General features: G+C 60.9%; 48 protein-coding genes, 2 tRNA genes and 3 rRNA genes (1 of these 53 running past the window's edge). 36 read left to right on the top strand and 17 right to left on the bottom strand.

Annotation, left to right across the window (positions count from 1 at the left end):
- The 17 genes from nuoG to B0G82_RS00185 form a co-directional block, all read left to right on the top strand.
- Positions 1 to 1992 carry the 3' portion of an NADH-quinone oxidoreductase subunit NuoG gene (nuoG, locus tag B0G82_RS00265; protein WP_121306320.1) on the top strand. The gene continues 342 nt to the left of window position 1, outside the view, so 1992 of the gene's 2334 nt are visible here — the last part of the coding sequence; its start codon lies beyond the left edge, outside the window; it ends in the stop codon at positions 1990 to 1992.
- On the top strand, positions 1993 to 3057 hold the full coding sequence (gene nuoH / locus B0G82_RS00260) for an NADH-quinone oxidoreductase subunit NuoH (protein WP_116119428.1): 1065 nt from the start codon (positions 1993 to 1995) through the stop codon (positions 3055 to 3057).
- Between the two features lie 15 nt (positions 3058 to 3072).
- Positions 3073 to 3561 (top strand): NADH-quinone oxidoreductase subunit NuoI, encoded by a 489-nt coding sequence (gene nuoI / locus B0G82_RS00255; protein WP_012432383.1) that lies wholly within the window; start codon positions 3073 to 3075, stop codon positions 3559 to 3561.
- 183 nt (positions 3562 to 3744) lie between these two features.
- A complete protein-coding gene (locus B0G82_RS00250) occupies positions 3745 to 4440 on the top strand; it encodes an NADH-quinone oxidoreductase subunit J (protein ID WP_106280372.1) in 696 nt (231 codons plus the stop codon).
- A gap of 20 nt (positions 4441 to 4460) precedes the next feature.
- A complete protein-coding gene (gene nuoK, locus B0G82_RS00245) occupies positions 4461 to 4766 on the top strand; it encodes an NADH-quinone oxidoreductase subunit NuoK (RefSeq protein ID WP_013339863.1) in 306 nt (101 codons plus the stop codon).
- A 17-nt stretch (positions 4767 to 4783) separates the two neighbouring features.
- Entirely contained in the window at positions 4784 to 6850 is a 2067-nt protein-coding gene (nuoL, locus tag B0G82_RS00240; protein ID WP_121306319.1) for an NADH-quinone oxidoreductase subunit L, read from the top strand.
- A gap of 14 nt (positions 6851 to 6864) precedes the next feature.
- Positions 6865 to 8355 (top strand): NADH-quinone oxidoreductase subunit M, encoded by a 1491-nt coding sequence (locus tag B0G82_RS00235; protein ID WP_116142445.1) that lies wholly within the window; start codon positions 6865 to 6867, stop codon positions 8353 to 8355.
- A 24-nt stretch (positions 8356 to 8379) separates the two neighbouring features.
- A complete protein-coding gene (nuoN, locus tag B0G82_RS00230; protein ID WP_106280378.1) occupies positions 8380 to 9852 on the top strand; it encodes an NADH-quinone oxidoreductase subunit NuoN in 1473 nt (490 codons plus the stop codon).
- Positions 9852 to 10148, top strand: a complete 297-nt coding sequence (locus B0G82_RS00225) for a DUF2818 family protein (protein ID WP_007175603.1) — start codon at positions 9852 to 9854, stop codon at positions 10146 to 10148. The genes nuoN and B0G82_RS00225 overlap by 1 nt, the downstream gene beginning before the upstream one ends.
- Positions 10149 to 10189: 41 nt before the next feature.
- A complete protein-coding gene (locus tag B0G82_RS00220) occupies positions 10190 to 10774 on the top strand; it encodes an NUDIX hydrolase (RefSeq protein WP_106280380.1) in 585 nt (194 codons plus the stop codon).
- A 339-nt stretch (positions 10775 to 11113) separates the two neighbouring features.
- Positions 11114 to 11359: a hypothetical protein gene (locus B0G82_RS40340; protein ID WP_106280382.1), complete on the top strand. Its 246-nt coding sequence runs from the start codon at positions 11114 to 11116 to the stop codon at positions 11357 to 11359.
- Positions 11360 to 11413: 54 nt separating this feature from the next.
- Positions 11414 to 11938 (top strand): DNA-binding protein, encoded by a 525-nt coding sequence (locus B0G82_RS00210; protein ID WP_121306318.1) that lies wholly within the window; start codon positions 11414 to 11416, stop codon positions 11936 to 11938.
- A 228-nt stretch (positions 11939 to 12166) separates the two neighbouring features.
- The gene (locus B0G82_RS00205) at positions 12167 to 12592 is read left to right on the top strand and encodes a DUF1178 family protein (RefSeq protein WP_012432392.1); all 426 of its coding nucleotides are present in this window, start codon (positions 12167 to 12169) and stop codon (positions 12590 to 12592) included.
- Positions 12593 to 12640: 48 nt separating this feature from the next.
- Complete coding sequence (locus B0G82_RS00200; protein ID WP_121306317.1) at positions 12641 to 13837, top strand: acyl-CoA dehydrogenase family protein; 1197 nt, start codon at positions 12641 to 12643, stop codon at positions 13835 to 13837.
- Positions 13838 to 13847: 10 nt separating this feature from the next.
- Positions 13848 to 14975 carry an acyl-CoA dehydrogenase gene (locus tag B0G82_RS00195; RefSeq protein WP_121306316.1) on the top strand — a complete coding sequence of 376 codons (1128 nt, stop codon included), beginning with the start codon at positions 13848 to 13850 and terminating at the stop codon, positions 14973 to 14975.
- 35 nt (positions 14976 to 15010) lie between these two features.
- The gene (locus B0G82_RS00190; RefSeq protein ID WP_121306315.1) at positions 15011 to 15469 is read left to right on the top strand and encodes a MaoC family dehydratase; all 459 of its coding nucleotides are present in this window, start codon (positions 15011 to 15013) and stop codon (positions 15467 to 15469) included.
- On the top strand, positions 15466 to 15942 hold the full coding sequence (locus B0G82_RS00185) for a MaoC family dehydratase (protein ID WP_121306314.1): 477 nt from the start codon (positions 15466 to 15468) through the stop codon (positions 15940 to 15942). Before B0G82_RS00190 ends, B0G82_RS00185 begins: the two co-directional genes overlap by 4 nt.
- Positions 15943 to 16043: 101 nt before the next feature.
- Here the strand turns inward: B0G82_RS00185 and B0G82_RS00180 are convergent, their stop codons facing one another.
- The 6 genes from B0G82_RS00180 to B0G82_RS00155 all read right to left on the bottom strand — a co-directional run bounded on the left by B0G82_RS00180 (position 16044) and on the right by B0G82_RS00155 (position 22458).
- Positions 16044 to 16745, bottom strand: a complete 702-nt coding sequence (locus B0G82_RS00180; protein ID WP_121306313.1) for a glutathione binding-like protein — start codon at positions 16743 to 16745, stop codon at positions 16044 to 16046.
- Positions 16746 to 16898: 153 nt separating this feature from the next.
- Complete coding sequence (locus B0G82_RS00175; protein ID WP_106280398.1) at positions 16899 to 18158, bottom strand: acyl-CoA dehydrogenase family protein; 1260 nt, start codon at positions 18156 to 18158, stop codon at positions 16899 to 16901.
- 93 nt (positions 18159 to 18251) lie between these two features.
- Positions 18252 to 19358 carry a phosphotransferase gene (locus B0G82_RS00170; protein WP_121306312.1) on the bottom strand — a complete coding sequence of 369 codons (1107 nt, stop codon included), beginning with the start codon at positions 19356 to 19358 and terminating at the stop codon, positions 18252 to 18254.
- Positions 19359 to 19379: 21 nt separating this feature from the next.
- A complete protein-coding gene (locus B0G82_RS00165) occupies positions 19380 to 20096 on the bottom strand; it encodes a histidine phosphatase family protein (RefSeq protein WP_121308571.1) in 717 nt (238 codons plus the stop codon).
- Positions 20097 to 20107: 11 nt separating this feature from the next.
- Positions 20108 to 20896: an enoyl-CoA hydratase gene (locus B0G82_RS00160; protein WP_121306311.1), complete on the bottom strand. Its 789-nt coding sequence runs from the start codon at positions 20894 to 20896 to the stop codon at positions 20108 to 20110.
- A complete protein-coding gene (locus B0G82_RS00155; RefSeq protein ID WP_121306310.1) occupies positions 20893 to 22458 on the bottom strand; it encodes a 3-hydroxyacyl-CoA dehydrogenase in 1566 nt (521 codons plus the stop codon). The genes B0G82_RS00160 and B0G82_RS00155 overlap by 4 nt, the downstream gene beginning before the upstream one ends.
- A gap of 125 nt (positions 22459 to 22583) precedes the next feature.
- Between B0G82_RS00155 and B0G82_RS00150 the strand changes: the two genes are divergently transcribed.
- A complete protein-coding gene (locus B0G82_RS00150; protein ID WP_116142436.1) occupies positions 22584 to 23231 on the top strand; it encodes a glutathione S-transferase in 648 nt (215 codons plus the stop codon).
- A 106-nt stretch (positions 23232 to 23337) separates the two neighbouring features.
- Here B0G82_RS00150 and B0G82_RS00145 read toward each other — a convergent pair whose 3' ends face one another.
- Positions 23338 to 24510: a pyridoxal phosphate-dependent aminotransferase gene (locus B0G82_RS00145; RefSeq protein ID WP_106280409.1), complete on the bottom strand. Its 1173-nt coding sequence runs from the start codon at positions 24508 to 24510 to the stop codon at positions 23338 to 23340.
- Between the two features lie 142 nt (positions 24511 to 24652).
- On the bottom strand, positions 24653 to 25150 hold the full coding sequence (locus tag B0G82_RS00140; RefSeq protein WP_116142435.1) for a putative toxin-antitoxin system toxin component, PIN family: 498 nt from the start codon (positions 25148 to 25150) through the stop codon (positions 24653 to 24655).
- A gap of 57 nt (positions 25151 to 25207) precedes the next feature.
- Here B0G82_RS00140 and yaaA point away from each other — a divergent pair, with 57 nt between their 5' ends.
- Together yaaA and B0G82_RS00130 are read left to right on the top strand one after the other, a co-directional pair.
- A complete protein-coding gene (gene yaaA / locus B0G82_RS00135; protein ID WP_116142434.1) occupies positions 25208 to 25990 on the top strand; it encodes a peroxide stress protein YaaA in 783 nt (260 codons plus the stop codon).
- Between the two features lie 33 nt (positions 25991 to 26023).
- Positions 26024 to 27178 carry a M14-type cytosolic carboxypeptidase gene (locus B0G82_RS00130; protein WP_121306309.1) on the top strand — a complete coding sequence of 385 codons (1155 nt, stop codon included), beginning with the start codon at positions 26024 to 26026 and terminating at the stop codon, positions 27176 to 27178.
- A 110-nt stretch (positions 27179 to 27288) separates the two neighbouring features.
- Here the strand turns inward: B0G82_RS00130 and B0G82_RS00125 are convergent, their stop codons facing one another.
- From B0G82_RS00125 to B0G82_RS00110, 4 genes are all read right to left on the bottom strand, one after another.
- Positions 27289 to 27945: a hypothetical protein gene (locus B0G82_RS00125; protein ID WP_121306308.1), complete on the bottom strand. Its 657-nt coding sequence runs from the start codon at positions 27943 to 27945 to the stop codon at positions 27289 to 27291.
- A 168-nt stretch (positions 27946 to 28113) separates the two neighbouring features.
- Positions 28114 to 28788: an energy-coupling factor ABC transporter permease gene (locus B0G82_RS00120; RefSeq protein WP_116142431.1), complete on the bottom strand. Its 675-nt coding sequence runs from the start codon at positions 28786 to 28788 to the stop codon at positions 28114 to 28116.
- Positions 28789 to 28900: 112 nt separating this feature from the next.
- A complete protein-coding gene (locus B0G82_RS00115) occupies positions 28901 to 29779 on the bottom strand; it encodes a response regulator transcription factor (protein ID WP_121306307.1) in 879 nt (292 codons plus the stop codon).
- A 235-nt stretch (positions 29780 to 30014) separates the two neighbouring features.
- Positions 30015 to 31229: a DUF2863 family protein gene (locus B0G82_RS00110; protein ID WP_106280423.1), complete on the bottom strand. Its 1215-nt coding sequence runs from the start codon at positions 31227 to 31229 to the stop codon at positions 30015 to 30017.
- A gap of 269 nt (positions 31230 to 31498) precedes the next feature.
- Here B0G82_RS00110 and B0G82_RS00105 point away from each other — a divergent pair, with 269 nt between their 5' ends.
- From B0G82_RS00105 to B0G82_RS00065, 9 genes are all read left to right on the top strand, one after another.
- A complete protein-coding gene (locus tag B0G82_RS00105; RefSeq protein WP_116142429.1) occupies positions 31499 to 32614 on the top strand; it encodes an AI-2E family transporter in 1116 nt (371 codons plus the stop codon).
- Positions 32615 to 33102: 488 nt separating this feature from the next.
- Positions 33103 to 34633: ribosomal RNA gene (locus tag B0G82_RS00100) — 16S ribosomal RNA — on the top strand.
- A gap of 81 nt (positions 34634 to 34714) precedes the next feature.
- Positions 34715 to 34791 (top strand) — tRNA-Ile (locus tag B0G82_RS00095).
- A gap of 53 nt (positions 34792 to 34844) precedes the next feature.
- A tRNA-Ala gene (locus tag B0G82_RS00090) sits at positions 34845 to 34920 on the top strand.
- Positions 34921 to 35238: 318 nt separating this feature from the next.
- Positions 35239 to 38121 (top strand): 23S ribosomal RNA (locus tag B0G82_RS00085).
- Between the two features lie 207 nt (positions 38122 to 38328).
- A 5S ribosomal RNA gene (gene rrf / locus B0G82_RS00080) occupies positions 38329 to 38442 on the top strand.
- Together the 16S, 23S and 5S rRNA genes with 2 tRNA genes alongside form the textbook arrangement of a ribosomal RNA operon.
- A 418-nt stretch (positions 38443 to 38860) precedes the next feature.
- Positions 38861 to 39700 carry a translesion DNA synthesis-associated protein ImuA gene (imuA, locus tag B0G82_RS00075; RefSeq protein WP_121306306.1) on the top strand — a complete coding sequence of 280 codons (840 nt, stop codon included), beginning with the start codon at positions 38861 to 38863 and terminating at the stop codon, positions 39698 to 39700.
- Positions 39600 to 41390 (top strand): DNA polymerase Y family protein, encoded by a 1791-nt coding sequence (locus B0G82_RS00070; protein WP_121306305.1) that lies wholly within the window; start codon positions 39600 to 39602, stop codon positions 41388 to 41390. The genes imuA and B0G82_RS00070 overlap by 101 nt, the downstream gene beginning before the upstream one ends.
- A gap of 5 nt (positions 41391 to 41395) precedes the next feature.
- On the top strand, positions 41396 to 44971 hold the full coding sequence (locus tag B0G82_RS00065; RefSeq protein WP_121306304.1) for an error-prone DNA polymerase: 3576 nt from the start codon (positions 41396 to 41398) through the stop codon (positions 44969 to 44971).
- 120 nt (positions 44972 to 45091) lie between these two features.
- Here the strand turns inward: B0G82_RS00065 and B0G82_RS00060 are convergent, their stop codons facing one another.
- Together B0G82_RS00060 and B0G82_RS00055 are read right to left on the bottom strand one after the other, a co-directional pair.
- Entirely contained in the window at positions 45092 to 46012 is a 921-nt protein-coding gene (locus B0G82_RS00060) for an SDR family oxidoreductase (RefSeq protein WP_121306303.1), read from the bottom strand.
- Between the two features lie 13 nt (positions 46013 to 46025).
- Positions 46026 to 46265 (bottom strand): cation transporter, encoded by a 240-nt coding sequence (locus B0G82_RS00055; protein WP_116142424.1) that lies wholly within the window; start codon positions 46263 to 46265, stop codon positions 46026 to 46028.
- A gap of 123 nt (positions 46266 to 46388) precedes the next feature.
- Here B0G82_RS00055 and cueR point away from each other — a divergent pair, with 123 nt between their 5' ends.
- From cueR to B0G82_RS00035, 4 genes are all read left to right on the top strand, one after another.
- Entirely contained in the window at positions 46389 to 46811 is a 423-nt protein-coding gene (gene cueR, locus B0G82_RS00050) for a Cu(I)-responsive transcriptional regulator (RefSeq protein WP_116116426.1), read from the top strand.
- 304 nt (positions 46812 to 47115) lie between these two features.
- Positions 47116 to 47262 carry a DUF3563 family protein gene (locus B0G82_RS00045; RefSeq protein WP_012432419.1) on the top strand — a complete coding sequence of 49 codons (147 nt, stop codon included), beginning with the start codon at positions 47116 to 47118 and terminating at the stop codon, positions 47260 to 47262.
- 230 nt (positions 47263 to 47492) lie between these two features.
- Complete coding sequence (locus B0G82_RS00040) at positions 47493 to 47843, top strand: hypothetical protein (RefSeq protein WP_121306302.1); 351 nt, start codon at positions 47493 to 47495, stop codon at positions 47841 to 47843.
- A gap of 407 nt (positions 47844 to 48250) precedes the next feature.
- The gene (locus tag B0G82_RS00035; RefSeq protein WP_121306301.1) at positions 48251 to 49294 is read left to right on the top strand and encodes an ABC transporter substrate-binding protein; all 1044 of its coding nucleotides are present in this window, start codon (positions 48251 to 48253) and stop codon (positions 49292 to 49294) included.
- A 172-nt stretch (positions 49295 to 49466) separates the two neighbouring features.
- Here B0G82_RS00035 and rlmJ read toward each other — a convergent pair whose 3' ends face one another.
- Positions 49467 to 50312: a 23S rRNA (adenine(2030)-N(6))-methyltransferase RlmJ gene (rlmJ, locus tag B0G82_RS00030; protein ID WP_116148591.1), complete on the bottom strand. Its 846-nt coding sequence runs from the start codon at positions 50310 to 50312 to the stop codon at positions 49467 to 49469.
- A 218-nt stretch (positions 50313 to 50530) separates the two neighbouring features.
- Positions 50531 to 51502: an aldo/keto reductase gene (locus tag B0G82_RS00025; RefSeq protein WP_116116430.1), complete on the bottom strand. Its 972-nt coding sequence runs from the start codon at positions 51500 to 51502 to the stop codon at positions 50531 to 50533.
- Between the two features lie 222 nt (positions 51503 to 51724).
- On the opposite strand from B0G82_RS00025, the gene B0G82_RS00020 reads away from it, so the two are divergent.
- Both B0G82_RS00020 and B0G82_RS00015 read left to right on the top strand, forming a co-directional pair.
- Positions 51725 to 52522, top strand: a complete 798-nt coding sequence (locus tag B0G82_RS00020) for a 3-hydroxybutyrate dehydrogenase (RefSeq protein ID WP_106285035.1) — start codon at positions 51725 to 51727, stop codon at positions 52520 to 52522.
- A gap of 10 nt (positions 52523 to 52532) precedes the next feature.
- A complete protein-coding gene (locus B0G82_RS00015) occupies positions 52533 to 53771 on the top strand; it encodes a patatin-like phospholipase family protein (RefSeq protein WP_116116433.1) in 1239 nt (412 codons plus the stop codon).
- A 237-nt stretch (positions 53772 to 54008) separates the two neighbouring features.
- Here the strand turns inward: B0G82_RS00015 and B0G82_RS00010 are convergent, their stop codons facing one another.
- On the bottom strand, positions 54009 to 55208 hold the full coding sequence (locus tag B0G82_RS00010) for an amino acid aminotransferase (RefSeq protein WP_121306300.1): 1200 nt from the start codon (positions 55206 to 55208) through the stop codon (positions 54009 to 54011).
- Between the two features lie 454 nt (positions 55209 to 55662).
- Here B0G82_RS00010 and uvrB point away from each other — a divergent pair.
- The coding region (gene uvrB, locus B0G82_RS00005; protein ID WP_121306299.1) for an excinuclease ABC subunit UvrB at positions 55663 to 57671 on the top strand (2009 nt) is incomplete at its 3' end.

Below are 57671 nucleotides of genomic sequence, written 5' to 3'. Positions count from 1 at the left end.
GGTTACGGCAAGTCGGGATCGCGCTATAGCGAAGAAAAGCGCGTGGTGTTCCACAAGAACGTCGGCCCGCTGATCTCCATGGAAGAAATGTCGCGCTGCATTCACTGCACGCGTTGCGTCCGTTTCGGTCAGGAAGTGGCCGGCGTGATGGAACTCGGCATGCTGGGCCGCGGCGAGCATTCGGAAATCACATCGTTCGTCGGCAAGACGGTGGATTCGGAGCTGTCGGGCAACATGATCGATCTGTGCCCGGTCGGCGCGCTGACCAGCAAGCCGTTCCGCTACAGCGCCCGTACGTGGGAACTGTCGCGCCGCAAGTCGGTGAGCCCGCATGATTCCGTCGGCGCGAACCTCGTGGTGCAGGTGAAGAACAATCGCGTGATGCGCGTTCTGCCGTTCGAAAACGAATCGATCAACGAATGCTGGATTTCGGATAAAGACCGTTTCTCGTACGAAGGCCTGAACAGCCCCGAGCGTCTGACCCAGCCTATGCTCAAGCAAGGCGGCAAATGGGTCGAGACCGACTGGCAAACCGCGCTCGAATATGTGGTGAAGGGACTGAAGGGCATCAAGGGCGACCACGGCGCGAATGCGCTGGCCGCGCTCGGCAGCGCCCACAGCACCGTCGAGGAACTGTTCCTGTTGAAGCAACTCGCGCAAGCGGTCGGCACGCCTAACGTCGACTTCCGTCTGCGTCAGTCGGATTTCTCCGCACCGGTCAGCGGCACGCCGTGGCTCGGCACGGCGATCGCCGATCTGTCGAACATCGACGCCGCACTGGTGATCGGCTCGGATCTGCGTCGCGATCATCCTCTGTTCGCCGCGCGTCTGCGTCAGGCCGCCAAGGGCGGCGCGAAGCTCACGCTCGTGCAATCCACTAACGACGATGCGCTGATTCCGCAAGCGGAGCGCGTTGTGGCAGCGCCGTCCGCATGGCTCGAGGCGCTGGCTGGGATCGCCGGCGCGGTGTCGGAAGCGAACGGCGTGGCACTGCCGGAAGCCTTCGCCGGCACGCAACCCTCGGATGCGCACAAGAAAGTCGCGAAGTCGCTCGCCACGGGCGAACGTCGCCTGGTGTTGCTGGGCAACAGCGCGGTCCGTCATCCGGACTTCGCTGTCATTCACGCCGCGGCGCAATGGATCGCGGACGCGACCGGCGCGACGCTCGGCTTCCTGACGGAAGCGGCCAACACGGTCGGCGCGCATCTCGTGAACGCGTTGCCGGGCGAGGGCGGTCTGAACGCTCGCGAAGTATTCGAGCAACCGCGCAAGGGTTATGTGCTGCTGAACGTCGAACCGGAGTTCGACACGGCCAATCCGGCGCAGGCTGTGGCCGCGCTGAAGCAGGCTGAAATGGTTGTCGTGATGTCGCCGTTCCAGACCGGCGCGGAATACGCCGACGTGCTGCTGCCGATCGCTCCGTACACGGAAACGGCCGGCACGTTCGTCAACGCCGAAGGTACGGTGCAGACGTTCAACGGCGTCGTGCGTCCGCTCGGTGACACGCGTCCGGCATGGAAGGTGTTGCGCGTGCTGGGCAGCCTGCTGGGCCTGCCCGGCTTCGAATTCGACACCTCGGAAGAAGTGCGCGCGGCCGCTCTCGGCGACGGCGAACTGAACTCGCGTCTGTCGAACAAGACGGGCGCCACGGTTGCACGCGGCAAGGCGGCGAAGGCAGCGGAAGGCAAGTTCGAACGTATCGCGAACGTGCCGATCTATCACGCCGATGCGCTGGTGCGTCGCGCCGAGTCGTTGCATTTGACCGCTGCAGCACGTGCGGCGAATACGGTCGGTCTGCCCGCTGGGCTGTTCGACAAACTGGGTTTGAAGGAAGGCGACGCGGTGCGCGTGCGCCAGGGCGAGCAATCGGTGCAGTTGCCGGCCGTGCGTGACGCTAATCTTGCGGAGACGGTCGTCCGCGTATCGGCGGCTACGCCTGCCGGTGCAGCGCTGGGCAGCCTGTTCGGTGAACTGGTGGTGGAGAAGGCGTAAATGAGCTTGTTCGATACGATCAACTCGGGCGGCACCCAGCTTCTCGGTGTGGCATGGCCCACGGTGTGGGCACTGGTGCGCATCCTGGTGGTGGCCGTCGTGATCCTGCTGTGCGTGGCTTACCTGATTCTGTGGGAGCGTAAGCTGATCGGCTGGATGCACGTGCGTCTCGGCCCGAACCGCGTCGGCCCCGCAGGTTTGCTGCAGCCGATCGCCGACGTGCTGAAGCTGTTGCTGAAAGAAGTGATTCAGCCAGCGCAGGCGAGCCGCTGGATCTACCTGATCGCGCCGATCATGGTGGTGGTGCCGGCGTTCGCGGTCTGGGCGGTGATTCCGTTCCAGGCGGGCGCGGTGCTCGGCGACATCAACGCAGGTCTGCTGTACGCAATGGCGATCTCGTCGATCGGCGTGTACGGCGTGATTCTGGCCGGTTGGGCGTCGAACTCGAAATATGCGTTCCTCGGCGCGATGCGCGCCGCAGCGCAGATGGTCTCGTACGAAATCTCGATGGGCTTCGCGCTCGTCGTCGTGCTCATGACCGCCGGCACGCTGAACCTGTCGGGCATCGTCGCTTCGCAGGAACATGGCATCTTCGCGTCGTACGGCTTGAACTTCCTGTCGTGGAACTGGCTGCCGCTGCTGCCCATGTTCGTCGTGTACTTCATCTCGGGCATCGCCGAAACGAACCGTCACCCGTTCGACGTGGTGGAAGGGGAGTCGGAAATCGTCGCGGGCCACATGATCGATTATTCGGGTATGGCGTTCGCGCTGTTCTTCCTTGCCGAGTACATCAACATGATCGTGATCTCGGCATTGGCTGCAACGCTGTTCCTTGGTGGCTGGAGCGCTCCGTTCGGGTTTCTGTCGTTCATCCCGGGCATCTTCTGGCTGGTCCTCAAGGTTTTCTTCCTGTTGTCGGTGTTCATCTGGGCGCGTGCCACATTCCCGCGCTATCGCTATGACCAGATCATGCGTCTGGGCTGGAAGATCTTCATTCCGGTCTGCGTGGTGTGGCTGGTGGTGGTCGGCTTCTGGATCATGTCGCCGTTGAACATCTGGAAATAAAGGGCGGATGAACCCATGACCGCAATCCAAAACTTTTTCAAGACCTTCTTCCTCACGGAACTGCTCAAAGGCCTCGCGCTGACCGGACGTTATACGTTCCAACGCAAGGTGACCGTGCAGTTTCCGGAAGAGAAGACCCCGATTTCGCCGCGTTTCCGCGGCCTGCACGCGCTGCGCCGCTATGAAAACGGCGAAGAGCGCTGCATCGCCTGCAAGCTGTGCGAAGCGGTGTGCCCGGCGCTCGCCATTACGATCGAGTCGGAAACGCGCGCGGACAACACCCGTCGCACCACGCGTTACGACATCGACCTGACCAAGTGCATCTTCTGCGGTTTCTGTGAAGAAAGCTGCCCGGTCGATTCGATCGTCGAAACGCACATTCTCGAGTATCACGGCGAGAAGCGTGGCGACCTGTACTTCACGAAAGACATGCTGCTGGCCGTGGGCGATCGTTATGAAGCGGAGATCGCGGCGAACAAGGCAGCCGACGCACCGTATCGTTGAAGCGCTTTATCCAGTTAAAGCAGTAAATGCAGCAATCACGGCCTGTTGTCGGGCCGGGCGCCGCGGCCCGAACGCCGCGGCACGGCGCACCTGTGCGGCTGTTCTGGCGGTATGCCAGCGGTATGTCAACCACAAGTGCCAAAGAACAATGCCTGACGATGGCCTAACGATGAACCGGTAATCATGGAATTCACGACCGTACTGTTCTACATCTTCGCGCTGCTCCTGGTGGTTTCAGGGCTGAAGGTGATCACCTCGCGCAACCCGGTGTCGTCCGCACTGTTTCTGGTGCTGGCGTTCTTCAACGCAGCCGCGATCTGGATGCTGCTGCAGGCCGAGTTCCTTGCGATCCTGCTGGTGCTGGTCTACGTCGGCGCGGTGATGGTGCTGTTCCTGTTCGTCGTGATGATGCTGGACATCAACATCGACGTGCTGCGTAAAGACTTCAAACGCTTCGTGCCAATGGCCACGCTGGTGGGCGCGATCATCGTGATCGAAACCGCGCTGATTCTCTGGCACGGTTACGGCGCGACCGCCACGGCGCTGCGTGACACCACGGCCGCCGCGAATGGCATGGGCGACTGGTCGAACACGCGCCTGATCGGCAAGGTCATCTACACCGACTATATCTTCGCGTTCGAAGTGGCCGGTCTGGTGCTGCTGGTGGCGATCATCGCGGCGATTGCGCTGACCACGAGTCATAAGAAAGACAGCAAACGTCAGAACGTCAGCGAACAGGTCAAGGTACGGGCTCAAGACCGCGTGCGCGTCGTGAAGATGAAATCGGAAAAGACCGCGGCAACCGTCGCGGCGGAAGAAGCCGCGGCAGCGGCAGCGGCAGCGGCAGCGGCCGACTCGGCACCAGCCAAGAACAGCTGAGCGGACAGGAGATAGAAATCATGTTGACCCTTGCCCATTACCTTGTCCTCGGCGCGATCCTGTTTGCGATCAGCGTCGTCGGCATTTTCCTGAACCGTCGCAACGTCATCATCATTTTGATGGCGATCGAATTGATGCTGCTCGCGGTGAACACCAACTTCGTCGCGTTCTCGCATTACCTCGGCGACGTGCATGGTCAGATCTTCGTCTTCTTCGTGCTGACGGTTGCGGCAGCGGAGGCGGCAATCGGCCTCGCGATTCTGGTGACCCTGTTCCGTAGTCTCGACACGATCAATGTCGAGGATCTCGATCAGCTCAAAGGTTAATTTCAGGAAAAGCGGTTATGTCCACGATACTCAATGAAAACCTGCTGCTGGCGATTCCGCTGGCACCGCTGGCCGGCTGTCTGGTTGCCGGTCTGGCCGGAAAAGCGGTAGGGCGAGCCGGTGCGCATTCGGTCACGATCCTCGGCGTCGCGATCTCGTTCATCCTGTCGGCGATCGTATTCTTCCAGGTGCTGGACGGCGCGAGCTTCAACGCGACCATCTACGAATGGATGTCGATCGGCAAGACGAAGTTCGAGATCGGCTTTCTGGTCGACTCGCTGACGGCCATGATGATGTGCGTGGTGACCTTCGTGTCGCTCATGGTGCACATCTACACGATCGGCTACATGGCCGACGAGGACGGCTACCAGCGCTTCTTCTCGTACATCTCGCTGTTCACGTTCTCGATGTTGATGCTCGTGATGAGCAACAACTTCCTGCAGCTGTTCTTCGGCTGGGAAGCGGTGGGTCTGGTGTCGTACCTGCTGATCGGCTTCTACTTCACGCGTCCCACGGCGATCTACGCGAACATGAAGGCGTTCATCGTGAACCGCATCGGCGACTTCGGCTTTTTGCTGGGTATCGGCCTGCTGTTCGCGTTCGCCGGTTCGATGAACTACGGCGACGTGTTCGCGAAGCGCACCGAACTCGCGGCACTGACCTTTCCCGGTACGGACTGGGGTTTGCTGACGGTGGCGTGTATTTGCCTCTTCATCGGCGCGATGGGTAAGTCGGCGCAGTTCCCGCTGCATGTCTGGCTGCCGGATTCGATGGAAGGCCCGACGCCGATTTCCGCACTGATTCACGCGGCAACCATGGTGACGGCCGGTATCTTCATGGTCACGCGCATGTCGCCGCTGTTCGAACTGTCGGATACGGCGCTCTCGTTCGTGATGGTCATCGGCGCGATTACAGCGCTGTTCATGGGCTTCCTTGGGATCATCCAGAACGACATCAAGCGCGTGGTGGCGTATTCCACGCTGTCGCAACTGGGTTACATGACCGTTGCGCTGGGCGCGTCGGCCTACTCGGTCGCCGTGTTCCACCTGATGACGCACGCGTTCTTCAAGGCGCTGCTGTTCCTCGGCGCGGGTTCGGTGATCATCGGCATGCATCACGATCAGGACATCCGCAACATGGGCGGCCTGCGCAAGTACATGCCGATCACTTGGATCACGTCGCTGGTCGGTTCGCTGGCGCTGATCGGCACGCCGTTCTTCTCAGGCTTTTACTCGAAAGACTCGATCATCGACGCAGTGAAGCTGTCGCATCTGCCGGGTGCGGGCTTCGCGTACTTCGCGGTGGTGGCGAGCGTCTTCGTGACCGCGTTGTATTCGTTCCGTATGTACTTCCTGGTGTTCCACGGCGAGGAGCGCTTCCGCGGTCCGAAGCATCCGGAATCGCCGATGGGCATCGAAGCCGCGGCGCATGCACATGACGCGCACGGCCACGACGCGCACGGCCATGGTCACGACGACCACGCTCACGAGCCGCACGAAACGCCGTGGGTGGTGTGGCTGCCGCTGGTGCTGCTGGCGATTCCGTCGGTGGTGATCGGCGCAATCGGCATCGGCCCGATGCTGTACGGCGACTTCTTCCAGCACGGCGTGGCGTTCGACAAGGTGATCTTCATCGGCGAAAACCATCCGGCGTTGCATGAGATGGCCGAAGAGTTCCAGGGCTGGGCATCGATGGGCCTGCACTCGGTTGCGGGTCTGCCGGTCTGGCTGGCGCTCGCGGGTGTGGTGGTCGCGTGGTTCCTGTACCTGGTTCGTCCGGACCTGCCGGCTGTCATCAAGCGCGCGTTCGGCCCGATCTACACGTTGCTCGACAACAAGTACTACATGGACAAGATCAACGAAGTCGTGTTCGCGCGGGGCGCCGTGGCAATTGGCCGTGGTCTCTGGAAGGAAGGCGACGTCGTGGTGATCGACGGCATCGTCAACGGCAGCGCACGCTTTATCGGCTGGTTCGCCGGCGTGATCCGCTTCCTCCAATCCGGCTACATCTATCACTACGCGTTCGCCATGATTATCGGCATGCTGGGGCTCCTGACCCTGTTTGTAACGCTCGGCGGCAAATAAGGCGAGGGACACTAATGCACGCTTATCCGATTCTCAGTATTGCGATCTGGTTGCCGATCCTCGTCGGCCTCCTGGTCCTGGCCATCGGTTCCGACCAGAACCCGGCTCCCGCGCGCTGGATTGCGCTGATCGGTTCGGTCGTCAGCTTCCTCGTGACGATTCCGCTGATTACCGGTTTTGATTCGAGCACCGCCGATCTGCAGTTCGTCGAAAAGGCGAACTGGATTGAGCGCTTCAATATCACGTATCACCTGGGTGTCGACGGCATCTCGATGTGGTTCGTCGTGTTGACTGCATTGATTACGGTGATCGTCGTGATCGCCGCGTGGGAAGTGATCACGAAGAACGTGGGCCAGTACCTCGCCGCGTTCCTGATCCTGTCGGGCATCATGGTCGGCGTGTTCAGCGCGGCCGACGGCATGCTGTTCTACGTATTCTTCGAAGCGACGCTGATTCCGATGTACATCATCATCGGCGTGTGGGGTGGGGCGAACCGCGTGTACGCGGCGTTCAAGTTCTTCCTGTACACGCTGATGGGGTCGCTGTTGATGCTGGTCGCGTTGCTGTATCTGTACATCGAGACCGGCACGTTCGACCTCGCCACGTGGCAGCATGCGCAGATCGCCATGACGCCACAGGTGCTGATATTCATAGCGTTCTTCATGGCCTTCGCCGTGAAGGTGCCGATGTGGCCGGTTCACACGTGGTTGCCTGACGCTCACGTGGAAGCGCCGACCGGCGGCTCGGTGGTGCTGGCCGCGATCATGCTGAAGCTGGGCGCATACGGTTTCCTGCGCTTTTCCCTGCCGATCACGCCGGACGCGAGCCACTTTCTGGCGCCGGTCGTCATCACGTTGTCGCTGATCGCGGTGATCTACATCGGCCTCGTGGCAATGGTGCAGGCCGACATGAAGAAGCTGGTCGCATATTCGTCGATCGCGCACATGGGTTTCGTCACGCTCGGCTTCTTCATCTTCAACCAGCTCGGCGTGGAAGGCGCGATCGTGCAGATGATCTCGCACGGCTTCGTGTCGGGAGCGATGTTCCTGAGCATCGGCGTGCTGTACGACCGTATGCATTCGCGTCAGATCGCCGATTACGGCGGTGTCGTCAACGTGATGCCGAAGTTCGCGGCGTTCGTGATGCTGTTCTCCATGGCGAATTGCGGCCTGCCAGGCACCTCGGGTTTCGTCGGCGAATTCATGGTGATTCTGGCGGCTGTCCAGTACAACTTCTGGATCGCGGGTGGCGCGGCAGTCACGCTGATTCTCGGCGCGGCCTACACGCTGTGGATGTACAAGCGCGTGTACTTCGGCGCGATCGCCAACGATCACGTGAAGGGTCTGCTCGACATCAACCGTCGCGAATTTTTCATGCTGGCAGTGCTTGCCGCACTGACGCTGTTCATGGGCCTGTATCCGAAGCCCTTTACCGATGTGATGCACGTATCCGTGGAAAACCTCCTCGCCCACGTTGCGCAGTCAAAGCTGCCGTTGCCTCAGTAACGCCGAGCGAGGAATTTAGAGACCATGCAAAACGCCCCTATGACTGCTCTGTTGCCCGACGCGCTGGTGATGCTCGCCGTTGTCGTCGCGTGGCTCAACGACACGTTCGTCGGCCAGGCCGGTCGCCGTACCACGTACTTCATCGCGTTCTTCTCGACGCTGGTTGCCGGCGTCTGGTTCGCGATGAACGCGTTCGACCCGCAAGTGCGCTACTACTTCGGCCATATGTACGTGGTGGATTCGTTCGCCAACGTGATGAAAGCCGTGGTGACGCTCGGCTACGCGGTGTCGATCGTGTATTCGCGCCGTTACCTCGAAGATCGCGGCCTGTTCCGCGGCGAGTTCTTCCTGTTGGGTATGTTCTCGCTGCTCGGCCAGCTCGTCATGATCTCCGGCAACAACTTCCTGACGCTGTATCTCGGCCTGGAACTGATGTCGCTGTCGCTGTATGGTGCGATCGCCCTGCGTCGTGACGCGGCGCCTTCGAACGAAGCGGCCATGAAGTATTACGTGCTGGGCGCGCTGGCTTCCGGTTTCCTGCTGTACGGCATCTCCATGCTGTACGGCGCGACCGGTTCGCTCGACCTGAACGAGGTATTCAAGGCGATCGGCACGAGCCACTACGACCCGAGCGTGCTGCTGTTCGGCGTGATTTTCATCGTGGCGGGCGTGGCGTTCAAGATGGGCGCGGTGCCGTTCCACATGTGGGTGCCCGACGTGTACCAGGGCGCGCCGACGGCGATGACGCTGATGGTCGGCGGTGGCCCTAAGGTTGCCGCGTTCGCCTGGGGTCTGCGTTTCCTGGTGATGGGCCTGTTGCCGCTGGCGGTGGAATGGCAGCAAATGCTGGTGATTCTCGCGGCGCTGTCGCTGATCGTCGGCAACATTACCGGTATCGTGCAACGCAACGTCAAGCGCATGCTCGCGTATTCGGCGATCTCGAATATGGGCTTCGTGCTGCTGGGTCTGCTGGCCGGTGTGGTCGACAGCAAGACCACGGGCGCCGCCAATGCATACGGCTCGGCGATGTACTACAGCATCGTCTACCTGATCACGACGATGGGCACGTTCGGCGTCATCATGCTGTTGGCTCGCCGCGATTTCGAGGCGGACACACTCGAGGACTTCAAGGGTTTGAATCAGCGCAGCCCGGTGTTCGCGTTCGTGATGATGATCATGATGTTCTCGCTCGCCGGCATTCCGCCCGCGGTCGGCTTCTACGCGAAGCTCGCGGTGCTGCAGGCCACCATGAACGCCGGCTTGACCTGGCTGACGGTGCTGGCCGTGATCACGTCGCTGTTCGGCGCGTTCTACTACCTGCGTATCGTCAAGCTGATGTATTTCGACGATCCGCAAGACAAGTCGCCCATTCTCGCTGACACCAGCACGCGTGCCTTGCTCGCGTTCAACGGTGTGGCAGTATTGGTGCTCGGTATCGTGCCGGATCCGTTGTTGAAGGCCTGCCTGCAGGCTATCCAGCACACGCTGCTGCTCTGATGTCGGCAGCGGGTTGGTTTATCGTGCTGTTGGCGCTGGTCGGCGCCAACCTGCCGTTCCTGAATCAGCGCCTCTTCGCCGCCGTGCCGTTGAAAGCGGCGAAGAAAAGCGCCTGGATCCGGATTGCCGAATTGATCGTGCTGTACTTCGTGGTCGGCGCGCTTGGTTTTCTGCTGGAAGCGCGCGCGGGTAACCGCTTTGAACAGGGGTGGCAATTCTACGCGATCACGTTCGCACTCTTCGTGGTGTTCGCATTCCCTGGCTTCACCTTCCAGTATCTCGTCAAACGCCGCTGACGGCGTCTCGCCGTCGGCGCACCCTGTCCTAAGGTCCGCATATGGCTGAACTTCCCGATCACGACGCCGCGCTCAAAGAGACCTGCATTGAGAGCAAAACGATCCATCAGGGACCGTTTCTGACGCTCAAATGCGACACCGTTCGCCTGCCGGATGGTAAGCACGCCACGCGCGAATATGTTCAGCATTCCGGCGCCGTCATGGTGATTCCATTGTTCGACGACGGCCGCGTGCTGCTCGAAAGCCAGTATCGCTATCCGATGGGCAAGGTCATGGTCGAGTATCCGGCCGGCAAGCTCGATCCGAACGAAGGCGCACTGGCCTGCGCGATACGTGAACTGCGGGAAGAGACGGGTTATAGCGCGCGCGAGTACGTTTATTTGACGCGCATTCACCCGATCATTTCCTATTCGACCGAATTTATCGATATCTATCTTGCGCGCGGTTTGACCGCCGGTGAGCGCAAGCTCGACGAAGGCGAGTTTCTCGAACTGTTCACGGCGACCGTGCCGGAGATGTCCGAGTGGGTGCGCACCGGCAAGGTGACTGATGTCAAGACGGTGATCGGCACGTTCTGGCTGGAGAAAGTGTTGTCGGGTGCGTGGCCGTTGGCGGAGCCCGAATAACTCTGTAGCGAAGAATACGCGCGCGCCGCTAGCCGCTTCGGAAGTCTGAGAAAGCCCTTGTTGGTCTAAGACCGGCAGGGGCTTTTCTCATTGCGACGCGTGCGAAATTGCGCAATTGCCGGCATGTTGGCCGGCGTCTTAAAAGTGTGTCGTTTGCCTTATGCCATTCGACAGTCTCGTCCCGCGGCCTTTGTCCCTCTAGTATCGACCTTCGAGATCTACTTCCACTGTTCGTTTTATTTCGGATGACGAAGTGGTGGCGGGCGCATTTGATTTTGGGTGTGGATCAGGTTGTCACTTGACAACCTGATCCGCACCCGCTAAATTGGAGGACATCAGATGGTTCGAGGAACCCATTCCAAGAAAGAGGTTGAGGCCGCGTTGGTGTACGCCGAGAAAAACGGCTGGCGTGTTCAGGGTGGTGGCAAAGGTCACGCTTGGGGACGAATGTACTGTCCTGATAAAGACGCGGAGTGTCGGTGTGGCGAGTTCTGCATATCGAGCGTCTGGAGCACGCCGAAGAATCCCGGCAACCACGCCAGACATCTGAGGCGCATCGTCGACAACTGCACGGCTCGCCGGTAGCAAATCCGTTCTTTGGGCGAAAGCTTTGGGACTGAATGAAGGCAGGAGTAACTTATGGAATATGTATTCACGCTGAAGTACCGTCTCGCGGTTGAAGACTGCGATCTTGATGCGATCGTCGAGCGTCTGGGCGAAGTCGGGTGCGACGACGCCACCGTGGGTATCGGGCAACCGGGCCGCATCGCGCTGTTTTTCACTCGCGAAGGCGAGTCCGCATTCGAGGCGGTGGTCAGCGCTCTCCAGGACATCAAGCGGGTGGTGCCGTCCGCGCGTCTTATCGAGGCCGGCCCCGATTTCGTCGGCCTGACTGACGTCGCAGAAGTCGCCGGCGTGTCGCGGCAAAACATGCGCAAGCTGATGCTGAGTCACGCAACCGACTTTCCGCCGCCGGTCCACGAGGGCAGTGCGTCGGTATGGCATCTGTCGGACATCCTTGACTGGCTCGCTGCGCGCGGCGGCTATGAAATCAAGCCAGACGTGTTCGACATTGCGAGAGCGGTCAAGCAGATCAACCTCGCGAAAGAGGCACGCGAGCTCGAGCCACGGCTTGGCCGTCAACTGGACTGTCTCGTCGCGTAAAAGCGCTACGGCAGGCAGCGTGCGAAGCATCGCAAGCGTAGGTGATCGGCAAGCCTGTTTGCCTTCCGGAGCAGCTTCGGCAGGCCTTTGCGCAAAGCGTTAAAATCGCCCACCGCGCTCGGATTGTCCGCAACTTCCGGCGCCGGTACCCTTGTCCGTAAAAATTTACGAACGACCGTTCACAAATTTACGTTTTGCGCTAAACTGGCACGCAAGCCCTGATTCCACATGAAGGTCCTCGATTTACAGTGTCCGCATGGCCATCGGTTCGAAGGCTGGTTCGCTTCGGCTGATGACTTCGAATCGCAGCAGTCCCGCAAGCTCGTCGAATGTCCGATCTGCGGTGCGAACGAGGTGAGCCGTTTGCCGTCGGCCCCGCGCCTGAACCTGTCGGGTGCGACCGAAACGAAAGCGCCGGCGGGCGCGGGGGAAATGCAGGCGCGTGTGATGCGCGCGTTGCGCGAGGTACTGGAAAAGACCGAGAACGTGGGCGACCGCTTCGCCGAGGAAGCACGGCGCATTCACTACAATGAAGCGCCCGCACGCAATATTCGCGGTGTCACGACACCGGAAGACGCGAAAGCCTTGGTCGAAGAAGGCATTGAAGTGATGCCGCTGCCGGTCCCGGCTGCCTTGAAGGAACCGCTGCAATAGCGCAGTGGCTCACTGGCGGCGGATGGTGGCGGCCAGGAGACACGACGCATGGATCTGGACTATTCCGCTGCTGATAACGCGTTCCGCGCAGACATCCGCGCCTGGCTCGAAGCGAATCTGCCTCGTGAGCTGAGCGACAAAGTACTCAATCACAAGCGTCTGGCCCGCGAGGACTTCGCAGGCTGGCACAAGCTGCTCGGCACGCGCGGCTGGTCGGCGATCGCGTGGCCGAAAGAGTATGGCGGCCCGGGCTGGGACGCGACCCAGCGGCACATCTGGGACGAAGAGTGCGCGCGCATCGGCGCGCCGTCCGTGCTACCTTTCGGCGTCTCCATGGTGGCCCCGGTGCTGATGAAGTACGGCAACGAGGCGCAGAAGCGTCACTATTTGCCGCGCATTCTCGACGGTACGGACTGGTGGTGTCAGGGTTATTCCGAGCCGGGCTCGGGTTCGGATCTGGCCTCGCTACGCACACGCGCCGAGCGCGTCGGCGACCATTACGTGGTCAACGGTCAGAAAACGTGGACCACGCTCGGCCAGTACGCCGACATGATGTTCTGCCTGGTGCGCACGGACAGCGGCGCCAAAAAGCAGGAGGGCATCTCGTTCCTGCTGATCGACATGAAAACGCCGGGCATCACCGTGCGGCCGATCATTACGCTCGACGAGGACCACGAAGTCAACGAAGTCTTTTTCGAAGACGTGAAGGTGCCGGTCGAGAATCTGGTTGGTGAAGAGAATCGCGGCTGGACTTACGCGAAATATCTGCTCGGCCACGAGCGCACCGGCATTGCGCGGGTCGGCCAATCGAAGCGCGAACTCGTTTTTCTGAAACGCCTTGCGCTGAATCAGAGAAAGAACGGCAAGCCGCTTCTGCAAGACCCGGTGTTCGCCGCGAAAGTCGCGAGCCTCGACATCGAGTTGATGGCGCTCGAAGTCACCGTGCAACGCGTCGTCGCTAATGAAACGGGCGGACGCGGACCGGGACCGGAAGCGTCGATGCTGAAGATCAAGGGCACGGAAGTGCAGCAAGCACTGACCGAACTGATGTTCGAAGCAGTCGGGCCGCTCGCCGCACCATTCGACGTTCCGTTCCTCGAAGGCGAACGCGAACACAGCCTGGCCGGCGACGACGATGCCGCGCCTCTCGCCGCGTACTACTTCAACTTCCGCAAGACGTCGATTTACGGCGGCTCGAACGAAATTCAAAAGAACATCATCGCGCAGATGATTCTCGGACTCTGAGGAGCGGCGCATGGACTTCACTTTCAACGACGAACAGCAGCAATTTGCCGATGCGCTGCGCCGGTATCTGGACAAGAACTACGGGTTCGAGGCGCGCCAGGCGATCGTGCGATCGGAAACCGGCGTGTCGGACGCGCATTGGGCCGCGTTTGCCGAACTGGGTCTGACAGCGTTGCCGGTGCCGGAAGCGCAAGGCGGTTTTAACGGCGGCCCGATCGACATGCTGGTCGTGATGCAGGAACTCGGCCGTGCGCTGGTCGTCGAGCCTTATTGGGCGACTGCGGTCGGTATCGAGGCATTGCGCCTTGCAGGTAGCGACCAAGGCGAAGACGCGTCGCTGCTCGAGCGTGCTGCTCAAGGCGAGATCAAGCTGGCCGTGGCATATCACGAACCGCATGCGCGCTACGATCTGTTCGCGGTCGAGACAAGCGTAAGCGGGCAGGGCGAGCAGCAGACATTGAGCGGCACGAAGTCTGTGGTGCGACACGGCGGCCAGGCGGATCACTGGATCGTCCCGGCCCGGCTGAATGGCGAGATCGCGCTCTTCGTCGTGGCGCGCACTGCGGCCGGCGTCAGGATCACGGACTATCGCACGATCGACGGCCAACGCGCCGCCACACTCGAGTTCAACAACACGCCCGCGCGCCGGCTTGCCGGCAAGCACGCCGGCGCCGCTGCGCTCGAACATATTGCGGACTATGGCACGGTGCTGTTGTGCGCCGAGGCGATCGGCGCGCTCGACGCCCTGAATCTCGCCACCGTCGACTACACCAAGACACGTCAGCAGTTCGGCCAGCCGATCGCGCGGTTTCAGGCTTTGCAGCATCGCATGGTCGAGATGCTGATTCACGCCGAGCAGGCGCGCTCGGTCACGTATCTGGCCGCGATGCGCTACACGAGCACGGATGCGGACGAACGTCGCCGCGCGGTTTCCGCCGCGAAGGCGAGGGTCGGTCAAGCCGCGCGTTTCGTCGGCCAGCAGGCGGTTCAGTTGCATGGCGGCATGGGCGTCACGAATGAGGTGGCCGCGGCGCATCTGTTCAAACGGCTTGCTATCATCGAAACCACACTGGGCGATGTCGATCACCATCTCGCGCGGTTCGCCGCGCTACCTGGCTTTGTGACTGCCGAAGCCTGATCGGACATTCGAATCGGATACATGGAGGTGCGAGGATGGGCTTGAGTTACGAAGACTTCATAGTCGGCACGAGCATCGAAATCGGCAAGCACACGTTCACGCGCGAAGAGATTGTCGAGTTTGCACAGAAGTTCGATCCGCAACCGTTTCATCTGGATGAGGCCGCCGCCGCCGAGTCGCCATTCCGCGGGTTGGTCGCGAGTGGCTGGCATACCTGCTCGGTCATGATGGGCATGCTGGTGCGCAACGCGTTCGCGGGTTCCACGTCGATGGGCTCGCCCGGTATCGACGATATCCGCTGGTTGAAGCCGGTGCGTGTGGGTGACACGATCACCATGATGAACGCCGTGCTCGACAAGCGCGTCTCGGCGAGCAAGCCGGATCGCGGCATCGTGTCGACGCAGTGGGAAGGCATCAATCAGCATGGCGAAACGGTGATCACGGTGCGCTCGAAGGGACTATTCGGCCTGCGTAATCCAGGCGCCGCGTCATGACGGGCAGCGCGGCGCCCGCCGCAACCTTCGGCAGCGCGGCGGCATTGCGCGCGTTGGTGGGCGGCGAGCCGCTCGTGAGCGAATGGCTGACGGTGGATCAGGCGAGCGTCGATCGTTTCGCCGAAGCGACCGGTGACCATCAATGGATTCACGTCGACCCCGAGCGGGCGCGGCGCGATTCGCCGTTCGGCGGTCCCGTGGCGCACGGCTTCCTGACGCTATCGTTGATTCCGGCGCTGCTCGGTAAGACGGTGGCGCTCGAGCAGCGCATGGGCGTTAATTACGGATTGAATCGCGTGAGGTTTACGTCGCCGGTGCCTGTCGGCTCACAGTTGCGCGCTAAATTCGCGGTCGAATCCGTTACGGAAGTCGATAACAACGGTGTGCAAGTGGTGTGGAACGTGAAGCTGGAGCGGCAGGGCAGTGAGCGGCCGGTGTGTGTCGCGGAGTTCATTACGCTGCATTATTTTTAGCGTTTCGGCGGCACATGCGAGTTAGAAAAAGTGCGAGCCGGCATGAATGCCGTTCGCGCTTTTTCACAGAGGCAAACGCAGATTCAGATGTGGCTGCGCATTCAATGTTTCGCGTATTGCGTCGCACCGAACAGTATTTCCTTCGCCTTGTCGTCCATGAGCGGTTGACGCGCGGACGCCAGCACTTCCACACCGCGCACAACCGCCGGACGTGCGGCGATCTCTTCATGCCAGCGCTTCACATTCGGAAACGCATCGAGTTCCAAGCCCTGGTTTTGCCACGAGCGAGTCCACGGGAACGAGGCGATATCCGCGATCGTATAGTCGTTGCCCGCGAGATACTTCGTCTTGCCGAGTTGCGTGTCCATTACGCCATAAAGGCGCTTCGTTTCGTTGGTGTAACGGTTGACCGCGTATTCAATCTGCTCCGGCGCGTAGTTGCGGAAGTGGTGCGTTTGACCGAGCATCGGACCGAGACCGCCCATCTGAAACATCAGCCACTGCAGCGTGGAATAACGCGCGGCCGGATCGGTCGGCAGAAACTTGCCGGTTTTCTCGGCGAGGTAAATCAGGATCGCGCCCGATTCGAACAAGGCGAACGGCTGACCGTCGGCGCCCTTGGGGCCCTCGGAATCGACGATTGCCGGGATCTTGTTGTTCGGGCTGATGGCGAGAAACTCGGGGTTGAACTGGTCGCCCGTGCCGATATTCACACCGTGAACGTTGTACGCGAGGCCCGTCTCTTCGAGCATGATGTGAATCTTGTGGCCGTTCGGGGTTGCCCAGCTATAAACGTCGATCATCGTAGTTCCTTTGTTTCGTGAAAGCGGCGCCTCGAAGGGCGCCGCTGTTGACGAAAATTAGAGCATAGATCGCGCGATGCTGCTGGCGGCGCTGCAAGTCAGTCGCGGCTTCGCGGCGCCGGGCTGAACTTCCGGGCTGGGCTCAGCCCAGCATCAAACCCGCGTGATCGGCGTCTCCACACGAGCCGCCGCGCCCGCATCCATATAACGCGCGAGTTCGAGTTTGGCGATCGCGTTGCGGTGCACCTCGTCGGGGCCGTCAGCGAAACGCAGCGTTCGCGCCGACGCGTAGGCATACGCGAGCGGAAAGTCGTCGCTCACACCGCCGCCGCCGTGAGCCTGAATCGCCCAGTCAATCACCTGACACGCCATGTTCGGCGCGACGACCTTGATCATCGCGATCTCGCCGCGCGCGCCTTTGTTGCCGACGGTGTCCATCATGTAGGCCGTTTTCAGCGTGAGAAGACGCGCCTGCTCGATCATGCAGCGCGCTTCGGCGATACGTTCCTGCGTGACGCCTTGCGCGGCGACCGGTTTGCCGAACGCGACACGTTGCAGCGAACGTTTCGACATGAGTTCGAGCGCGCGTTCGGCAAGACCGATCAGACGCATGCAGTGATGGATGCGTCCCGGCCCGAGTCGCCCTTGCGCGATCTCGAAGCCGCGGCCTTCGCCGAGCAGCATGTTGCCGACCGGCACGCGCACGTTCTCGAGCGTGATTTCCATGTGCCCGTGCGGCGCGTCGTCGTAACCGAACACGGTGAGCGGACGATGCACGGTGATGCCGGTGGCGTCGGCGGGAATCAGTATCATCGACTGCTGCTGGTGACGCGGCGCTTCCGGATCGGTCTTGCCCATGACGATATAGATCTTGCAGCGCGGATCGCCCGCGCCGGACGACCACCACTTGTGGCCGTTGACCACGTAGTAATCGCCGTCGCGCACGATGCTGGTCTGGATATTGGTCGCATCCGACGATGCCACTTCAGGCTCCGTCATCAGAAACGCCGAACGGATCTGACCTTGTAGCAGCGGTTCGAGCCACGCGCGCTTGTTGTCGTCGCTGCCGTAGCGCTCGATCGTTTCCATATTGCCGGTGTCGGGCGCGTTGCAGTTGAATACTTCAGGCGCCCAGGGCACGCGGCCCATGATCTCGCACAGCGGCGCGTATTCGAGATTCGTCAAACCGGCGCCGCGCACGGAGTCGGGCAGGAACAGATTCCACAAGCCGGCGTCGCGCGCTTTCTGCTTGAGTTGTTCGATCAGTTCGGTTGGCAGCCACGCGTTACCGCTTTGGCGATTGCCTGCAATCTCCGCATAGAATGCCTGCTCGTTCGGATAGATGTGCTCGTCGAAGAATGCGAGCAGCTTTTCGCGCAACGCCTGAACCTTCGGGGTGTAATCGAAATTCATGTAAGACCTCGCGAATGACGGGTAACGGACGACGTTTTGTTCGGAGCGCAGCAGAACGCGCAACCAGACGCGCGATTCATCACGCGGTGCCAGTCAGCGCACTTTCTGCGCGTAGCGCCAGGCGAGTTCGGCCATCGGCTTCGCGCGGCGGCCGGCATCGAGCGCCTGAGCGCTGGCTGCCGTACCGTCGACGACGCGTTTCATGATCCCTTGGAGGATCGCGGCGATGCGAAACATGTTGTACGCCAGATAGAAATTCCAGTCGCCGTGAATCTCGAAGCCGGTGCGTTGGCAATAGCGTTCGACGTATTGGCGCTCGTCTGGAATGCCAAGCACCGCCCAATCGAGGCCCGCGATGCCGCGGAATTGCGCCGGGTCGACGTGCCACGCCATGCAGTGATACGCGAAATCGGCGAGCGGATCGCCGAGCGTCGACAACTCCCAGTCGAGCACGGCGAGCACGCGTGGTTCCTCGGGATGAAAGATCAGATTGTCGAGCCGGTAGTCGCCATGCACGACCGATGCGCGCTCGCCCGTTTCGGCCGGCATATGCTGCGGCAGCCATTCGATCAGGCGCTGCATCGCATCGATCGGTTCGGTCTCGGATGCGATGTACTGCTTGCTCCACCGACCGATCTGGCGTGCGAAGTAATTGCCTGGCTTGCCGTAGTCGGCGAGACCCACGGCCGGGACGTCGACGCTGTGCAGCGCCGCGATCACGCGGTTCATTTCGTCGTAGATGGCGGCGCGTTCGGCGGGCGTCATGCCGGGCAACGATTGATCCCACAGCACGCGGCCCTCGACGAACTCCATGACATAAAACGCGCGGCCCATCACGCTTTCGTCCTCGCACAAGGCGAGCATCTTCGCGACCGGCACGTCGGTGTCGGCGAGTGCGTGCATCACGCGGTATTCACGTTCGACGGCGTGCGCCGAAGGTAGTAATTTCGCCGCCGGCCCTGGTTTGGCGCGCATCACATACGAGCGTGACGGCGTGAGCAGCTTGAACGTCGGATTGGACTGACCTCCGGCGAATTGCTCCAGTGTGAGGGGGCCGGAAAATCCGTCGACATGTTGGGTCAGCCAGGCGGCGAGCGCGCCGGTGTCAAAGCGTTGCCGCTCGCTGACAGGGCGCGTGCCTTCGAAATCCGAATAATCCGGTTGGTGTTCTGGTTCGCCGGTCTGTGTGGCTTGCACCATCTGTCTCCTCCAGTTCGGGGTTCAGCTACGCTTGTATTGAATGAATTGTGCGTAGAGCATTTCCATCGTGGTGTTGCGGACGTCGCGATGCAACGGCGACGGCGGTGAATAGTTGATCGTGCGCAGCACCCAGTCACGCGGCGCGGCGCCCACGTCGAGCGCGTTGATGCAGCCGGTGGTTTGCGCCAGATGGCCGAAAAACGTGCGGCCGCCGGCCGTAAGAGCATGCGACAGGATTGCCCGGTTCACGCCGCCATGCAGAACGAGCAGCACGGTGTCCCACGACCTGTCTTCGCGCAGCGCCGCGACCGCCGGCAAGACGCGATCGAACAGCGCGCCGATGGTCTCGCCGTTAAGAAACTGTGTGCTTTCCGGCACGATACCGTCGAACACGCCAAGAAACGCCGCTTCTATGTCTTGCAGCGGAATATTGCTGAGCTTGCCGCCGCGAATCTCTTCCCAGGCGGGTTCGATTTCGAGTTCGATCTGCTGGCCGGTCTCGGCCAACACGCGCCGCGCGGTTTCGATGGTGCGCGGCAAACCGCTGACGATCACCCGGTCGAAATGGACCTGCTGTTGCGCGAACACGCGGCCCGCCGCGCTGGCCTGCTCGCGGCCGTTAGCGTTCAGCGGCACGGTTTCGGGATCGATCGCGCGGCCGGAGTCGTCGAAGTACGTGACGTCGCCGTGACGCATCAAAAAGATGCGGCGGCGCTTGGGCAGTTGATAGTCGGGCATCGTTCCTTCGTTCACTTATAGACCGGCGCGCGTTTCTCGAGGAACGCGGAAATCCCTTCAAGCCCGTCACGGTGATGCAGCGAGGCGACAAAACTGTCGCGCTCCGCCACCAGATGATCGGCGAGCGGCTGCGTGCCGGCTGCGCCGATCAACCCCTTGATGCGCGCGACCGAGTTGGGCGAAATCTTGCCGAGCTCGTCGGCCCAGGCGACCGCGGCGTCGCGCACGGTGCCGGTCTTGACCAGCTTGTTGACGACACCGAGTTCATGCAGGCGTGTCGCCCCGATCGGTTTGCCTTCGATCAACACTTCCGTGGCCAATTGACGCGGCAGGGCTTGAGCGAGAAACCACGACCCGCCGCCGTCGGGCGTCAGGCCGACGCGTGCATACGACATGACGAATTTGGCTTCGTCCGCGGCCACGATCAGGTCGCAGGCCAGCGCGAGCGAGAATCCCGCGCCGGCCGCGGCGCCATCGACTGCGGCGATCACCGGCTTCGACGAAAGACGCACCGCCGAGATCCATTCGCCGAGCAGATCGATGCTCTCCGCTTGCACGGACGGATCTTTCGCGCGGTTCTCCAGCAAGCGGTTCAGATTGCCGCCCGCGCAGAAGAAGTTGTCGGCGCCGGTGATCACGACGGCGCGAATCGACGGATCGCGTTCCACCGAGTCGAGCGCCTCGATGCCGGCGGCGTACATGTCCGGGTGTAGCGCGTTGCGTGCGCCCGGGTTCGAGAGCGTGAGGACTAGTGTCGATTCGCTTTCGGTGGGGCGCGAAGTCAGCAGTTCGGCGCTCATTGTTGTGTCTCCTGAGTCTTCGTTTCGATGTCGGCCGCGTCGCGCTGGGTCAACGACATGCCAAGTTGCGCTCGCCGCGCGAGCCATGGCGACGGACGATAGCGCGGATCGCCGAGCACACTGAACATGTTGCGCAGGATTGCCAGGATCGTTGTCGAGCCGAGCGCGTCGCCGAGGGCTAGCGGGCCGCGCGGGTAACCGAGGCCGAGCGTCACGGCGAGATCGATGTCTTCCGGCGTGGCGATCTGTTTTTGTGCGATGTCGCAGCCGATGTTGACAATGGTCGCCACCACGCGTTGCGCGACGAAGCCGGTCGAATCGCGGATCACGGTGACGGGCACGCCGTCGGCGGCAAAGAGCGCGTGCGCCGTGTCACGCGCGCTGCGCGCGGTGGCGGGCGTTGTCATCAGCGTGCGGCGTTGCGCGCCGACCAGCGGGAAGAGCGCATCGATTGCGACGACGCGGGTTGCGTCCAGCGCTTCATCGACCGCGGCCGTGGTCGCATCGTGACCGAACGGTGTGACGACGATCAGCGAGTTCGCTGCGGGCGTGGCGCCGTCGTCGAGCTCCACACCGGCTTTCTCGATGAGTTGCACGACCGCGTCGCGGGCTTGCGGATAACGCTTGCTGACCCAGACGCTTGCCGGCAGTCCGGTCGGTATGGGCGCTTCGGCGGCCACTTGCTGCTTGCCGTCTTCGTAGCGATAAAAGCCTTCGCCCGTCTTCCGGCCGAGCAGTCCGCCGGCGAGCCGCGTGCCGGTAATCGGCGACGGCGTGAAGCGCGGCTCTTCATAGAACTGATGGTAGATCGACTCCATCACCGGATGCGAGACGTCCAGCGCCGTCAGATCGAGCAACTCGAATGGGCCGAGGCGAAAGCCCGCCTGCTCGCGCATGATGCGGTCGATGTCGGCGAAACTCGCCACACCTTCACCGGCCACGCGCAAGCCTTCGGTATTCATGCCGCGGCCCGCGTGATTCACGATGAAGCCGGGCATATCTTTCGCACGCACCGGCGTGTGACCCATGCGGCGCGCGAGATCCATCAGCGCGTCGCCTGCCGCAGGGTCGCTGCGCAGACCGTCGATCACCTCGACGACCTTCATCAACGGCACGGGATTGAAGAAGTGATAGCCGACCACGCGCGACGGGTCACTGCAGCCGGCGGCAATTGCCGTAATGGACAGCGAAGACGTGTTGGACGCCAACACGCAGCGGCCGCTCACGACGGTCTCGAGTTCGCGGAATAGCGCCTGCTTCACGTCGAGTTTCTCGACGATCGCCTCGACGACCAGATCGCAGCCGGCCAGTTCGCCGATGCTCTGCGCGCCGCTCACGTTCGCGAGCGCCGCAAGCGAGCGGGCCTGATCGAGCTTGCCTTTAGCGGTCAATTTGGCGAAAGTCTCGGCGAGGTAGTCGCGCGCGGCGCCGATCGCAGCAGGGTTAGTGTCGTACAGACGCACACTGAGACCGGCCAGTGCGGCGATCTGGGCGATACCGCGGCCCATTGCTCCGGTTCCGACAATGCCGATAGTCTCGATGCTGAAATTGCGAGAGGTCATTGGAAACTCGACTCCATGGTTATTTTAGAATAGCACGATCGTGCAATTTACTGGATGATTGATCGAAGGCCGCTGTTGTGACGTCGATGAGCGGTCGCAGACAACTCAAGGGAAGGAGACACCCAATGATCAAGCTGTGCGGTTTCGCGCTGTCTAACTACTACAACAAAGTGAAGTTCGTGCTGCTCGAACACGACATTCCTTTTGAAGAAGTGTCCGTAAAGCCGAGCCAGGACGAGGCCATGCTCGAGCATTCGCCGCTCGGCAAAGTGCCTTATCTGCAGACTGAAGACGGTGATCTGAGTGAATCGCAATGCATTGTCGAGTATCTGGCCGCGCGCTTTCCCGACAAGGCGATTTTCTCCGCCGACCCATGGGAAGCGGCCAAGGAGCGCGAACTGATCATGTTCGTCGACGTGCATCTCGAACTGACGGTGCGCAATCTCTACAAGGAAGCATTCTTTGGCGGCACCGTGACCGAGGCGACCAAAGGGCGTGTCGAGAAACTGCTCAGGCATCACATTGCCGGCTTCAAACGGATCGCGAAGTTCGGGCCGTATCTGAGAGGCGAGCGTTTCAGCGTCGCGGATACGGCCGGTTATGTGAGTTTGCCGCTGGTGGGCATGGCGACGCAGACCATCTACGGCAGCGATTTTCTGCTCGACGCTGGGATCGACTGGAAGAGCTATATGAAAGCGATCAACGTGAGACCTGCCGCGCAGCGTGTGACCGAGGACCGCAAGGCGTATGTCGCGGCGTCGCGCCCGGTTTGACGGGCGCGGCCCGGAACCAGGCGAACCGGGGCGTGCCGCGCACGCCCGGGCCGCTACGCGCGATGGCGAGGAACGTTGGTTCGTTCTCAGCATCGCGCGGGACATGCTAGAGGCGCGCCAGCCGCTCGAGCGCGGTGGCCAGCGTGCTTTCCTGCTTGGCAAAGCAGAAACGCACCACGCCCGATTCATGGGCCTCGTGATAGAAGGCCGAGACCGGAATGGCCGCGACGCCGATCTCGCCGGTCAGCCATTGCGCGAATTCGGCTTCGGGCAAGTCGCTGATCGCCGAATAGTCGACGCACTGAAAGTACGTGCCCGTGCACGGCAACAGTTTGAAGCGTGAGTTCGCGAGGCCGGCGCGGAAGAAGTCGCGCTTCTTCTGATAAAACGCGGGCAGGCCGAGATATGGCGCGGGGTCGTTCATGTAATCGGCGAGGCCGATCTGCATTGGCGTGTTGACCGTGAACACGTTGAACTGGTGCACCTTGCGGAACTCGGCGGTGAGCGCGGCGGGCGCGGCCACGTAGCCGACCTTCCAGCCCGTTACGTGATACGTCTTGCCGAAGCTCGACACCACGAAACTGCGTTGCGCAAGTTCGGGATAGCGCGCCACGCTCTCGTGCGGCGCGCCGTCGTAGACCATGTGCTCATACACTTCGTCGGACAGGATCAGCACGTTGGTGCCGCGCACGATCTCTTCGAGCTTGCGCATGTCTTCCGCGCGCCACACCGTGCCGGTCGGATTGTGCGGCGTGTTGATCAGCAGCAGCCGTGTTTTCGGCGTGATCGCGGCGGCGAGCTTGTCGAACGGGATCGCGTAGTCGGGGGCGTCGAGCGTGACGAACACCGGCTTGCCGCCAGCCAGTTCGATGGACGGCAGGTAGCTGTCGTAGGTCGGCTCGACCACGATCACCTCGTCGCCCGGGTGGACCGTGCAGAGAATGGCGGTCAGCAACGCTTGCGTCGCGCCCGCTGTCACGGTGATCTCGGTGGTGGCGTTGTAGCGGCGGCCGTACAGCTTTTCGATCTTGTCCGAGATCGCCTGACGCAGCGGCGCGACGCCGGCCATGGGCGGGTACTGGTTGTGGCCGTCGCGCATGGCATTTGCTACCGCATCGACGATGCGCGGATCGCAGTTGAAATCGGGAAAGCCCTGGCCCAGATTGACCGCGCCTTTTTCGGCCGCGAGCGCGCTCATCACGGTGAAAATCGTCGTGCCGACGTCCGGCAGGCGAGACGGAAACGTGGGACTCGAAGGCGTGTCGTGCGGTGCATTCATGGCGCTGTCCGGAGCGTGGGCAAATGGGTTAGACAAAGGCGTCGGTTGAAACGGGCGAAGCCTGATTGTAGGGAATCGCGGCGCGCTGTGCGCACCATGGAACTCACGTTAGCCGTCTGGCCAGGGCCATGCGGCTGGCGGGTCATGCGGTTAAAGGCTCGCCGGCCGCGTTCAGCGACATGCCGATGGCGGCGACGAACGGCGCCGGTTGGGCGATCTGAAACCCGAAGTCGCGTGCAATCCGCTTGGCCAGCTTCAACACGGCGCGATCCTTCGAAACCAGCCAGTCGGCCTGCGCGGCGTGCGCAAGCTCTAGAAACTTCTGGTCGTCGCGGTCTTTGCATTTGGGCAAGGGCCTTGCATCTTCCGCTTGCGCTTCGGGTTCGACCAACTGCGCGAGCCGTGAAACGACCGCCAGCGCCACGGCCTTGTCCACATTCCGATGCACGAATTGCGGATAGTCGAGCACGTAGGTAAGTTCGGCGAGGCAGCGTGCGTCGATCAGCGCGATCAGCGCGCCGCTTTCGAGCGCGGCCGCGATCGGCCGCGTGTGCGGGTCGTCGAACACGAGAATGTCGATCCACACGTTGGAATCGAGGACGACGCGCAAAGCGTCGGGTGAGGCATGGGAACCGGGCATTCGTTACAATCTGGCTTTCGTCTTTGACCGCCAGGCACGGCGTGCCTGCAAGCCTCTATGATAATCGTTCTGTCGCCGGCGAAATCGCTCGACTACGAAACCCCGCCTCACGTCAAAAAGCACACGATCCCCGATTTTGTCGACGACGCGGCCGAATTGATTGGCGGATTGCGTCGTTTGTCGCCGCAGCAGATCGCCTCCCTGATGGACATTTCGGATCAACTCGCGCACCTCAATTTCCAGCGTTACGCGGAGTGGTCGCCCAAGTTCGGCACGCACAACGCCAAGCAGGCGGTACTGGCGTTCAACGGCGACGTGTACGAGGGCTTCAATGCGAAGACGCTCTCGTCGGCGGATCTGGACTATGCGCAGAATCACGTGCGCGTGCTGTCCGGCCTGTACGGTTTGCTGCGGCCGCTTGATCTGCTGCAGCCGTACCGGCTCGAGATGGGTACGCGTTTCGCCAACCCGCGCGGCAAGGATCTGTACGCGTTCTGGGGCGAGCGGATTACGCAGGCGTTGAATGCGCAACTGAAGAAGAATGCCGTGGCGTCGCGAGTGCTGGTGAACTGCGCATCGGGCGAATACTTCAAGTCGGTCAAGCCGAAGCTGCTTGAAGCGCCGATCATCACGCCCGTTTTCGAAGACTGGAAGGGCGGCCGCTACAAGATCATCAGCTTCCATGCAAAGCGCGCGCGCGGCCTGATGGCGCGCTATGCCGTGGAGAATCGCCTCGACCGGCCTGAGCAACTGAAGGACTTCGACGCCGACGGCTACGCGTTCGACGCCGAAGCCTCGAACGATTCCACTTACGTATTCCGCCGTCGCGTTGCTGAATAAGCGTCGCCGCGCGGACAAGCAGGGAAGAACATCATGACGTTATCGATTACAAGCAACTTCGACGCGGGTGCGATCGAAGTGCTCTCCTGCGAAGAAGCAGGCAACATCCGCTTGCGCGTGCGGCCGGACAGCCATGCCGAGTTCGCGCAATGGTTTTATTTCCGCTTGTCGGGCGCGGCGGGCCAACGCTGCGTGATGACTTTCGAGAATGCGGCAGCGTGTGCCTTTGCCGAAGGCTGGCGCGACTATCAGGCGGTGGCGAGCTATGACCGCGTGAACTGGTTTCGCGTGCCTAGCTCGTACGACGGCCGCGTGCTGACGATCGATCACACGCCGGATTTCGACCGTATTTACTACGCGTACTTCGAGCCGTACAGCGAAGAGCGCCACGCGGAGTTTCTCGGCGCGGTGCAGCAGATGCCGCAGGCCACGCTCACCGAGTTGGGCACGACCGTCGAAGGGCGGCCCATGTCGCTGCTTACGCTCGGTACGCCGCAAACCGGCGACACGCCCAAGAAGAAGATCTGGCTGATCGCGCGCCAGCATCCGGGCGAAACGATGGCCGAATGGTTTATCGAGGGTCTCGTGAAGCGGCTGGCGGGTTGGGGCGATTGGGCGGGCGACCCGGTCGCGCGCAAGCTCTATGATCACGCGGTCTTTTACATTGTGCCGAACATGAATCCGGACGGCAGCGTGCACGGCAATCTGCGCACGAATGCGGCGGGCGCGAATCTGAATCGCGAGTGGATGGCGCCGGATACCGCGCGCAGCCCCGAGGTGCTGGTGGTGCGCGACGCGATTCACGCCACTGGTTGTGATCTGTTCTTCGATATCCATGGCGACGAGGCGCTGCCTTACGTTTTCGTTGCCGGCTCCGAAATGCTGCCGGGCTTCACCGAACGGCAAGGGCAGGAGCAGAAGGCGTTCATCGAAGCGTTCAAGCAGGCGAGTCCTGATTTTCAGGACAAGTATGGCTACGCCGCGAGTAAGTATCGCGAGGACGCACTGAAGCTGGCGTCGAAGTATATCGGCAACGAATTCGGCTGCCTGTCGCTGACTTTGGAGATGCCGTTCAAGGACAACGCCAATCTGCCCGACGAACGAGTGGGCTGGAACGGCGAGCGCAGCGCCGCGCTCGGCGCTGCAATGCTGCAGGCGATCTTGCGGCACGTGGAAACATTTGCCTGAACGTCGCTGTACATAAAACGAGGCACACACTTCACAGTGTGGGCCTCGTTTTCATTGGGGCGCGTGGTTGATCTGCCGCACTGGCAGGCGGATGCCGCCAGCGTGACCCGTTAATGAGTTTTCTTCTTCGCCACGGCCTTCTTCGAAGCTGCTTTGTTCGAGCTCGCTTTCGACGATTTGCCCGAGCTTGGCTTGGACGACTTGGTGGTGGCTTTCTTCGTTGTCTTGCCGCTCGCCGAGTGCTTGCCTTTGGCGCTCTTGTGCTTGCCCGACGATGCACGCGACCCTGACGGTTCCGAACTGCGCGCGCGGGCCGGCTGCACCGGATCGTTCCAGCTGAACGCGAGCATCTGCGCGCCGACGTAGCCGCAGCGGAACTTGAGATCCGCGGGATCGCCGCTGCCGCTCTGGCGGATGCCGAGCCCTTCGACGGTGACGATATTGTCTACCTTGACGCGCTGCTTGCCCTCGTCGAACGAATCGTTCCACGGCGTGACCGACGCATGCGCGCTGTCGAACGAACTAGGAGGAAATTCGACGTGGTCGAAGGCGGTCGACGTGCTGGCGACAAAGTTGCCATGGGCCGCGCAGTCCGCAACGAGCGGGTCCGCGTGGAGGTCATTGACAAATTTGTTGACGAGATCGTTGTGCTGTTCGAGTTGATCGGCGAATGCGGGAGCAGAGCATATGAGCGAGAGACTCGCCGCACATGTTGCCAACCGGCCGACCAGCCGCAGCAATCGGCGCGGTACGTTGGTGCGATCCATCTAGTTAGTTAGACGCTAATGAGACATGAGGCACGTAAGATGCCCGGCAAGAGGGTGGAGTTCAATCCTGACACAAATATTTTCCTGTTGGGAGTGTGTGGACCCGGGCGGCTCGACGAAGCCGAGTCGCTGTTCGCCGTCAATATGCGTTCGGTGCCCGCGCGAGTGTCAGGTGCGTGGTCCGCCCAGTCGGTATCTCCGCACATCATAGGTGGTGACCCACGCCGGACGGTAGACCGAGATCAACGCCGTGGACATGCCAGTGAACCACGATTCCCCGATGGCAAGCAGGAACACGCTGAATGCGTAGCCGGCGGGCACCACGGCCATCGAACCGTCGGCGAGTGCGATATGAATGCCGAGGGCGGCGGCCGCCGTGAGCGACACGGCGATGGCAGGCGAAACAAAGCCCTGGCCGAGAATGAACATGAAGAGATTGCGTGGCAGCCACGCGATGCTGATGCGCTGGAGCAAAGTGGAAATGCCGACCGGCAGTGCACCGTACACGAGGAACGTGAGTGCGATGCCCTGCCATGGCGCATCGAAGACGACGGCGGCAAGACCCGTGACCACCGCCATGGCGATCAGCGCCAACGCCCAGTCGAACAACGTGACGACTAGCGTGGCGCCGAGCAGATGCATGACCGTGCCGTCGTCGAGCCACGCATTACTTGCCCACAGCACCGACACTGCGACGATGATCGCAAGCCAGACATGCTGCAGTGTGCCGTCCTGAAGTCGTTTGAAAGGATTTTTCCACAGCGCGAGCGCGACCACTATCGCAGTGGCGATCCAGCCACCGACAGCGACCCAGAACGGAAGCGGTGTGTAGAGGAAACCCATGAGTCTCATATTACTCGTTGGACGAGAAAAGGTGTGAGCGGATTCCATGCCAGCAGGCGCAAACGCTGTCGGAAAGTGCTCGCCCGGATTCCATTGCGCGCGCCGGCCGCGTTCATCCAGGGCCTGGTGCGAGCGGGTCCAGTGCGGGCCCGACGCACGGCGCGTCTCCATACGGTGCACCTGGTTCTGCCGCCATGGGCAACAATGCAGCGGTGTCGTTAGCCGGCAACGGATACTGGAAGCGCCGCCGCGCGCGACGCCGTAGCGGCACCACGCCGGGCTGGCCCATGATCGGGCGCACCGGGCCGTCGCCGCCATTGCGCAGCACCTGCAAATGATTCGACAGCCAGCCGTTATAGAGCGCGACCGCGGCCGCGCGATTGGGCGCACCGAGCTGCTGGAATATGCTGGTCAGATGGATCTTGACTGTGCCTTCGCTGATGCCGAGCGTGCGCGCGATCATCTTATTGGTGCTCCCCATATGGACGCAGCGCATGATCTGCTGCTGACGGGGCGACAGTACGTTGGCCAGTCTGGCGCGACGCGGCGGTGGGCTCTTTTCGTCGAACGGCCGGATGGTGATGTCCGGTGGCAGCGGAGGATCGAGCGCCAGCGCGCCAGGTGGCACGTAGTGACCGCCCAGCAGCACCATTTCGAACGCGCGCACGATCAAGCAGGGATCGGTGTCGCGCGGCACGACGCCGAGCACGCCTTCGTCCATGAGATCTCGCACGGCGGTCGGCGAGATCTGGTCGGACAGCACGGCAATGCGCAGATCGGGGTAATGGCTGAGCAGATGGCGAATGTCGGCGATCGACATCCAGTCCTGCCAATCGACCAGCAGGAGGTCGGGCCGCTGACGCTTGAGCGTGCGTTCGACCTGACGCCAGTCTTGTGCTTCGTTGAAACGCGCCAGGCGGTCGATTTGCCGCAGCAGTGCTTTGAGCCCGTCACGTCGTTCCGCGTCTGAGTTGAGTATCGAGAATCGCATGCATGTCTCCAGATGAGTCGGGCGAAGTGGCGCGATGCGTGCGCACGGCGCGTGAGAGCCGGATGCGTTCGCGATGCGTCGCCATGCCTATGATGACAAATTCCCTTCTGTTTGACGGCCTGTCCAAAAGGCATAAGAGGAATGACGTAAAACCGGGCGAGCACAAAAAAGCCCCGCGCGCGGCGGGGCTTTTTAATGTCGACTCCGACACGCAAAAATGCGCCGGCGAAGAGGGTCAATGGAAGTGCGGCTGCGCGGGTTCCGCGTCCTCCGGCATTTCGGCGTGGACGATTTCGCCGAGCGGATCGGCATACAGCGGTACGCCGCAATCGTCGCAATATTCCGGCTCGAAGCGGCCGGCGTGGCGGCGCACTTCGGTCACCCCGGTTTCCTTGAGCAACGCGACGATCTCTTCGAGCGGGTCGTCCGAAGCGGCGGTTTCCTGCGGTTCTTCGTCGATGCCGGGTTCGCCGTTCTCACGGCCGTACAGCGGCCACACGACGCCGTAGATCACGTCATTGCTGCCGCGGCGCGTGAAGCCGACGCGGTATTCGTCGATGCGGCGCTCGCCGAAGCCTGCGACAACGGCGCGCAACTCCTGCGGCGCCGCGCCGATCGTGTCGAACAGATAGCGCACGGCAGTGCGCACCGTGTGAGGACGCACGCGTTCGTCGGCGTCGCGGCAGGCCGAGTAATAGGCGTCCGGCAGCAGGCATTCGAATTCGCAGCCCGGCAACACCAGCGACAGATTGGCGCCGCCTTGCGTAGCCCATTGTTCAAGGCACTGCCCGCGTTCGATCCGGTTGCCGTGCTCTTCTTCCTGCCAGCGGAATGTCGGTTCGCCGACCGGCGCCGCGACCACGGCCAGCAGGAAGCGCGGGTCGGCCAGTATCGGCGAGGTTTCCGGCAACTCGCCGAAATTCAGTTTGACGTTGCCGCCAGCCATGGCTGCCTGCGCGAGTTGCTGGGCGATGCGCCAGGTTTCGACATGATGACGCGGCAATTGATCGATGCTGTACAGGAACGGCGCAAGGGCGACCCGCGTGTTGGTCGCGAGCACGTGCGCTTGCAGATGTGCGCGCAGGGCGTCGGCGGCGTCGGCCTTGAGCGGGCCGGACGGGATCATGTAGCGCGTCCATGCGAGCACCGGCGCGGCGATCAGCAGCGCCTCGTAAGGCACGCCTTCATGTTCGACGATGAACGACTCGCTATGGGTTTCCGCCATATCGGCGAGCGCCCCGTAGGCATCGGGATGATTTTGCTGCAGATGGTCGAGCGCGGCATCCAGCGTAGTCTGGTTGGCGTTGCGAACGATTTTGGCCAGCAGCGCATCGAGTTTCGCTTCCCAGAAGCGGTCCTCGGTGCGGCTGCCCGACGCGAAAAGCGCGAGCGAGAGACCGACAAGCTTGTCGGCATCGGGGGGGAGACGTTTGGCGATTCGCGAGCGCATAAATCCGGAAATTGGGGTGCACAGAACCTTATATTCTAGTCTTTTCTATGCCGCCATATTGTTTGGCCGGCAATGCCGGATGAATTAAGACGTTTCTACACTAAAAATCAGAGCTGCCGAGCGGACCTAGAGGGGCCTTTGCATGACGAACTGACCTGATGATATAAGACGCCCCGGGCGCATGACTCGCTCCTATACTGACCCTTTCAGGGCGCTCGATAAACCTACGTCCGCTCGTCACTGGAGCTTGGCGCAACAGGAGATTCATCGTGAAATCGGACCAACTGATCGAACGTCTTGCCGCGGTTTTCGCGCTGATTATTCTGGTAGGCGGCTCGCTGCTGGTGCTGGCGCCCTTTACGACCGCGCTGCTGTGGGGCGCGATTCTCAGCTATAGCTCGTGGGGCTTGTACCGGCGGCTGACCGCTGCTCTGGGCGGCCGTCGCAAAGGGGCCGCCACGTTGATCGTGTTGATCATTCTGGTTGTGGTGCTTGGCCCGTTTGTGTACGCGGGCTTTGCCTTTGGGGCGCACGTGCACGAGATCGTCGCGCTGGTGCAGCGGCTCTTCGAGGCCGGCTTGCCTGATTTGCCACCGTGGGTTGCCCGGATTCCGCTGGTGGGTTCTAACATCGAGGCATTCTGGGAGCGGCTCACAAGTAGCAATTCGGAACTGATCGCGCAATTGCGTACGCTCGCGGCGCCCGCCGGCAAGTGGATTCTGGCGGCCGCGATTGCTATTACGCACGGTCTCGGGCTGCTGGCGTTGAGCATCGTGCTGGCTTTCTTTTTCTACACAGGGGGGGAGGGCGCGGCCGCCTGGCTGACTGCGGGCATGCGGCGTATTGCCGGCGAGCGCGCCGATTATCTGTTGGCACTCGCCGGCAGCACGGTGAAAGGCGTTGTCTACGGAATTCTCGGTACGGCGCTCGTGCAAGGTATTCTGGCTGGTTTTGGATGCTGGATCGCCGGTGTGCCGGCGCCGGCGTTGCTCGGGTTGGCCACATTCTTCCTGTCGGTGATACCGGGCGGCCCGGTTGTCGTCTGGTTGCCCGCGGCAATCTGGCTGTACCACGGCGGCGCGACTGGGTGGGCGATCTTTTTGGTGGTGTGGGGCGTGCTGGCCGTCGGCATGTCCGACAATGTCATCAAGCCGATCCTGATCGGCAAGAATAGCGACATGCCTCTGATTCTGGTGATGCTAGGTATCTTGGGCGGTGCATTTGCTTTTGGATTCCTTGGGGTTTTCATCGGACCGACTTTGCTGGCGGTCGCGTATACCGTGCTTCACGACTGGACGATCGGCGCGCCCGCTGCGCGCGCCTCGACGCCCGACGTAAAGGCGCTCGTTGTCGATGAGTCAGGCGCCGTAAAAAAGGCGCCCTGAATAAATTCCAGATAACGCTTGCAAGGCGGAGTCCGGCTCGCTAGAATCTCGCTCTTTCGTGCTTCGGACAACGGAGCGCGGGAGGCGGGAGAGCCAGCAGTGGCAAGGCTTTCGGCGAAGCGGGCAGGTTCAGAAAGTTAGAAAAACCTGTTGACGGCGTAGCGGAAATTCTTCATAATCTCGTTTCTCTGCTGCTGATGCAGCGACGCAGAACGAAGTGGTGCCGGGTGGTTGTGATGTTGACGACTGGCGGTGCGGGTTCGGTAGTGAATGCGTAATCGATCTTTAAAAATTAACAGCCGATAAGTGTGGGCGCTTGATGCGCGACGCGCCGGCGGGTCCTTCGGGATCTGCCGGAAGAAGCGAAAGTATCAAGTCTCACACAGTAATGAAAGGAAGGTTTTTCCATTGAAAGATGGAGAGATCATTCGTCAGTACGTTGAGTGAGCGACCGGTTCTTAACTGAACCGAAAAACAGTAACAGGTTTGAACTGAAGAGTTTGATCCTGGCTCAGATTGAACGCTGGCGGCATGCCTTACACATGCAAGTCGAACGGCAGCACGGGAGCAATCCTGGTGGCGAGTGGCGAACGGGTGAGTAATACATCGGAACGTGTCCTGTAGTGGGGGATAGCCCGGCGAAAGCCGGATTAATACCGCATACGATCTGTGGATGAAAGCGGGGGATCTTAGGACCTCGCGCTACAGGGGCGGCCGATGGCAGATTAGCTAGTTGGTGGGGTAAAGGCCTACCAAGGCGACGATCTGTAGCTGGTCTGAGAGGACGACCAGCCACACTGGGACTGAGACACGGCCCAGACTCCTACGGGAGGCAGCAGTGGGGAATTTTGGACAATGGGCGCAAGCCTGATCCAGCAATGCCGCGTGTGTGAAGAAGGCCTTCGGGTTGTAAAGCACTTTTGTCCGGAAAGAAAACCTCCGCCCTAATACGGTGGGGGGATGACGGTACCGGAAGAATAAGCACCGGCTAACTACGTGCCAGCAGCCGCGGTAATACGTAGGGTGCAAGCGTTAATCGGAATTACTGGGCGTAAAGCGTGCGCAGGCGGTCCGCTAAGACAGATGTGAAATCCCCGGGCTTAACCTGGGAACTGCATTTGTGACTGGCGGGCTAGAGTATGGCAGAGGGGGGTAGAATTCCACGTGTAGCAGTGAAATGCGTAGAGATGTGGAGGAATACCGATGGCGAAGGCAGCCCCCTGGGCCAATACTGACGCTCATGCACGAAAGCGTGGGGAGCAAACAGGATTAGATACCCTGGTAGTCCACGCCCTAAACGATGTCAACTAGTTGTCGGGTCTTCATTGACTTGGTAACGTAGCTAACGCGTGAAGTTGACCGCCTGGGGAGTACGGTCGCAAGATTAAAACTCAAAGGAATTGACGGGGACCCGCACAAGCGGTGGATGATGTGGATTAATTCGATGCAACGCGAAAAACCTTACCTACCCTTGACATGTATGGAATCCTGCTGAGAGGTGGGAGTGCCCGAAAGGGAGCCATAACACAGGTGCTGCATGGCTGTCGTCAGCTCGTGTCGTGAGATGTTGGGTTAAGTCCCGCAACGAGCGCAACCCTTGTCCCTAGTTGCTACGCAAGAGCACTCTAGGGAGACTGCCGGTGACAAACCGGAGGAAGGTGGGGATGACGTCAAGTCCTCATGGCCCTTATGGGTAGGGCTTCACACGTCATACAATGGTCGGAACAGAGGGTCGCCAACCCGCGAGGGGGAGCCAATCCCAGAAAACCGATCGTAGTCCGGATCGCACTCTGCAACTCGAGTGCGTGAAGCTGGAATCGCTAGTAATCGCGGATCAGCATGCCGCGGTGAATACGTTCCCGGGTCTTGTACACACCGCCCGTCACACCATGGGAGTGGGTTTTACCAGAAGTGGCTAGTCTAACCGCAAGGAGGACGGTCACCACGGTAGGATTCATGACTGGGGTGAAGTCGTAACAAGGTAGCCGTATCGGAAGGTGCGGCTGGATCACCTCCTTTCTCGAGCTAAACGCGTCAGTTGTGTAAAAGCAATGCGTTGAGCGCTCACGCTTATCGGCTGTGAAATCAGGACAGACTCAGGGGTCTGTAGCTCAGTCGGTTAGAGCACCGTCTTGATAAGGCGGGGGTCGATGGTTCGAATCCATCCAGACCCACCAAAGTCTTGTCTGGTGTGCTGATCGTCTGAAACCTCTGGGGTAGCTGTATGACTGGGGGATTAGCTCAGCTGGGAGAGCACCTGCTTTGCAAGCAGGGGGTCGTCGGTTCGATCCCGTCATCCTCCACCAATCCTCAATGCGTAGCGTTCTGTGCAGGAAGCAGAGCGTTGTGCATTGGCGATTGAGCCAGTCAGAGTGATATGAAGCAGAGCTTTATATCGGCTGTCGTTCTTTAACAATCAGGAAGAAGTAGTAAAGAGATTCACGAAAGCATACTTAGAGATGGGTGTGCGAGTAGGTGAATCAGGGTTGTGATTGTATCAATGTATGAAAAGAGAGATCGGAAGATCGCTTTTGGAATACGGCGCAACACGAATACTCAACCTGTAGCGAGTGTGGCAGACACGGTCTTCCCAGCGAAGGGCGTGCGAGACACACCCGTTATAGGGTCAAGCGAACAAGTGCATGTGGTGGATGCCTTGGCGATCACAGGCGATGAAGGACGCGGTAGCCTGCGAAAAGCGGTGGGGAGCTGGCAAACGAGCTTTGATCCACCGATATCCGAATGGGGAAACCCGGCCCGTATGGGTCATCCGTAGCTGAATACATAGGCTACGTGAAGCGAACGCGGTGAACTGAAACATCTAAGTAACCGCAGGAAAAGAAATCAACCGAGATTCCCAGAGTAGTGGCGAGCGAAATGGGACCAGCCTGTACTCTTTATCTTCATTGTTAGTCGAAGGCTCTGGAAAGTGCCGCCATAGCAGGTGATAGCCCTGTAGACGAAAACAGCGAGGAAGAACTAGGTGTACGACAAGTAGGGCGGGACACGTGAAATCCTGTCTGAAGATGGGGGGACCATCCTCCAAGGCTAAATACTCGTGATCGACCGATAGTGAACCAGTACCGTGAGGGAAAGGCGAAAAGAACCCCGGGAGGGGAGTGAAACAGATCCTGAAACCGCATGCATACAAACAGTCGGAGCCTTTGAAAGAGGGTGACGGCGTACCTTTTGTATAATGGGTCAGCGACTTACATTCAGTGGCAAGCTTAACCGATTAGGGCAGGCGTAGCGAAAGCGAGTCCGAACAGGGCGATTCAGTCGCTGGGTGTAGACCCGAAACCAGGTGATCTATCCATGGCCAGGATGAAGGTGCGGTAACACGTACTGGAGGTCCGAACCCACTAACGTTGAAAAGTTAGGGGATGAGCTGTGGATAGGGGTGAAAGGCTAAACAAACCTGGAAATAGCTGGTTCTCTCCGAAAACTATTTAGGTAGTGCCTCGTGTATCACCTTCGGGGGTAGAGCACTGTCATGGTTGTGGGGTCCATTGCGGATTACTACGCCATAGCAAACTCCGAATACCGAAGAGTGCAATCACGGGAGACAGACATCGGGTGCTAACGTCCGGTGTCAAGAGGGAAACAACCCAGACCGCCAGCTAAGGTCCCCAAATATTGCTAAGTGGGAAACGAAGTGGGAAGGCTAAAACAGTCAGGAGGTTGGCTTAGAAGCAGCCATCCTTTAAAGAAAGCGTAATAGCTCACTGATCGAGTCGTCCTGCGCGGAAGATGTAACGGGGCTAAGCAATATACCGAAGCTGCGGATGCACATTTATGTGCATGGTAGGAGAGCGTTCCGTAAGCCTGCGAAGGTGCACTGGAAAGTGTGCTGGAGGTATCGGAAGTGCGAATGCTGACATGAGTAGCGATAAAGGGGGTGAAAAGCCCCCTCGCCGTAAGCCCAAGGTTTCCTACGCAACGTTCATCGGCGTAGGGTGAGTCGGCCCCTAAGGCGAGGCAGAAATGCGTAGCTGATGGGAAGCAGGTTAATATTCCTGCACCATTGTTAAATGCGATGGGGGGACGGATCGCGGAAGGTTGTCCGGGTGTTGGAAGTCCCGGTCCTTGCATTGGAGAAGGCGCTTAGGCAAATCCGGGCGCAGGATTCAAGGGTGCGAGGCCATTCACTTCGGTGAAGAAGCAATCGGAAGTGGTTCCAAGAAAAGCCTCTAAGCTTCAGTTTGACAGTGACCGTACCGCAAACCGACACAGGTGGGCGAGATGAGTATTCTAAGGCGCTTGAGAGAACTCGGGAGAAGGAACTCGGCAAATTGGTACCGTAACTTCGGGATAAGGTACGCCCCTGTAGCCTGATGCGCCTGCGCGCAGAGGGTGAAGGGGTTGCAATAAACTGGTGGCTGCGACTGTTTAATAAAAACACAGCACTCTGCAAACACGAAAGTGGACGTATAGGGTGTGACGCCTGCCCGGTGCCGGAAGATTAAATGATGGGGTGCAAGCTCTTGATTGAAGTCCCGGTAAACGGCGGCCGTAACTATAACGGTCCTAAGGTAGCGAAATTCCTTGTCGGGTAAGTTCCGACCTGCACGAATGGCGTAACGATGGCCACACTGTCTCCTCCCGAGACTCAGCGAAGTTGAAGTGTTTGTGATGATGCAATCTCCCCGCGGCTAGACGGAAAGACCCCATGAACCTTTACTGTAGCTTTGCATTGGACTTTGAACCGGTCTGTGTAGGATAGGTGGGAGGCTTTGAAGCGTGGACGCCAGTCTGCGTGGAGCCGCCCTTGAAATACCACCCTGGTTTGTTTGAGGTTCTAACCTTGGTCCGTAATCCGGATCGGGGACAGTGCATGGTAGGCAGTTTGACTGGGGCGGTCTCCTCCCAAAGTGTAACGGAGGAGTACGAAGGTACGCTAGGTACGGTCGGAAATCGTGCTGATAGTGCAATGGCATAAGCGTGCTTAACTGCGAGACCGACAAGTCGAGCAGGTGCGAAAGCAGGTCATAGTGATCCGGTGGTTCTGTATGGAAGGGCCATCGCTCAACGGATAAAAGGTACTCTGGGGATAACAGGCTGATACCGCCCAAGAGTTCATATCGACGGCGGTGTTTGGCACCTCGATGTCGGCTCATCTCATCCTGGGGCTGTAGCCGGTCCCAAGGGTATGGCTGTTCGCCATTTAAAGAGGTACGTGAGCTGGGTTTAAAACGTCGTGAGACAGTTTGGTCCCTATCTGCCGTGGGCGCTGGATATTTGAAGGGGGCTGCTCCTAGTACGAGAGGACCGGAGTGGACGAACCTCTGGTGTACCGGTTGTCACGCCAGTGGCATCGCCGGGTAGCTATGTTCGGAAGAGATAACCGCTGAAAGCATCTAAGCGGGAAACTCGCCTTAAGATGAGATATCCCCGGGGCTTCGAGCCCCTTGAAGGGTCGTTCAAGACCAGGACGTTGATAGGTCAGGTGTGGAAGCGCAGTAATGCGTTAAGCTAACTGATACTAATTGCCCGTAAGGCTTGATCCTATAACAGGTGTGTTTCGCGATGATCGTCAGTGCTTCAGCACTGACGGGCATCCCACCCCCGAAGGGGGCAAGGACACTCAGGTTAAGTGATCGTGTTGTGCCAGAAACAACACAACCCCAACAGCTTTACCCCTGGTGAGCATCACCAGAAACTACTTCTTCCAGATTGGCTGTATTGCTCCACGAGCAGTGCAGCAACAAGTCATGCCTGATGACCATAGCGAGTCGGTCCCACCCCTTCCCATCCCGAACAGGACCGTGAAACGACTCCACGCCGATGATAGTGCGGATTACCCGTGTGAAAGTAGGTAATCGTCAGGCTCCCCAGCAGCAAACAGAAACCCCACCCCGCAAAGGTGGGGTTTCTGCGTTTAGCCCGCCGCCATACGCGGAAAAACCCGCCGCATAACCCCACCGCAGAACCCGCCTTCACTCCCGCCCCATCCGCCGCGCATCCGCGTAACCCGTCAGTTCCAGATACGCCCGTCCGGCATCCACATCTTCACGCCGCAGGATTCGTCGATTGCGAGGTAAGGCGTCGGCAAACCCGTCTTGACGGATGGAGGCTAGCCGACGATCGCAGTCGGTTGCCAGCGCCTCTCCCCGCGCCAACTTGCCACCATCCCTCCGTCTTAACATTCATCCCAAAATACTGTATAAATATACAGTGAAAACTCGTCACCTCATGCTTGCTCGATGCCGGGCAGGGCGGAGCATTCCCTAATTCAAGAGCGTGTCTATGGCAGCAGCGATTCAGCTTGCGACGACCGCCCTGACGTCTCAATTACGGCGTCAGGTATGGCAGGGCAATGAACTTGCCGAGGCAGATTCGCGTGTGATTTCCAGCGGCTATGCCGCGCTGGATCGGGTGTTGCCGGGACAAGGCTGGTCAGCAGGCGGTCTGACGGAGTTGTTGATCGAGCATGGTGGAGTGGGTGAAGTACGTCTGCTAGCCCATGCACTGTGTCATCTGACGAAACACGCCAAGCGGCATGTCATGCTCGTAGCGCCTCCCTATCAGCCGTGCGCCGCCGCATTGAGAGCTTGGGGTGTCGATGTCGAGCGGGTCTTATGGGTCCGCTCGAGTGAAGACCAGGCCTTGTGGGCCGCCGCTCAGGCCTTGAAGCAGGACAGCATCAGCGCGGTCCTGGTTTGGCTGCCGAATGCTCGTGCCGACAAAGTCAGGCGTCTGCAAGTGGCGGCTCAAGAATCGGCATCGCTGGCATTTTTGATTCGGCCTGTCGAGGCCGCCACGCAATCTTCCCCGGCGCCATTGCGAATGATCTGCGAGCCGCTGCTGCCGGCCAATGCGCAGACGATCAACCGTCGTCAATGGCTGCAGGAGATTGGTTTGTCGATCGACATCTTCAAGCGTCGCGGGCCGCCGCTAGCCGAGCCTCTTCGTCTCGTTTTACCTTTACAAAGCGTCTTGTTGCCGGAAAACGGAGTCGGTGGCCATCAAGGGCCAGAGATCAAACATGCTGTGGATCGCAGTCACATTGCCACTCTTGTCGCTGGAAGCGGTGAAGTCTCTCGCGCCGCTCCCGGATGGTTCGCTCGCGAAGCCGAATCGGCGTGAATCGAGCGACGAGACAAGCCAACTTCACGATGCCGACAACATCGTCGAAGAGCGTTGTTACGCGCTAGCCGACCACGCGCACATCCTGATGCCGGATCTCGACGCACTGCGTGCCGGCGTGCACGCGGGGCATTCGCGTTCGTACGCCTTGGCGTTGGCGCCGGGGCTTGAACTGCTTGCTGCCGATCTCGCCCGCGAAACTCAGGCATTCGAAGCCATAGCGCTTGCTTTGCTGACGTACACACCCAAAGTGTCGCTTGCCGACGCGCACACCCTGTTGCTGGAAGTCGGCTCCGGTTTGAGGTTGTTTGGCGGCTTGCGCGCGTTGTTGTCGCGGGTGTCTGCCACGGTGGCGGAATTCGGCTATACGGCACGCATCGCCTGTGCGCCGACTGCCTGGGGCGCGTGGCTATTGGCGCAGGCCCGCGCCGCTCGGCAGAAGAATCGTTGGCACGTGGTCAAGGAGACCTCACTCGCGCGTGTCCTCGATGGCTTATCCGTATCGCTGCTGCCGGTCACGCAAACGCATCGCGAGGCGTTTGCGCATGTCGGCTGCGCGACGCTGGCCGATTTGCGTCAATTGCCACGCTCCGGTGTCGTGCGACGTTTCGGCGGCGGCATTCTTGATTTGCTGGCACAGGCGTACGGCACGCGCCCGGATCCACGCGAATCGTTTCGTGCGCCGGCGTCGTTTCATGCGCAACTGGAGTTGCCCTCCCGGGTCGATAACGCGGATGCGTTGCTGTTCGCCGCGCGTCGACTGATCGTGCAGTTGGCCGGCTGGCTGAGCGCGCATCATGCGGCGCTCAGTGGCTATACGTTGCTGCTCGAGCATGAATTGGCGTCGCGTCATGCACCGAAGACATCAAGCCTGAAGGTCGCGTGGGCCATACCGTCACGCGATGCCGAGCATCTGATCTGGTTGCTGCGGGAAAAATTGAATCAGACCGTGCTGGCGGCACCGGTTATCGAGTTGAAGCTGGTAGCGGATCAAATCGGCGAATATGCCGGCCAGTCGGATACTTTGTTTCCCATGCCCGAATCCGATGGTGATTCGATTGCGCGTCTGCTCGAACGCCTGAGCGCGCGATTGGGACCGGAGAATGTGCTGCAGATGTCGGTGCAGGACGATCATCGTCCCGAGCGGGCAATGCGCGTCGAAGCCTACCAGGCGCAAGCGTTTTCGCGCAAGAAGCGTTCGCCAGCGAAAGCCCGCACAAAAATTAAAGCAGATAACGCCTGGCTGACCGATGCATTGCAGCACGCCGCATCGGCGGAGGAAGGGGGCGCAGACGGAGATGCGCTTGCGCGAGTGGCACAAGCGACACAAGCGACACAAGCAGTCCAACAGCCCAACGAAACCGCCAACGCAAAAAAACATCACCAATCCGGCGCGCAACCGGCCAGTACCCAAACTTCGCTTGATCTACCCGACAGTGCGCTGCCGTCGCAGCCTCGACCGCTCTGGATGCTCGACAAACCGCTGCGCCTAATGATGCGCGACCAGCGGCCGATCTATCGTCGGCCATTGAAAATGCTCACGCGCACCGAGCGGATCGAAGCGGGGTGGTGGGACGGCAACCGGGTGGAGCGCGATTACTATGTCGCGGCCGACGACCGGGGCCACATGTTCTGGGTATACCGCGAACGCCTTAGCGGCGAGTGGTATCTGCAGGGTTTGTTCGGCTGATTATCATGTCACTAACCCAGCCGTCGTTCCTCGCGCAACAGCCACTCGCCACTCAGTTGCCGGCGTATGCGGAATTGCATTGTCTGACTAACTTCTCGTTTCTGCGGGGCGCATCGCATCCCCATGAACTCGTCGAACAGGCGATGTCGCGCGGCTACAGCGCGCTCGCCATTACCGACGAATGCTCGTTGGCCGGCGTCGTGCGCGCTCACACGGCGTTGAAGGAAATCAAAGAGGAGCGGGACCGTCAGCAGAAAGAGCGCGAGGACAGGGCCAAAGCTGCGCAATCGGAAGCGCCTTCGGAAGACGCGACAAAAATCGAAGCGTCGCAGCAGGAACCCACGGAAGCTGCGGAAACTGAGGTATTAAAACCCCTCCCTCACCTGATCATCGGCAGCGAACTCAATCTGACCGACGAAACCGGCGAACCCTTCTGCACCCTGGTTGCGCTTGCAACCAACCGAAACGGTTACGGCAATCTTTCCGAACTGATCACGCTGGCTCGATCACGAGCGGACAAGGGCAGCTATCGCCTTAGCCCATCCGACTTCACCGATTCACTCCCCCATCTTGAGCATCTAAAAACCTTACCCGATTGCGTGCTGATGCTCGTGCCGCAGCGCGCGGCGACGCTCTCGCATACGCTGCGTTGCGCGCATTGGCTCGCCTCGTTCGCTGCACAACGGGCGTGGATCGCGCTCGAACTCTGGCAAACGGGCAGCGACGATCTTCAGATCGACGCCTTGCGCATGATTTCAAAAGCGAGCGGTTTGCCGCTGGTCGCGGCAGGCGGCGTTCTCATGCATGCCCGATCGCGCAAGCCGTTGCAGGACACGATGACCGCCATCGGCCTCGTCACGCCGCTATCGCAATGCGGCCATGCGCTCGAGGCGAACGCGGAGCGGCACATGCGTACGCGTGTGCGGCTTGGCAAACTGTATCCGCGCGACACGCTGGAAGAAACGCTGCGTATCGCCGCGCTATGCCGTTTCTCGCTCGACGAACTCAAGTACGAGTATCCCGAGGAACTGGTGCCCGCCGGCGAGTCGCCAGCGAGTTATCTGCGCAAGCTGGTCATGACCGGCGCGATGGAGCGCTGGCCCAAGGGCATGGACCTGAAGCGAATCGGTCAGATCGAAAAAGAGTTGGGGCTGATCGCCGATCTGAAATACGAAAAGTATTTTCTGACGGTGCACGATATCGTGAGTTTCGCGCGCTCCAGAAACATTCTCTGCCAGGGGCGAGGTTCAGCGGCGAATTCGATCGTTTGTTATTGCCTGCACGTCACGGAAATCGATCCGGTGCACATGAACATGCTGATCGAGCGTTTCATCTCGCGCGCACGCAACGAGCCACCTGATATCGACGTCGATTTCGAGCATCAGCGGCGCGAAGAGGTGATTCAATATATTTATACGAAGTACGGCCGTCATCGGGCGGCGCTGACCGCATCGCTGATTACGTATCACGCACGCAGTGCGCTGAAAGACGTCGGCAAGGCGCTGGGTCTCGAGGTGTCCTTGATCGAGCGGATCAGCAAGTCGCAACAATGGTGGGACGGCACGGATGCGGTTGCCAAATATCTGGCCGAAGCGGGCTTCGACGCCAACTCGCACATCACGCAGAATCTGATTCGCCTCACGAAGGAGTTGCGCACTTTTCCGCGTCATCTGTCGCAACACGTTGGCGGGTTTGTGATTGCGAAAGACAAGCTGTCGCGACTCGTGCCGATCGAGAACGCGACGATGAAAGACCGCAGCGTGATCGAGTGGGACAAGGACGATATCGACGCGCTCAAACTGCTGAAAGTCGACGTGCTGGCGCTCGGCATGTTGTCGGCGATCCGGCGCGCGTTGGAATTCGTCGCGTTGAGGCGCGGCTTTCCGAAGTTCAGGGTGCAGGATATTCCGCGCGAGGATCGAGCCGTCTACGAAATGTGCGGCCATGCCGATACGATCGGCGTATTCCAGATCGAATCGCGGGCGCAGCAAAGCATGTTGCCGCGTCTGAAGCCCAACAAGTACTACGATCTCGTAATCGAAGTGGCGATCGTGCGGCCCGGGCCGATTCAGGGCGGCATGGTGCATCCCTATCTGCGCCGCAAGCAGGGGCTCGAGGCGGTCGACTACGCGAAGGATGAATTGCGTCCCGTGCTCGAACGCACGCTCGGCGTGCCGATTTTCCAGGAACAGGTCATGCATCTGGCGATGGTTGCGGCGAAATATACCGGTGAGCAGGCCGATCAGTTACGGCGCGCGATGGCCGCATGGCGGCGCAGCGGCAACCTCGCGAAGTATCAGAAGGATTTGAACGAGCGGATGCTCAAGCGTGGTTATGAACAGGAGTTCATCGACCGCATCTGCAAACAGATCGAAGGCTTCGGCGAATATGGTTTTCCGGAGAGCCATGCGGCGAGCTTCGCGCTGCTCGTCTACCTCAGCGCGTGGTTGAAGCGCTATGAACCGGCTGCTTTTCTGGCGGGTTTGCTGAACAGTCAGCCGTTGGGGTTTTATTCGCCGTCGCAACTCGTTCAGGACGCGAAGCGTCACGGCGTCCAGGTATTGCCGCCCGACGTGACGCTGAGCGATTGGGAATCGACATTCGAGAGACGTGGTCATGAAGGACAGCGGATCTCAGCGGACGAAACCTGTTTGCATCGTCAGCAGGCCGTACTATCCGCGCAGCAATTGCGCGATCTTTCGCTGCGGCGTCTGACGGTGAGCAGGACGGTCCGGCGCGCGGCACAGCGATTGACTGCCCGCGTGTTTCAACCGTCGAACACCTATGGCGCGCGCGGCCCCGCTGTGCGCATCGGCATGCATCTGATCAAAGGCTTCTCGCAAGCGGCCGCTGAACGCATCATGGCCGCACGGAACGAGGCGCCATTTACCGATGTCGACGATCTGGGCCGCCGCGCGGCCCTGACGCGGCGTGATCTCGAAGCGCTGGCCGCGGCGAATGCGCTGGTCAGTATCGCGGGACATCGGCGCGAGGCATGGTGGGCCGTGACGGCGCAGCACACGGTGCCCAAACTGCTGCGCGATGCGCCGATCGCCGAAGCGCCGCTGACATTGCCGCAGGCAGCCGAAAGCCGCGAAATCGTCGACGACTACGCGAGTATTGGCCTCACGCTCAATCGACATCCGCTTGCGCTATTGCGTGCACGCCTTGCAAAGCATCGTTTTCGCACGGCCGCGGAACTCGCCGCATGTCAGCACGGCACGCTGGCGCGAGCGTGCGGCATTGTCACCGTGCGGCAGCGTCCGGGCACGGCAAACGGCACGGTGTTCGTTTCCATCGAAGACGAGACCGGTTCGATCAACGTGATCGTCTGGCCGTCGCTGGTGGAAAAGCAGCGCAAGGTTTTGCTGGGCGCATCGTTGCTGGCGGTCTACGGTGTTTTGCAGCGCGACGACGGCGTAGCGACCGGCGGGGACAATGCCGGCAACCGAGTGAGCGCGAATCAGGCTAAGGCGAAACGGAAAAACAAGGGCGAGGTGATCCATCTCGTCGCTCATCGCCTCGAGGACCACAGCGAATGGCTGGGTGAATTGGCCACGGCGAGCCGCGATTTTCATTGAGGGCGGTTCGCGGTGGCCACGCGCGCCGGCTCGACGTACGGCCGTCGTGCCGGCGCGCATCGACCGAATAACAACATGGGCGACTTGCCGCGTTCAGTTCTCGCTGCCAGACAAAACGTTCTACGCTTGTGCGGCGCCGCGCCACGGAAACGCCGCTAACACTTGCCGAATCGCCGTATCGAACGGCGTGCGCCGGCCTATGCCAAGCGCTTCGAGGCGGGTCGATGCCAGGTGGCAGTTATGCGGCCGAGGCGTCGAATCGGTCGGCACAGGTTGCGGCGTCAGATGCGCGTCGAGTTGCAGCGCTTCGGCGAGGCGCAAGGCGATCTCATACTTGTTCATCGGTTCGTCGCCGGACCATTGCACGATGCCGCGGATCGCATCGCCTTGCATGTGCCGTTCGAGCATCTGCCGGATCACGAACGCAACGTCCGGCGTGAAGGTGGGGTAGCGGATCGCCCACGCATCCATGACAGCGGGTTTGCTCCCGGTCGCGGCCGACCCGGCGATCGCCGGCACGAGACTCGTCACCGCCGACTCCGCCCAACTGACGATGGGGCCGTACAGCAGCGGCAAACGCAGCACGCAGCCGAGGTCGGTCGATTCCGTCAGCGCTCGCTCGCCCTCAAGCTTGCTGTGCCCATAGGCGTTGAGCGGCGCGGGCACGGAATCGTGCTGGTAGGGCGGGTGCGTGCCGTCGAACACGTAATCGGTCGAGATCGATAGCGTCCATGCGCCGCGCCGGTTTGCCGACGTGGCAAGGGTGCGCACCGCATCCACATTCAGCGCGCGGGCCAGCGCGGGGTCATGCTCGCACACGTCCGGTCGACGCTCTGCCGCGGCAATCACGAGCGCGTCCGGCGCTTCGCGCTCGACGAACTGCTCGACCGCCCGCGTGTCGCGGATATCCAGCGCGACCTTGCCCGGCGCCGGCCGGCTGAACGCTGTGGCGACGACTTGCCAACCGGTCTGCTGCGCCAGTTCGTCGACGAGCGCGCGGCCGAGCAGCCCGGATGCACCAATGACGGCAATTTTGAACATGACGTGAACTCGCTTAACGGGCCGCGCCGGGCGAACTGCTGGTCGTGCCGTTCGCGACGCCCGTCACGGTGTAGCCGGCTTCGTCGATGGCAGCCTTCAGCGTCTCGGCCGGTTGCGCCGATTCCACGGCGACGCGCCCGGACGCCAGATCCACGTGGACTTGCGCGGTGTCGTCAAGTTCGCGGATTGCATTCGTGACCGCCGTCACACAATGCTGGCAACTCATGCCTTCAACCTGAAATTCGATCGTCATTGGGATTGCCTCGAAAAAATGGATAGTGCGACCGTTGAATTATGCCTGCCGATACGCAATTCCGTGGATGACCTTCCCACCATGGGAAGGTGTACGATCGACGCACACACTGGAGAAACGGCCATGAATATCGGTGAAGCGGCCCGCGCGTCGGGCCTCACGGCGAAAATGATCCGCTACTACGAGAGCGTCGGTTTGCTGGCGGCGAAATCGCGTACCAGCGCCAACTACCGCGTATACGGTCCGCAAGAGGTTCACTCGCTGCGCTTCATCCGCCAGGCGCGCCGGCTTGGCTTTCTGATCGAAGACATTCGACGGCTGCTGGCACTGTGGCACGATCGCTCGCGGGCCAGCGCCGAGGTGAAAGCCATTGCACTGGAGCACGTCGCGGAACTTGATCGCCGCATCGCCGAACTGACCGACATGCGCGACACGTTAGCGCACCTCGCCGACCATTGTCACGGCGACGAGCGTCCTGATTGCCCGATCATCGAACGTCTTGCCGACACCGATCTGGTTTCGGGGCAGGGTTGTCATCCTGTTTGAGATTGTGTTTTGCGGAAGGTGCAACCTTTTGCTGTGATTTATCGCAATCGCGACCGTATTTGCACCGTAATCGTGCATAAAAATATGGGGCGGCATGAGCTAGAGCGACAAATTGAAGTCAACCCGAGTTAAATCAATCACTTGACCGCACCACGCGCGTGCGCCATTCCAAAACGGAATGCACGTCATGCGGGCATTTCACTAGTCAGGTTGCACTATAGGGCTATAATCCGGGTTAACCCTTTTACGGGAAATCCCTGATGCCCAATCCACCGGGGATTCAATCTGATCCTTGGAGAACATCATGTTTGCATACGTACTGGAAAAGCTGAGCACCTGGTTTGAAACCGCTGAACGCACCCGTCGTGAAGCCTACCTCGCATCGTCGTCGGATATCGTCCAGCTCGAACAACGCATCCGTTCGCTCGAAACCAACGGCTACTCGCTGTAAGTTTCATCGGCATCGCGTTTGATCCGGCAGCGCTCATTGCGCAGCCACGGCAGTAAAAGCGTCAAGCCCCGTCTATACGGGGCTTTGTCACATCTGGACTACGAGAATTGCAGTCGGGCGGCGTTTGAATGCTACGCGTGGCGAATATCGACTAGCCTCGCGGCGACCGTCGCGGTAAGGTAAAGCGTTTTCCGCGAAATCCGGCTTTCCCAAACTCAACCGGTCCGCCCATGCCATCTGTCCGCCCGCTCAAATCCATTCTGGCCGTGACCATTGCAGCCTCGCTGACCTCGATCTTCGCCGGGTCGGCTGCTTATGCTGCGTCGACCAGCGCGCGTAAGCCGGTGATTCTCGACTCGCAGAACGGCATCAACGACGGACAGAGCGGAACCGTTTTGCAGACCGCGCCGCTTTCGCATCAGCCGATCGTCGAAGCGCCGCCCATTGCGACGCCGGCCGAACTGGCACCGAATTCGTCGATCCCGATCGTCGTTGCGCCTTATATCCAGTTGCCAGCAGGCGGAGGTACGCCGCCGCCACGACCGCAGCCGCAGCCCCGCCCGGTGCCTCGGCCGCAATAGGCGCTCGCTTTCAGTTTCAGACCCAGCCGGCGTACGCGGCGGACCGCTACCGCCGCCATCGTCCAGTGCGTGGACCTTGGCAAGAACTGGAGACGCGAGCGCTTCCGGCAGTGCTTTTCCATTTCAGTCAATGCCTGGCCGCGCATGGACAGATCGTCGACGCACGTGCGCGCATCTGATTGACCCAATTTCCCCTTTTCGATCAACGATCACAATGCGCTCCTGGGCGCGAGCGCAGACACGACTCATACGCCGACGCATCGCGTGCGCCATTGGGGTTTGGGCGCATGGCGCACGCGCAGCCGTCCGACGACAATCATCGCGCGCGGTCTCTCGCCAGCGACTCGGGCGAGACATCGAGCCCAGCCCGACCGCATCGAACGAAAAACAGAACAAGGAGACATCGAATGCCGACTAATCAATGGATGCGGCAGGCCGCCTGCGCCTGCGTCACGCTGCTAGCACTGGCCGCGCTGCCTGGCGCCGCGCTTGCCAAAGACACTCCGGAAAAACCCGCGCTGACCATGGCAGTCGGCGGTCTGCCTGGCCTCTACTATCTGCCGGTGCTCGCCGCGCAACAGTTGGGCTATTTCAAGGACGAAGGCCTCGACGTCACGCTAGAGGATTTCGCGGGCGGATCGAAAGCATTGGAAGCAGTCGTAGGCGGCAGCGCCGACGTGGGCGCCGGCGCATTCGAGCACACGCTGTTCATGCAGGAGAAAGGGCAGCATTACCGGGCGTTTGCGTTGATGGGGCGCGCGCCGCAAATCGTCGTTGCCGTGCTGAAATCGAAGGCCGATCAGTTCAAGACGCTCGCGGACTTCAAAGGCGCGAAAGTCGGCGTGAGCGCGCCGGGTTCGTCGACGGATCTCGTGCTCACCGTGGCTTTGCGCAAAGCCGGCGTGCAGCGCAACGAAATTTCGGCGATCGGCGTGGGGAGCGGCGCCTCCGTGCTCGCGGCGGTAAGCGGCGGTCAGATCGACGCGCTCTCCAACGTCGATCCGATGATGACCAAGCTGGCGCGCAGCGGCGCAATCAAGGTGCTGGTCGATACGCGCACCGTGAAGGGCACGCAGGAGGTATTCGGCGGGACGATGCCGGCGGCGACGCTGTATGCCTCGGACAATTTCATTCAGAAGTATCCGAAGACGACGCAGGCGCTCGCCAACGCAATCGTGCGCGCGGATCACTGGCTGCAGTCCGCGAGCGATGCCGATCTGCTGAAGATGGTGCCGCCGGCCTATCTGCTCAACGACTCGGCGCTTTATGTCGAGGCCTTTCACAACGTGCGCGACGCTTATTCGCCTGACGGCTTGATGCCCGCGGACGGCCCGGCGACCTCGCTGCGCGCATTGTCCTCGTTCGATAACCGGCTCGATCCGAAAAAGATCGACCTGAACGCGACATATACCAACGACTTCGCCCGCAAGGCCGCGGCCCAGCTGAAGTAATCGGCGGCTCGGGCTGACTGAGCAACCGGACCGGCCGCGCGCGTCGGGCGCGCGTGGCGGGCGAAAACAACGCTAGCCCGGCTCCGCCAACTGCGTGCGGCTCAGTGGCCGCAAAAGCATGAAGGCTGCAAAAAGCTCGCGGCCAACAAAATCTCGTAGCCCAACACAAAACTCAGTCGCCGCGATACTCCACCTTAAACTGCGCAGCCTTATCTTCGCCAAGCGCCTGGACGAGCCAGGGCATCTGGTCCTTCAGCGTTTTTGCCAACGTATACGGCGGGTTCAGAATGAACATGCCGCTGCCGAAGAGCCCGAAACCATCCTCTGGCGGATTGCTGACAGTCAGGCTCACGTGCAGCCAGTTCTTATCCTGCAGTTTCTTCAACTGCTCGGGGAAGCGCTGCGACTCCGGGCGCCTCACCTGTGGATACCACACGGCATACGTGCCGGTCGGAAAACGCTTCAGGCTTTCTTCGACGCAGCGCAGCGTGCGAATGTAGTCACGCTTGTCCTCATACGACGGATCGAGCAGCACCAACGCGCGACGCGGAGCCGGCGGCAGCAAGGCAAGAATGCCGTCGAAGCCGTCGCCCGCATACAGCATGGCGCGACGGCCCGCGTCGCGGAAATTGTGGCGCAACACGTCAATTTCGGTGGTGTGCAGTTCGAACAGGCGCATGCGGTCCTGTTCGCGCATCTGCCGCCACGCGATATACGGAGAGCCGGGATAGAAGCGCAACTGGCCGTCCGGATTGAGCGCGCCCACTTCGTCGACATAGTCCGCGAAGATCGGCGGCAGGTCGTCGCGTCCCCACAGTTTGCCGATGCCGGTCCGGAACTCGCCGGTCTTGGTCGAGTAACCTTCCTTCAGCGAATAGACGCCGGCGCCTGCATGCGTGTCGATATACCAGTAGGACTTGTCCTTCTGGCCGAGGTAGCGCAGGAGCTGCAACACGACGGCGTGTTTCAGAACGTCGGCGTGATTGCCTGCATGAAAGGCGTGGCGGTAGCTGAGCATGATGAGGAGACGCTGAAAGAGGGCATGCCGCTCCAGGGCGGATTCGGCGATGCGGATGCAATGCGGCTGCACAATGGGCATGCGGCGCCGGTGTGCAGCGCGGTCGCGTATTGTACGCGACGCCGCGTTGCGCACCGTGCATGACAGCGGATTGCACGCGTGACGCGACCATGGCCGCGAGGCTGCCACGGCCATGTTACGCGCTCACGCGAGTCCGGTCAGTCGTGCGCGTCGCCGATAATTTCCTCGATTCGCGTTTTGATCTCCGGCGTGATGCGCTCGGCCACCTCGGCGGACTTCATGTTCTCGCCGATCTGTTCGACCCGCGATGCCCCCGTGATCACCGTGCTGACATTCGGGTTCTTCAGAATCCAGCCGATCGCAAGCTGGCCGATCGTGCAGCCCAACTCGTCCGCCACTTTGCCGAGCTTGCCGACTACGTTGTTCTTGCCCGCGTCGGTGACCTGCGTGCGCAGCCAGTCGTAGCCCTGCAATTGCGCGCGGCTGTCGGCCGGCACGCCGTCACGGTATTTGCCGGTCAGCAAGCCGGATGCAAGCGGGCTCCAGGTGGTCAGGCCGAGGCCGATATCCTCGTAAAGCCGCTTGTATTCCTGCTCGACGCGGTTGCGATGAAACAGGTTGTACTGCGGTTGCTCCATGACCGGCTTATGCAGATGATGCCGCTCCGCAATGTCGTAAGCGGCGCGGATTTCATCGGCGCTCCATTCGGACGTGCCCCAGTACAGCGCCTTGCCGCGGGTGATCATGTCGCTCATGGCCCAGACGGTTTCCTCCACCGGCGTGTTCGGGTCCGGACGATGACAGAACACGAGATCGACATAGTCGAGTTGCAGCCGTTTGAGCGACGCGTCGATTGCGTTCAGCAGATACTTGCGGTTCAGCGTGTGGTACTGGTTCGGCGCTTCCGCGAGTCCCCAGAAGAATTTCGTCGACACCACGTAGCTCACGCGCGGCCACGCCAGTTCCTTGAGCGCCTGGCCCATGATTTCTTCGGATTTGCCGCCGGCGTACACCTCGGCGTTGTCAAAGAAGTTGACTCCCGCGTCGCGCGCGGCCGCGAGCGATTCGCGCGCCGCGTGGGTGTCCACCTGATTGCCGTAGGTGACCCACGAGCCGATGGACAGCTCGCTGACCTGCAGGCCGGAACGGCCCAGACGTCGATAATTCATGCATGCCTCCTTGTTGGTGATGCCACCGGAATCCCGCCGAAAACGTCCAGTTTAAAGAGATACGTTTCGACGTGCTTTTAACCGGTGGAGTTCACACGGTTCATGCACAATAGCAGCGTCGGCCGCAGTGCAGCATTCAGCCGAACGGCCTATGCCGTTTGGCTGACTTCACGCCGCCCGCGGCCCGTGGTCTCATTGTCATCAACTGCATGGAGGTTCTGGATGTCGTCAACGAACACGAATCTGAGTGGCAAAGTCGCCGTGGTTACCGGCGCCGCAAGCGGCATCGGCAAGCAGATTGCGCTGACTCTTTCCGCAGCAGGCGCGGCTGTCGCGATCGCCGACCTGAATCAGGACGGCGCGAACGCCGTCGCTGAGGAAATCAAAAAGGGCGGCGGCAAGGCAATCGGCGTGGCGATGGACGTCACGAACGAAGACGCCGTCAATCAGGGCATCGACAAAGTGGCCGCGGAGCTTGGCTCGGTCGATATTCTTATTTCCAACGCCGGCATTCAGATTGTCAATCCGATTGAAAATTACTCGTTTTCGGATTGGAAGAAGATGCAGGCGATCCACGTGGACGGCGCGTTCCTGACCACCAAGGCGGCGCTCAAGCACATGTACAAGGACGATCGCGGCGGCATCGTGATCTACATGGGCTCGGTCCATTCGCACGAAGCGTCGCCGCTCAAATCGGCATATGTCACGGCCAAGCATGCACTGCTGGGCCTCTCGCGCGTGCTTGCCAAAGAAGGCGCCAAGCACAACGTGCGCTCGCATGTCGTGTGTCCGGGTTTCGTGCGCACGCCGCTCGTCGACAAGCAGATTCCCGAACAGGCCAAAGAACTGGGCATTAGCGAGGAAGACGTGATCAAGCGCGTCATGCTGGGCGGCACGGTCGACGGTGTCTTCACCACGGTGGAAGACGTCGCGCAAACGGTGCTGTTCCTGTCCACGTTCCCGACGGCGGCGCTGACCGGCCAGTCCTTTATTGTGAGCCACGGCTGGTACATGCAATAAGGAGGTGCCTATGGCGCAACGCAATCTCAAGCGGGCGCGCGTCGGCGCGCCCGGCGACGGGGAAGGCGAGGGCGCCGGTCCGGCGCCCTCCGCGCATCCCGGCCGGCACCTCCATTTGCCCAAATACGAAACCGTCGCCTTGATGCTGCAAGGGGGCGGCGCATTGGGCGCCTATCAGGCGGGTGTTTTTCAGGGACTTTACGAAGCGGGAATCGAGCCGAACTGGCTGGCGGGCATTTCGATCGGCGCGTTGAATACGGCGATTATCGCCGGCAATCCGCCCGAAAAGCGGGTTGAACGGCTGCTGCAATTCTGGGAAACGATTTGCCAGCCCGCCTTCGGGCCACCGTTGCCTGCGTTTATCGAGCACGCGCTCTTCAATTCCAGCGACGCCATACGCAAGGCCTTTACGGCAACGCAGGCCGTGGGCGCCATCGTCGAAGGGCAGAAAGGCTTTTTCGTGCCGCGCTTTCCGCCGCCGTTGCCCACGGTGTCCGGGCCGCCGCAATTGGCCAGCTATTACGACACCACGCCGTTGAAGGCCACGCTCGAGGCGTTCTGCGATTTCGACCGGATCAATTCGAAAGAAATGCGCGTCTCGGTGGGGGCGGTCAATTGCGGCACGGGAAATTTCGCGTACTTCGATAACACCCATACGACGCTCAGGCCCGAGCATTTCATGGCGTCAGGCGCGTTGCCCCCCGGCTTCGCGGCGGTCGAGATCGACGGTCAGTACTACTGGGACGGCGGCTTGATGTCGAACACACCGCTCTATGAGGTGATCCAGTCCACGCCGCGTCGCGACACGCTCGCCTTTCAGGTCGATCTCTGGAGCGCGATCGGACCGGTGCCGGACAACATCACCGACGTGCAAGGGCGCATGAAAGACATTCAGTATTCGAGCCGCACGCGTCTCGTGACCGATATGCTGCAGCGGTCGCAGCGTTTCCGGCACGTGTTGCGCGAAGTGCTGGATCGCGTGCCGTCCGATCAGCGTGACGATCCGTGGTGCAAATTGGCCGAGGATCTTTCGTGTTCGAAGCGCTACAACGTGGTCCATCTGATCTACCGGCACAAGGAATACGAAGGGCACTACAAGGACTTTCAGTTCGGCCTGTCGACGATGCGCGAACATTGGCAAAGCGGTTTGGAAGACATCCGCCATTCGCTCGCGCAACCCGATTGGCTCGACATGCCAGATAACGACGCGGGCTTTGTCACGCACGATATCCATCGGGATGCGCGCTGAAAGAGCGACGAGCCAGAGCGCCGCGTGACCGAAGCGCGGCGCGGCAATTGTGGCAGTCCTTGCGGTATCGAAAGCGGCTTTGTTCGAGCAACAAGCAACAAGCAACAAGCAACAGGCAACAGGCACGTTGCAAACTGCAATCGCGCCACAAATAGAAACGGCGCCCTGAAAAGGGCGCCGTTTCCACAACCATTCGCAGCAGAGCGCGTGCAACGAATGCCCGCGCCCGCCAGCACCTTACTTCAACACGTGAGCGACCGCGTTGGCCACCACGTCGAGATTGCGCGTATTCAGCGCAGCCACGCAGATGCGACCCGTGCTCACCGCGTAGATGCCGAACTCTTCGCGCAGACGGTCCACTTGCGGCGCCGTCAGACCCGAGTACGAGAACATGCCGCGTTGCGCGTTCACGAAGCTGAAATCGCGATCCACACCGCTAGCCTTCAGGCGTTCGACCAGCCCGTTACGCATGGCGCGAATACGGTCACGCATTTCGGCCAGTTCGGTTTCCCACGTGGCGCGCAGTTCCGGCGAGGCCAGCACGGCCGCGACCACCGAGCCGCCATGCGTTGGCGGGTTCGAGTAGTTCGTGCGGATCACGCGCTTGAGTTGCGACAACACGCGAGCCGCTTCATCCTTGCTTGCCGTGATGACCGACAGCGCGCCGACGCGCTCGCCGTACAGCGAGAACGACTTCGAGAACGACGACGACACGAACACGTTCAGTTCCGACGCTGCGAAGAGACGCACGGCTGCAGCGTCCGATTCGATGTTGTCGCCGAAACCTTGGTAAGCGATGTCGAGGAACGGCACCAGGTTGCGCGCCTTGACCACTTCGACAATCTGCTTCCATTGCTCGACGCTCAGGTCCACGCCGGTCGGGTTGTGGCAGCACGCGTGCAGCACGACGACGGTGCCCGCTGCGTAGCTGTTCAGCGCGCTCAACATGGCGTCGAAATTCACGCCGTGGGTTTGCGCGTCGTAGTACGGATACGACACGACTTCGAAGCCTGCGCTTTCGAACAGCGCACGGTGGTTTTCCCAGCTCGGATCGCTGATCGCGACCTTCGCGTTCGGGTTCAGGCGCTTCAGGAAATCCGCGCCGATCTTCAGCGCGCCCGTGCCGCCCAACGCCTGCGCCGTCACGACGCGGCCGGCTGCGATCAGCGGCGAGTCGTTGCCGAGCAGCAGTTTCTGCACGGCGGCATCGTAAGCGGCAATGCCTTCGATCGGCAGATACCCGCGCGGCAGCGCAGCTTCGACGCGAGCCTTTTCGGCGTCGCGCACGGCGCGCAGCAGCGGAATCTTGCCTTCTTCGTTGAAATACACGCCGACGCCAAGGTTGACCTTGGTGGTGCGCGCATCGGCGTTGAAGGCTTCGTTCAGGCCCAGAATCGGGTCGCGGGGAGCAAGTTCGACGGCGGAGAACAGAGACATGATGGGTGGCAGCAGTAGTGAGAAGAGGGCGGCTCCGATCGCGGACGGCCGGCCCAGCGGCGTCCGGCGCAAAACGTGGACGCGCTGCGGGCGGCGGCGACCGAGCGCAACTTCGCATTGTAACGAATTCGCGGCCGTTTTTCGGACGGCAACGCCGCTCGTAGGGAATTTTTTGCTTGAAAAACAGGCACTCCGGCGCCACTTGGCAACAACGGGGCTCCCCGCCAAGCCGCCTGGAGAAAGCCGGAAAGCGGCCCGCAGCCGGCGAAATCAAGGCTCGTGGCGGCAGTTCCGTCGTCGTGAGCCAATGTCGTGCAACTGCGCCCAAAGGGCCACACCATTGCGTCCGCATCTGCCCGCGCAACTCCCCAAAACCCTACGCAGACCCGCTCGATCTTCGATTCACGCAACCCGTTAGAATAGTTCTTTGCCCCCAAGGCCCGGTACCGCCCCCATGTCCGAACAACATCTGACTGAAGCCGACGAAACGCTGGACGAATCCAAATTTGTCCGATTCGAAGGCTCGCCGTTCCAGCTCTACCAGCCGTATCCGCCCGCCGGCGACCAGCCCACGGCGATCGACACGCTCGTCGAAGGCGTCGAAGATGGCCTCTCGTTCCAGACGCTGCTCGGTGTGACCGGTTCCGGCAAGACTTTCACGATGGCCAATACGATCGCGCGGCTCGGCCGCCCGGCCATCGTGTTCGCGCCGAACAAGACGCTCGCCGCGCAGCTTTATTCGGAGTTCCGCGAGTTCTTTCCGCGCAATGCGGTCGAGTACTTCGTCTCGTACTACGACTATTACCAGCCGGAAGCGTACGTGCCGCAGCGCGATCTGTTCATCGAAAAGGACTCGTCGATCAATGAGCACATCGAGCAGATGCGGCTGTCGGCCACCAAGAGTCTGATGGAGCGGCGCGACGTGGTGATCGTCGGCACGGTGTCGGCGATTTACGGTATCGGCAACCCGTCTGAATATCACAAGATGATTCTGACGCTGCGCACCGGCGACAAGCTCGGCCAGCGCGACATCATCGCGCGGCTGATCGCCATGCAGTACAACCGCAACGAGGCCGACTTCCAGCGTGGCTCGTTCCGCGTGCGCGGCGACACGATCGATATCTTCCCGGCCGAGCATGCCGAGATGGCGGTGCGCATCGAGTTGTTCGACGATGAAATCGAAACCCTGCAACTATTCGATCCGCTCACGGGCCGCGTGCGTCAGAAGATTCCGCGCTTCACGGTGTATCCGTCGTCGCACTATGTGACGCCACGCGATACCGTGGTGCGCGCGGTCGAAACGATCAAGGCCGAACTGCGCGAGCGGCTCGAATTCTTCTATAGCGGCGGAAAACTGGTTGAAGCGCAGCGGCTCGAGCAGCGCACGCGCTTCGACCTGGAAATGCTGCAGGAGCTCGGGTTCTGCAAGGGCATCGAGAACTACTCGCGGCACTTCTCCGGCGCGGCGCCGGGCGAACCGCCGCCTACGCTGGTCGACTATCTGCCGTCGGACGCGCTCATGCTGCTCGACGAATCGCACGTGCTGATCGGCCAACTGAACGGCATGTACAACGGCGACCGCGCGCGCAAGGAAAATCTGGTCGACTACGGTTTCCGCCTGCCGTCGGCGCTCGACAACCGCCCGCTCAAGTTCAACGAGTTCGAACGCAAGATGCGTCAGGTGGTGTTCGTGTCGGCCACGCCGGCGGACTACGAGCAGAAGACAGCAGGTCAGGTGGCCGAGCAACTGGTGCGTCCGACCGGCCTCGTCGATCCGGAAATCGAGGTGCGCCCGGCGCGCAGCCAGGTCGACGACGTGCTCGGCGAGATCAACGAGCGCGTCAAGGTGGGTGACCGCGTGCTGGTCACGGTGCTGACCAAGCGCATGGCCGAACAGTTGACCGAGTTTCTGGCCGACCACGGCGTCAAGGTGCGTTATCTGCACAGCGATATCGACACCGTGGAGCGGGTGGAAATCATCCGCGATCTGCGTCTGGGCACCTTCGACGTGCTCGTCGGGATCAACCTGTTGCGCGAAGGGCTGGATATTCCGGAAGTGTCGCTGGTCGCGATTCTCGACGCGGACAAGGAAGGCTTTCTGCGCGCCGAGCGCTCGCTGATCCAGACCATCGGCCGGGCGGCGCGGAACGTGAACGGCAAGGCGATTCTCTACGGAGACAAGATCACGGACTCGATGCGCCGCGCCATCGACGAAACCGAACGGCGGCGCAACAAGCAGATTGCCTTCAACCTGGAGAACGGCATTACGCCGCGCGGCGTGGTCAAGCGCATTCGCGACATTATCGACGGGGTGTACAACGTCGACGACGCCCGCGCCGAACTGAAGGAACAGCAGGCGCGCGCGAAATTCGAGGACATGTCCGAGAAGCAGCTTGCCAAGGAACTCAAGCGTCTCGAAAAGCAGATGATGGAGCACGCCAAGAACCTCGAATTCGAGAAGGC

The sequence above is a fragment of the Paraburkholderia sp. BL17N1 genome (genome assembly GCF_003634175.1).
Classification (GTDB): domain Bacteria; phylum Pseudomonadota; class Gammaproteobacteria; order Burkholderiales; family Burkholderiaceae; genus Paraburkholderia.
Note: the sequence above shows the minus strand (reverse complement) of the source record. Positions and strands in the feature narration are given on the sequence as shown.

Excerpts from the sequence above, each read along its gene's own strand:
- nuoH (WP_116119428.1), top strand. The coding sequence starts at position 1,993 with ATGAGCTTGTTCGATACGATCAACTCGGGCGGCACCCAGCTTCTCGGT.
- nuoI (WP_012432383.1), top strand. The coding sequence starts at position 3,073 with ATGACCGCAATCCAAAACTTTTTCAAGACCTTCTTCCTCACGGAACTG.
- B0G82_RS00250 (WP_106280372.1), top strand. The coding sequence starts at position 3,745 with ATGGAATTCACGACCGTACTGTTCTACATCTTCGCGCTGCTCCTGGTG.
- nuoK (WP_013339863.1), top strand. The coding sequence starts at position 4,461 with ATGTTGACCCTTGCCCATTACCTTGTCCTCGGCGCGATCCTGTTTGCG.
- nuoL (WP_121306319.1), top strand. The coding sequence starts at position 4,784 with ATGTCCACGATACTCAATGAAAACCTGCTGCTGGCGATTCCGCTGGCA.
- B0G82_RS00235 (WP_116142445.1), top strand. The coding sequence starts at position 6,865 with ATGCACGCTTATCCGATTCTCAGTATTGCGATCTGGTTGCCGATCCTC.
- nuoN (WP_106280378.1), top strand. The coding sequence starts at position 8,380 with ATGCAAAACGCCCCTATGACTGCTCTGTTGCCCGACGCGCTGGTGATG.
- B0G82_RS00225 (WP_007175603.1), top strand. The coding sequence starts at position 9,852 with ATGTCGGCAGCGGGTTGGTTTATCGTGCTGTTGGCGCTGGTCGGCGCC.
- B0G82_RS00220 (WP_106280380.1), top strand. The coding sequence starts at position 10,190 with ATGGCTGAACTTCCCGATCACGACGCCGCGCTCAAAGAGACCTGCATT.
- B0G82_RS40340 (WP_106280382.1), top strand. The coding sequence starts at position 11,114 with ATGGTTCGAGGAACCCATTCCAAGAAAGAGGTTGAGGCCGCGTTGGTG.
- B0G82_RS00210 (WP_121306318.1), top strand. The coding sequence starts at position 11,414 with ATGGAATATGTATTCACGCTGAAGTACCGTCTCGCGGTTGAAGACTGC.
- B0G82_RS00205 (WP_012432392.1), top strand. The coding sequence starts at position 12,167 with ATGAAGGTCCTCGATTTACAGTGTCCGCATGGCCATCGGTTCGAAGGC.
- B0G82_RS00200 (WP_121306317.1), top strand. The coding sequence starts at position 12,641 with ATGGATCTGGACTATTCCGCTGCTGATAACGCGTTCCGCGCAGACATC.
- B0G82_RS00195 (WP_121306316.1), top strand. The coding sequence starts at position 13,848 with ATGGACTTCACTTTCAACGACGAACAGCAGCAATTTGCCGATGCGCTG.
- B0G82_RS00190 (WP_121306315.1), top strand. The coding sequence starts at position 15,011 with ATGGGCTTGAGTTACGAAGACTTCATAGTCGGCACGAGCATCGAAATC.
- B0G82_RS00185 (WP_121306314.1), top strand. The coding sequence starts at position 15,466 with ATGACGGGCAGCGCGGCGCCCGCCGCAACCTTCGGCAGCGCGGCGGCA.
- B0G82_RS00180 (WP_121306313.1), bottom strand. The coding sequence starts at position 16,745 with ATGATCGACGTTTATAGCTGGGCAACCCCGAACGGCCACAAGATTCAC.
- B0G82_RS00175 (WP_106280398.1), bottom strand. The coding sequence starts at position 18,158 with ATGAATTTCGATTACACCCCGAAGGTTCAGGCGTTGCGCGAAAAGCTG.
- B0G82_RS00170 (WP_121306312.1), bottom strand. The coding sequence starts at position 19,358 with ATGGTGCAAGCCACACAGACCGGCGAACCAGAACACCAACCGGATTAT.
- B0G82_RS00165 (WP_121308571.1), bottom strand. The coding sequence starts at position 20,096 with ATGCCCGACTATCAACTGCCCAAGCGCCGCCGCATCTTTTTGATGCGT.
- B0G82_RS00160 (WP_121306311.1), bottom strand. The coding sequence starts at position 20,896 with ATGAGCGCCGAACTGCTGACTTCGCGCCCCACCGAAAGCGAATCGACA.
- B0G82_RS00155 (WP_121306310.1), bottom strand. The coding sequence starts at position 22,458 with ATGACCTCTCGCAATTTCAGCATCGAGACTATCGGCATTGTCGGAACC.
- B0G82_RS00150 (WP_116142436.1), top strand. The coding sequence starts at position 22,584 with ATGATCAAGCTGTGCGGTTTCGCGCTGTCTAACTACTACAACAAAGTG.
- B0G82_RS00145 (WP_106280409.1), bottom strand. The coding sequence starts at position 24,510 with ATGAATGCACCGCACGACACGCCTTCGAGTCCCACGTTTCCGTCTCGC.
- B0G82_RS00140 (WP_116142435.1), bottom strand. The coding sequence starts at position 25,150 with ATGCCCGGTTCCCATGCCTCACCCGACGCTTTGCGCGTCGTCCTCGAT.
- yaaA (WP_116142434.1), top strand. The coding sequence starts at position 25,208 with ATGATAATCGTTCTGTCGCCGGCGAAATCGCTCGACTACGAAACCCCG.
- B0G82_RS00130 (WP_121306309.1), top strand. The coding sequence starts at position 26,024 with ATGACGTTATCGATTACAAGCAACTTCGACGCGGGTGCGATCGAAGTG.
- B0G82_RS00125 (WP_121306308.1), bottom strand. The coding sequence starts at position 27,945 with ATGGATCGCACCAACGTACCGCGCCGATTGCTGCGGCTGGTCGGCCGG.
- B0G82_RS00120 (WP_116142431.1), bottom strand. The coding sequence starts at position 28,788 with ATGGGTTTCCTCTACACACCGCTTCCGTTCTGGGTCGCTGTCGGTGGC.
- B0G82_RS00115 (WP_121306307.1), bottom strand. The coding sequence starts at position 29,779 with ATGCGATTCTCGATACTCAACTCAGACGCGGAACGACGTGACGGGCTC.
- B0G82_RS00110 (WP_106280423.1), bottom strand. The coding sequence starts at position 31,229 with ATGCGCTCGCGAATCGCCAAACGTCTCCCCCCCGATGCCGACAAGCTT.
- imuA (WP_121306306.1), top strand. The coding sequence starts at position 38,861 with ATGGCAGCAGCGATTCAGCTTGCGACGACCGCCCTGACGTCTCAATTA.
- B0G82_RS00070 (WP_121306305.1), top strand. The coding sequence starts at position 39,600 with ATGCTGTGGATCGCAGTCACATTGCCACTCTTGTCGCTGGAAGCGGTG.
- B0G82_RS00065 (WP_121306304.1), top strand. The coding sequence starts at position 41,396 with ATGTCACTAACCCAGCCGTCGTTCCTCGCGCAACAGCCACTCGCCACT.
- B0G82_RS00060 (WP_121306303.1), bottom strand. The coding sequence starts at position 46,012 with ATGTTCAAAATTGCCGTCATTGGTGCATCCGGGCTGCTCGGCCGCGCG.
- B0G82_RS00055 (WP_116142424.1), bottom strand. The coding sequence starts at position 46,265 with ATGACGATCGAATTTCAGGTTGAAGGCATGAGTTGCCAGCATTGTGTG.
- cueR (WP_116116426.1), top strand. The coding sequence starts at position 46,389 with ATGAATATCGGTGAAGCGGCCCGCGCGTCGGGCCTCACGGCGAAAATG.
- B0G82_RS00045 (WP_012432419.1), top strand. The coding sequence starts at position 47,116 with ATGTTTGCATACGTACTGGAAAAGCTGAGCACCTGGTTTGAAACCGCT.
- B0G82_RS00040 (WP_121306302.1), top strand. The coding sequence starts at position 47,493 with ATGCCATCTGTCCGCCCGCTCAAATCCATTCTGGCCGTGACCATTGCA.
- B0G82_RS00035 (WP_121306301.1), top strand. The coding sequence starts at position 48,251 with ATGCCGACTAATCAATGGATGCGGCAGGCCGCCTGCGCCTGCGTCACG.
- rlmJ (WP_116148591.1), bottom strand. The coding sequence starts at position 50,312 with ATGCTCAGCTACCGCCACGCCTTTCATGCAGGCAATCACGCCGACGTT.
- B0G82_RS00025 (WP_116116430.1), bottom strand. The coding sequence starts at position 51,502 with ATGAATTATCGACGTCTGGGCCGTTCCGGCCTGCAGGTCAGCGAGCTG.
- B0G82_RS00020 (WP_106285035.1), top strand. The coding sequence starts at position 51,725 with ATGTCGTCAACGAACACGAATCTGAGTGGCAAAGTCGCCGTGGTTACC.
- B0G82_RS00015 (WP_116116433.1), top strand. The coding sequence starts at position 52,533 with ATGGCGCAACGCAATCTCAAGCGGGCGCGCGTCGGCGCGCCCGGCGAC.
- B0G82_RS00010 (WP_121306300.1), bottom strand. The coding sequence starts at position 55,208 with ATGTCTCTGTTCTCCGCCGTCGAACTTGCTCCCCGCGACCCGATTCTG.